The sequence below is a fragment of the Neorhizobium populisoli genome (assembly GCF_019430945.1).
In the GTDB taxonomy this organism is placed as follows: Bacteria; Pseudomonadota; Alphaproteobacteria; order Rhizobiales; family Rhizobiaceae; genus Neorhizobium; species Neorhizobium populisoli.
Window position 1 is genome coordinate 229,532 of the sequence record NZ_JAHYCB010000002.1, and the last position, 56,494, is coordinate 286,025.

The window sequence follows — 56,494 nt, forward strand, 5'->3', positions numbered from 1 at the left end:
AAAGCGTGGAAAGGTGGTTGATCCAGTCGCCCATCGTGGGCTCCCACTCGGCAATGACGCCCTTCAGCGCGCCATTCATGAACTGGCGGAAGGTGATGGTCGTACAGTCGCGGTACTTGCCGTCACGGACGATGAAATACATCGGCACGTCGAGCGCCCATTCCGCATAGTCCTTGAATCCGAAATCCGGCTTGAAGACAAAGGGCAGAACACCACCGCGCTGGTTGTCGGTATCGCGCCAGATATCGCCGCGCCAGGACAGAAGCCCGTTCGGCTTGCCTTCGGTGAAAGGCGAGGAAGCGAAGAGGGCGGTTGCGATATACTGCAGCTTCATCGAAACGCGCATCTTGCGCGCCATGTCCTCTTCCGAGGAGAAGTCCAGGTTCACCTGGATCGTGCAGGTGCGATACATCATGTCGAGGCCCTGGGAACCGACCTTCGGCATGTAATCGGTCATGATCGCATAGCGGGATTTCGGCATGCGCGGCGTTTCGGTGAACGACCATTTCGGGCTGCCACCGATGCCGAGGAAGCGAATGCCCATCGGCTCTGCGATCTCTCTCAGCACAGCCAGATGGCGGTTCGATTCCTTGCAGGTCTCGTGGATCGTTTCCAGCGGTGCGCCGGACAGCTCGAACTGGCCGCCGGGCTCGATCGATATCGCGCCCATGCCGTGCTGTTCGCCAAGTCCGATAATGTTTTCACCGTCCAGGATCGGCTCCCAGCCGAGCTTTTCCTGCATGCCCTTCAGGAGCGCGGAAATGCTGGCATCGCCGAAATACGGAACCGGGCTGTTATCTGCCCGGAAAAAGGCGAATTTCTCGTGCTCCGTGCCAATACGGAACTTTTCGGGTGGCCGCGGGCCTTGTTCCAGATAAGCTGTAAGCTCGGACACCGAGGAAATCGGTGTCTGGTCGGTGGTATCACGAGCCATAGAAATTACCCTGTTGGAATGCCGGATCTGGACGCCAATTCGTTAAGAATTGCCCGGCTGCTTGAACCGATTTCATGTGCGGTGCAAGTGAATTTCTTTCAACGCACGATCAGAAAATCGGAGCGGGTGTGGCCAAACTGGCACGGCGACTTCAGCGCCAATCCCCGATCGCCGCCTGGATCACCGCAAGAGCCGCGACAGCTGCCGTATCCGCCCTCAATATCCTCGGTCCCAAGGGGATCGCCGTAACGAAGGGCAGGGACCGCAACCTTTGCCGCTCCTCGTCGGAAAATCCGCCTTCCGGTCCGACCAGCAGCGCAAGCTTGGTCTCCTTGATACCGGCAAGGACCGGCAGCGGGTTCTGCCCCTCATCGCCTTCATCACAAAAGATGATCCGCCGATCGGCCGGCCAATGATCGAGCAGGTCGCCGAGCTTCTTCGGTTGAGAAACCTCCGGAACGGCAAGAATGCCGCATTGCTCGGCGGCTTCGATGACGTTCGCCTGCAGCCGGTCCATGCTGGTGATCTTGCCCTGCACATGCTGGGTCATCACCGGCTGCAGCAGGCCTGCCCCCATTTCGACGGCCTTCTGGACCAGATAATCCAGCCGGCCGACTTTCAATGGCGCGAAAAGGTAATGCAGATCGGAAGGCAGGGGCTGCGGTCGCGTTTGCTCCACGGCTTCAAGCACGATCTTCTTGCGGCTGGGAAAAACGACGCGCGTCTTCCATTCGCCATCGCGGCCGTTGAAGACCAGCACCTCGGCGCCATCCTCCAGCCGAAGCACGTTGGCGAGATAGTTGAACTGTTCCGATGAAACCTCGTGCCTTGCAGCGGCACCGAGCGACATCTCGACAAACAGTCTCTGCATCCGGAAATTGGCGCGCATTGTATCTCTGCCTTAAACGAACAGGGCGAACATAATCGTAGCGATCAACGCCGCAAGAGCCGCTGCCGCCGGAAGAGTGATCATCCACGCCGCAATGATGCTGAGGAAATGCGAGCGCCGCACGAGATATCGCCGTTTCAATTCGTCGTCGTTGCGCTCGAATAGCTCGGCCGTATCCGGTTCTTTGCCGGCCCGCACCCGCATATATTCGTAGCGGCGCTTGGAATGGCGGGTGTACCACTCGCGAAAAAAGCCGACGCCGAACACCGCGCCGACCGCGACATGCGTCGAGGAAACCGGCAGGCCGCCCCAGGAGGCGACGATGACGGTGAGCGCGGTCGACAGCGATACGCAATAGGCGCGCATCGGATTGAGCTTGGTGATTTCCGCGCCGACGAGCTTCACGAGCTTCGGCCCGTAAAGCAGCAGGCCGAGCGAAATGCCGAGGCCGCCGATGATCAGTTCCCAGAGCGGCACATGCACGCTGCCGGTCATGCCGCGTTGTGCGGCCGAAACGATCGCCGCGAGCGGGCCGATCGCGTTCGATACGTCGTTGGCACCGTGCGCGAAGGACATCAGCGCGGCGGAAAACACCAGCGGAATGCGGAAGAGCTTGCGGAGCGACTGGTTGCGATTTTCCAGGCCTTCGGCCTGTTTGGCAATGACGGGGATGAGCAGCCGCCATGCGACGAAGCCGGTGGCCAGAGTGATGAGCGTGGCGACCGGTGCCGAGATATCCACCAGTTGGCCCAGCCCGACCAGCGCCAGAAAACCGGCAAAAGCGCCCGTCATCAGGCCGATCAGCACCGGCACCCATTTCTTCGCGGAGGCGATCTTGTCCTCGCGATAGATGATGGTTTCCTTGATGACGAAAAGGAAAGCCGCGGCAATCACGGCGCCCAGAACAGGCGAGATCACCCAGCTGACCGTAATGCCGGCGATCGTCGTCCAGTTGACGGCCGAAAGCCCGGCCGCCGCGATGCCTGCCCCCATCACCCCGCCGACGATCGAATGGGTGGTGGAAATCGGCGCTCCGAGCCATGTCGCGACATTGATCAGCACGGCGGCAGCCAGCAGAGCTGCCATCATCGCCCAGATCACCATGTCCGGGCTGCTAATCACGCCATCCTGCATGATGCCGTTGGCGATCGTGTTTGCGACACCTCGTCCGGCAATCACCGCGCCGGCGATCTCGAACACCGCCGCAAGCCCGAGGCCGAAGGTCATCGTCATGGCACGCGCGCCAACGGCGGCCCCGATATTGTTGGTGACGTCATTGGCGCCGATGTTCATCGCCATGTAGGCAGCAAGGCCCGAAGCCGCGATGACCACGACAGCGCCCGGCCGTCCCGTCACATAGGACGCCGCGAAGATCGCCACGAGGATGATGAAAAGCAGGGCGGCGCCAGGCGCCGCAAGCCCGCGGGCTGCCTGCCGGCCAGCTTCCTCCACCGAGGAAAACTTCTCCAAATCCTTGTCGAGCGTCGGCTTCGCCAGGCGCGGCCGTCTCTGGCCCATATCTCCATCCCTTGAAGGAAAAAGCGACCGGCTATCAGGCCGTGATCACCAATGCGCAAAATCGCAGTCACCGCCTAATAGCAATGGACCACGAACGCAATATGACTGTTTTATGACAGTGTTAGCTGGCAGCCTTTATCAACTGCGGCGCCATCCGTGGGCGCATCTTTTCAGCGAACTGCAGGAAAAGGATCTTCAGCTCCGGCTCGTTGACGCGCAAGGCCGCTTCCTCGCAGGAAACCCATTCCAGCGTGCGCGAACCTTTTTCCGGAAAGCTCTTCAGGCACTCGTCCACTTCAAGCGCGTGAACCTGCACGATGACCGGGATCTTGAGGCCATTATCGAGCGTCTTGCGATAGTTGTAGAAACCGAGCGTTTCCTTTTCGACCTTGCCCTTGACGCCGACCTCTTCGAACGCTTCGCGTTCGGCGACCTGATGCGCCTTCTTGTCGGTCATAGGCCAGCCCTTGGGGATAACCCAGCGGCCGGTATCGCGGCTCGTCGCGACGAGCACTTCCAGCAGTCCCTGCTTCTTCTTGAGCCGGTAGCACAATGCGGCATACTGCTGTCGCGGCGGCCGCTGCAGCATCAACCGAAGATTGTTGGTAACCTTGCTCATGAAGCCCAATTTCTGCTGGTTCCTTCGTATGAGTGTTAATGTACTAATATAGTGCTTGCCCGGAGCTTAACGAGCCCACTGCAACCACTCATTGTCGTGAATCATGGTGAAGACAACGCTGATAATGTATCTATTTTGAAGCAGGCTTTTATAAGGTCAACTTGTTTTTTGCACAGCTGTTCAAAAATAGGCTGGTTGTTCTTTCTGCGACAGATTCAGGTCTCTTTGCCCAACTTCAATTGAGCGATCCTGTTCCATTCGCCGGCCCGTTCCGCTTCGTCGGTGACGCTGAAAATGAAGTCGATATGCGCCTCGGCCTGCTGCCTTGCCTTTGCCGCATCACCGGCCAGGATCGCATCGGCGATCGCCTCGTGTTGTTCCATCACCCGGTGATGCGCGCCGCCAACGGTGAAGATGAGGCGGCGATTATAGAAGATACCGTCGCTCAGCAGGCGATAGCAGGCCCGCAGCGTGTGCATCAGGATGATGTTGTGGGCGGCATCGCCAATAGCGTTGTGGAATTCCACATCGGTGGCAAGCTCCTCTTCGAAACGGCCTTCCTGATGGGCGTCGCGCATGCGGCCGATGATCCGCCGAATCATTTCCCGGTCGGTCTCGGTGGCGCGGCGGGCCGCCATCTCGGCTGTCATCCCCTCCAACTGGCGGCGATATTCCAGATAGTCCCGTACCGCCTGCCGGTGCCGACGGATGAGGTCGACGAGCGGCGCGGAAAAGATCTGGCCGACGACATCGGCCACAAAAGTGCCGCCGCCATGCTGGCTGACCAGCAGGCCGCGGGTTTCAAGCTCCTTCAGCGCCTCCCGCAGGATCGGCCTGGAAATGTCGAAGCGCTGCGCCAGTTCCCGTTCGCCCGGCAGGCGCTCGCCGTCGCGCAGCACGCCGGTCAGGATCAGCCGCTCGATCTGGTGTATGATCTCGTCCACAGTTCGGCCATGCGAGACGGGCAGGAAAAGTTCATGCGTCACGTATGCCTCCTGGCGGATCTGTCTGCCAACACCTTGATACCACATGCTTGTAGCACTGGTAAAAAAAGTATACCAGTGAGCCGGAACAGGGAGATGCATTTGACCGAGGCCATCCGCTTTCTGCCGCCGCGCGCCGCTGTCATGGCACGCCGCGAAACGATCATCGGCGATCTGGCCGATCTCCTGCCGCCCGATTGCCTGATCCACGAAGAGCGCGAGCTGGTTCCGTTCGAGACGGATGCCTTCATCTCGTATCGCCGCGTGCCGCTGGCCGTGGCGCTGCCCCGCACGACGGCGCAGGTTGCCGCCATTATGAAATACTGCAACCGCTACGGTATTCCGGTCGTGCCGCGGGGGGCAGGGACCTCGCTGTCCGGCGGCGCCATTCCGCAGGAGGATGCGCTTGTCCTCGGCCTGTCGCGCATGTCGAAAATCCTCGAAGTGGATTACGCCAACCGCACCGCCACCGTGCAGGCCGGCGTCACCAACCTGAACATCTCCGAAGCGGTCGGCATCGACGGCTTCTTTTATGCGCCCGACCCGAGTTCCCAGCTTGCCTGCACGATCGGTGGCAATATCGGCATGAATTCCGGTGGCGCGCACTGTCTGAAATACGGCGTGACGACCAACAATCTGCTCGGCGTCAAGATGGTGCTGGTCGATGGCACGGTGATCGAGCTCGGCGGCAAGCATCTCGATGCGGCGGGTTACGACCTGCTCGGCCTCGTCTGCGGTTCGGAAGGCCAGCTTGGCATCGTCACCGAAGCGACCGTCCGGCTGATCGCCAAGCCGGAAGGTGCGCGCCCCGTCCTGTTCGGTTTCGAGACGTCTGAGGAAGCCGGTTCCTGCGTCTCCGATATCATCGGTTCGGGCATCATCCCTGTCGCCATCGAATTCATGGACAAGCCAGCGATCGAGATCTGCGAGGCTTTCGCCGGTGCCGGTTATCCGCTGGATGTTGGTGCGCTGCTGATCGTGGAAGTGGAAGGTTCCGAAGCCGAAATGGACGCGATGCTGGCCGGCATCGTCGAGATCGCCCGCCTCCATCAGGTGAAGACGGTGCGCGAATGCCAGTCTGCGACGGAAGCCGCGCTGATCTGGAAAGGCCGTAAATCCGCTTTCGGCGCGACCGGCCGTATCGCCGATTATATCTGCATGGACGGCACGGTGCCGCTCGGCAAGCTTTCCTACGTGCTGCAGAAGACGTCGGAAATCACCGACAGTTTTGGCCTTCGGGTTGCTAACGTCTTCCATGCGGGTGACGGCAACATGCATCCGCTGATCCTGTTCAACGCCAACGATCCGGAAGACGCGGCCAAGGCGGAAGCGGCCGGCAACGAGATTTTGAAACTCTGCGTCGATGCGGGCGGCTGCCTGACCGGCGAACACGGCGTCGGTATCGAGAAACGCGACCTGATGCGGCATCAATTTTCGGAAGCGGACCTCACCCAGCAGATGGCGGTGCGGGCGGCGTTCGATGAGGGTTGGATCCTCAATCCCTCCAAGGTGTTTCCGTTGGAGGGGAGGCCGTGAGTTTGACGATGGTTGCCAGCGTTCCCCGGAACCACCCCCCTCTGTCCTGCCGGACATCTCCCCCTCAAGGGGGGAGATCGGATGTGGCGCGGTCTTCCGAATATCTTGCATCGAGCTTTGAGCTACTGGCCTCGTTGAAGAGGAACGAGTGGTCATGCGTCTTGCCAATCTCCCCTTTTGAGGGGGAGATGTCCGGCAGGACAGAGGGGGGTAAGCTCCGGATACTGAGGCCCACCGCATGCTGATCCCCAATTCCGAAGCCGACGCCGCCTATGTCATCCGCACCGCCGCGGCCGAGAACAAGACGCTGGCGCTCTGCGGCAACAACACCCGTTCCGGTTTCGGCAACGCGGTGGAAACCACCGATGTCGTCAGCTCCCGCGGCCTCACCGGCATCGTCGATTACGAGCCGGCCGAAATGGTGATGACGGTGAAAGCCGGCACTCCGGTCGCGGAAGTCGAGGCGGCACTTGCCGCCAACCGGCAGATGATGTCCTTCGAACCGATGGATCATCGCGGCATCATGGGGACCACGGGGGAGCCCACGATCGGCGGCGTTTTTGCCGCGAACGTTTCCGGCCCGCGCCGCTTCGTCTCCGGTGCTGCGCGCGACAGCCTGCTCGGCATCCGTTTTGTCAACGGCCGGGGCGAGGTCATCCGCGCCGGCGGCCGGGTGATGAAGAACGTCACCGGCCTCGATCTCGTCAAGCTTCTGGCCGGCTCGCAAGGCACGCTCGGCTTCCTGACCGAAGTAACATTCCGCGTCCTGCCGGTGCCGCCGGTGGTCGAGACGATCGTGATTTCCGGATTATGGGATGACGCCCTGGCTGCCAAGGCCATGGCCGCGGCAATGGCGATGCCCGTCGAAGTTTCCGGTGCCGCACATCTGCCGGCCAGCGTCATCGGCCGCTTCCTGCGCGGCAGCCTTCCCGATGGCGAAGCGACGGTCTTGCGCCTCGAAGGGCTTGCCGCATCCGTTTCCGTCCGGGCTGAAAAGCTCAAGGCTGTCATGGAAGCGTTCGGCCCTGTCTCTCGCCTTGGCATGGAAGACAGCCAGGCGCTCTGGCGCGAAATTCGTGACGTGCAACCCTATGCCGATGGGACAGAGCGCCCTCTCTGGTGCGTCTCCGTCGCCCCCTCTGCCGGCCATCAGATCGTCGCCGCCCTTCGTCTCGAAGCTGGCGTCGATGTCTTTTACGACTGGCAGGGCGGTCTGATCTGGATGCGCATGGAAGCCGATCCCGAAGCCGAATTGCTGCGCCGCTATATCCGGGCGTTGGGTGGTGGACATGCAACGCTCGTGCGCGCATCTGATACGGCCCGCGCCGGGACCGCGGCGTTTGAGCCCCTGCCGGACGCAGTTGCGGCGCTTTCGGCTCGCGTGAAGCAGAAACTCGATCCGGCGGGCATTTTCAGCCCCGGCAAGATGGCAGGAATCCTCTGATGCAAACCTCCTTCACCGCCGAGCAGCTCGCCGATCCGCATGTGGCGGAATCCGAAAAGATCCTGCGCCGCTGCGTGCATTGCGGTTTCTGCACCGCCACCTGTCCGACCTATCTGACGCTTGGTAACGAGCTCGATAGCCCGCGTGGGCGCATCTATCTCATCAAGGATATGCTGGAAAACGGCCGCCCGGCGGATGAGGAAGTGGTCACCCATATCGACCGCTGCCTCTCCTGCCTTTCCTGTGTCACGACCTGTCCGTCCGGCGTTGACTATATGCATCTGGTCGATCACGCCCGTATCCATATCGAAAACACCTACAGGCGGCCGCTGATGGATCGGTTGATCCGCGCCGTGCTTGCCGCGGTCCTGCCTTATCCAGCGCGTTTTCGAACGGCGCTGATGTTCGCCAAGCTCGGACGCCCCTTGGCGCCGATGATGAAGCGTGTTGCCGCCTTGAAGCCGCTCGGCGCCATGCTGGACCTTGCGCCGACCTCCATCGCCGGCGGTTCGGATGCGGCGACACCGGGTGTGCGCAAGGCCGAAACAGAAAAACGCGGACGGGTGGCGATCCTTTCCGGCTGCGCCCAGCCGGTTCTCGATCCTGGCATCAACGAAGCGACGCTCAGGCTTCTGTCCCGCATCGGCATCGAGGTGGTCGTGCCGCAGGGCGAGGGCTGCTGCGGCGCGCTGGTGCATCACATGGGCCGCGAGGAGCAGGCGCTCGATTTCGCCCGCCGCAATGTCGATGTCTGGATCCGGGAAATCGACCAAGGGGGAGCAGGTGGCGGGCTCGATGCGATCATCATCACCGCCTCCGGCTGCGGTACGACGATCAAGGACTACGGCCACATGCTGCGGCTCGATCCGGCCTATGCGGAAAAGGCAAAGAAGGTTTCAAGCCTCGCCAAGGACATTACCGAATATCTCTCGACGCTGGATCTGCCCCGGCAGGAGCCGAAGAGGCTGAATGTCGCCTATCACTCGGCTTGCTCGATGCAGCATGGCCAGAAGATCACGCTTGCACCGAAGAACCTTTTGAAGGCCGCAGGGTTCACCGTGCGCGATCCGGCCGAAGGCCATCTCTGCTGTGGCTCGGCCGGCACCTATAATATCCTGCAGCCAGAGATTTCGGCACAGCTCAAGGCCCGTAAGGTGAAAAACATCGAGGCGACCAAAGCAGATGTCATCGCCACCGGCAATATCGGCTGCATCACCCAGATCGCTTCCGGCACGGCGATCCCGATCCTGCATACCGTGGAATTGCTGGACTGGGCCTATGGCGGTCCGAAGCCGGCAAGGCTGGCGGAAAAGTAGGCGCCGGCAATCCGATGGGGTGCAATAAAAAAGCCGGCGAAATCGCCGGCTTTTTTATTTGATCGAGGCGTCAGCCTCAGAACTTGTAGTTGATACCGACATTGACCGCGTTGGTCAGGATGTTGGTTTTCAGCGAAGCGCCGCTATCGATGTCGACGTTGATCCAGGAATAGTTGCCCTTGTATTCGGCAAATGCAGACCAGTTTTCCGTGAATTCGTAGCGGATACCGGCCTGAGCCTGAATCGTTGCGCCACCGAGCTGGTAATCGAACGTGCGATTGGCACCGCGGGTGACTTCGACATGCGGAACGTTGATACCGACGCCGGCGCCGACATAAGGCTTCCACTTGCCTTCGAGCGGGAACTTGTAGAGCGCGTTCAGCGTCAGCAGGTTAAGGCCGTCGGTGAATTCGAAGACATCCCAGCCGGCCTTGGCCAGCGTCGAGTCGTTCGCATAGACCTTCGCATGGGTGTAGTCGAGCGAGACACCCCAGTTGGAGAGCGCGCCGCCCTCGAACCAGTAAGTGCCACGGATGCCGTAATAGGGCGGCGAGGCGAAGGACTTGCCTTCCCAGCCGGCCGTGAAGTCCGGGGCGTCGGAAACCTCGACCTTGCTGTGCGGAGCGGTCTGGTAACCGCCGTAAACGGAAAGTTCCCAGCCGCCGATGTTCGGCGCTGCTTCAGGAGCAGCAATCGGGGCGGAGGCCGGCGCCATGTCGGCCGCATAGGCAGCGCCGGAGGCGAGGGCGAGAGAAATCAGGGAAAGCGAAAGAAGTTTGCGCATGAATCAGCCTGCTTGAATATGATTGGCTTTTGATAGGCACTTTAGCGATGGATGCGCTGGCGGTCTGTGCTTTTTGTGCACCAGTCACCGACGAAGCTAGGCCCGTTATGGTTAACCAAATCTAAACGCAGCAAAAAGGCGGCTCGAAGCCGCCTTTCATAGTGTTGTCCGATCGTTTCAGCCGCCGAAAATGGTGCGGAAAATGTCGATGCCGCGATCTTCGTAATCCACCTTGCCCTGTTTGTTGCCGGGTCCGATGACGATGACCTTGGTGCCGATGTCGGCGCGCGAATAAAGATGTTCGACATCCTTGTTCATCATGCGGATACAGCCGGACGACATGTTGAGACCGATTGTCCAGGGCTGGTTGGTGCCGTGGATACGGAAGATCGTGTCGCGGTTGCCCTTGTAGAGATACATGGCGCGGGCACCGAGCGGGTTGTCGATGCCACCGGGCTGGACTTCCGGCAGGATGCGGCCGGCACGGCGCTCACGAACGCGCATTTCCGCTGGCGGGCGCCATTCCGGCCATTCCGCCTTGCGGCCGACATTCACCACGCCCGACCAGCCGAAACCTTCACGGCCGACGCCGATGCCGTAACGGGTCGCGCTGTTTTCGCCTTCGATATAGTAGAGAAATTTGTTGTTGGTATCGACGATAATCGTGCCCGGCCTTTCAGCGGTGGTGAACCGCACGGCCCGCCGCTTGAACTGTTCCGGCACTTCCCGCTGCATGGCGACCGGCGTCACGGCGCTTGCCGGGAGGTCCACATGCGGTGCGGCCGGGCCGATGGCGCTGGCGTTACCCGCGGTCAAAAGAAACGCGCCGGCCATGCCCATGGCGGCTGCGAAGATCCTGCTGCTCCTCATCCCCAAACTCCCTCTTCCATTTCAGGATGAGGGAGGCTAGCCGGTTCGCCCGGCAAAGCAACACGAAAGCCGGCCGAAAAGGACGGTGGCATGACAAAAAGGCGACGGGACTGTGGCCCCGCCGCCTCACTTTTCAGGCATATTCGACACCCTGTCACATCACGATGACGCGGGTGCCGATATTGACGCGTTCGTAAAGGTCGGTCACGTCCTCGTTGCGCATGCGGATACAGCCGGAGGAAACGGCGCTGCCGATCGTCCAGGGCGCGTTGGTGCCGTGAATGCGGTAAAGCGTCGAGCCGAGATACATGGCGCGGGCGCCGAGCGGATTTTCCGGGCCGCCATCCATGCGCGCCGGCAGGTAGTGACCCTTGACGGCTTCGCGCTGGATCATCTCCTGCGGCGGGATCCAGGTCGGCCATTCGGACTTGCGGGTGACCTTGTGTTCGCCGGCCCATTCGAAGCCGGGCTTGCCGACGCCGACGCCGTAACGGCGCGCCTGACCACCTTCGCCGACGAGGTAGAGGAAACGGTTATCGGTATCGATGACGATCGTGCCCGGCTTTTCCTTGGTGTCGTAGGCGACGGTCTGCGGCAGGAATTGCGGCTCGATCTGGCTCTTGGCCGGACGGTCCGGGCGGACGGCGACCTGCTGGACATCGCTATTGCCGAAAATGCCGGTGCGGCGCATCGCTTGCGGCTGGCGCTGCTGGTAGGCGGGCTGCTGCTGGTAACCCTGCTGCTGATAAAGCGCACGCGGCTGGGCCGCCTGGCGCGGATAAACGACCGGGCGCCCATTCGGGCCGGCAAGCTGCATGACCCACGGGGCGGCGAGATCCGAGCTGACGACAACCGGCGGACGCTCGCGATAACGGTCGTTGGCGGAGGCGGCGCTGGAAATGACGGTCGCGAGGCCAAGGGCCGCGAAAAATATCTTCTTCATGATCGGATCCACTCGTTACAAATCACCGATTGGGAACGTCCTGTCCGGGCGGCCCTGGTTGACGAACATGGTGAGCGCCAGGTGAAAGCGAATGGTAAACGGGTGGCCTGCTGGAGGCTTCGGCGATACCGCAAATGCCATAAACCTTTTGGCAGGGTTACTGCCCGGTTTTGAAACATGGTTGACCAGTGTTAAAGCAGGCTGAAAAGCCGTTAACGAACTGAATTCGAAGGGGCAAAGGGATGGAAAAGCCGGGAATCACCATCGGCGAGGATGGCATTGCGCGCTGCGCCTGGCATGGCGGCCTGGAGGATTACCGCCGTTACCATGACGAGGAATGGGGCCGGCCGGTGACGAGCGATGTCCGCCTGTTCGAAAAGATCTGCCTCGAAGGCTTTCAGTCCGGCCTGTCCTGGCTGACGATCCTGCGCAAGCGCGAGAATTTTCGCGCCGGCTTTGCGGGTTTCGATTTCGAGAAGGTGGCACAGTTCGGCGAAAACGACATCGCCCGGTTGCTGGCCGATACCGGCATCATCCGCCATCGCGGCAAGATCGTCTCGACGATCAACAACGCCGCCCGCGCCATCGAACTTCGCGACGAATTCGGCTCGCTTGCCAAATTCTTCTGGGGTTTCGAACCCGGTGCCCATGAGCGGCCTGCGGTGATGGACCTCGCGACCTTGCGCGCAAACCCGACGACCGACGTTTCGGTAAAGCTCTCGAAGAACCTCAAGAAGCGCGGCTGGACCTTTGTCGGTCCGACGACCGTCTATGCCTTCATGCAGGCCATGGGCATGGTCAACGACCATCTCGACGGCTGTTTCTGCCAGCCGCAGGTCGATGAAATGCGGCTGAAATTCAGGCGCCCGTAATGTCCGAAAGGATCTGATGCAGGCCGCCGAGGTTCTCGATCTGGCGAAAGCGCGGCGCATCGGTCGGCGCGTCGACATGTTCCAGCACCCAGGTCAAGGCATGCGGCACGAACACGCCCCAGCTGCCGGCGGCAATAGCCGGCACGATGTCGGATTTCAGCGAATTGCCGACCATCATCGCTCGCTCCGGCCCGTCTGCTACCTTGGAAAAGATACGGCGATAGGTGGTAGCGCTCTTGTCGCTGACGATCTCGACGGCATCGAAATAATCGCCGAGGCCGGATTGCGCTAGTTTCCGCTCCTGGTCGAACAGGTCGCCCTTGGTGATCAGCACCAGGAGATAATGGCCGTTCAAGGCTTCCAGCGTCTCTTCCACATGCGGCAGCGTCTCGACCGGATGACGCAGCAGGTCGCGGCCGATGCTCAGGATGCGCTCGATCGTTTCCGTCGGCACTTTGCCGTCGGTTATCTCGATTGCCGTTTCGATCATCGACAGGGTGAAGCCCTTGATGCCGAAACCGTAATAGGAAAGGTTGCGTTTTTCAGCCTCCAGCAGGCGCTCGGAAATATGCGCGCCCTCAGCGAAGTCGCCGAGAAGATGCTGGAAATGCTCTTCCGTCAGCCGGTAATATTGCTCGTTCTGCCAGAGCGTATCGTCGGCATCGAAGCCGATCGCGGTAATCGGGCGCATGGGTTCTGCCTCCACCGGAATGATATGGCGAAGAACGGTGCGCCGGGCAAGCGGTGAGGCCCGCCCGGCACGTTTCTTTCAAAAGTCGTTACTTCGGCTGTTCCTTGGCATGCGCCTTCAGCCAGGCCTGCATCTCGGCAATTTCGGCTTCCTGCGCCTTGATCACCGCCTCGGCGAGTTTACGGATTTCCGGGTCCTTGCCATATTGCAGCTCGACCTTGGCCATGTCGATCGCGCCCTGATGATGTGGGATCATGCCGCGCACGAAATCGACATCCGCATTGCCGGAATATCGCACCGCCATGTCCTTATGCATCTTGTCGTTGGCGGCCATGAATGCCTTGGTTGCCGGGCCTTCCGCCCCCGTTGCCGGCATCTGCATGGTGGAGTGGTCATGCCCCTTCATCTCCTGCGCGGCAGTAGTGCCGGCGATGACGAGCGAAAGGGCGGCGGTCATGAGTATAATTTTCGCAGACATGGTTTTCCTGTCCTATGCGATGGAAGTTTATGGGTTGATGAAATGAAGTTCCATCAGGCTCGGGGAGGGGGCGTCAGTGGCGCAGGTGCGGGATAAACGAGTACTAGCTCGATGCCGGGCGCGGGATAAGCATGCACGAACGGGCTTTTATCCCCAGCGTCGATCTCCGGTATAAGCGTCAGGCAGGCGGCGCAAAAGGGCGTGACGCAGGTCTTGCCGCCATGCGGACAGGGCTGTTGTGTGCTGCCATGAGAATGTTCGGCCTGCGTCGCTTCCGCCATCTTGCCATGGTCGTGCCCGCCGGAATGATCCTGAATCGCAGGAACTTGCTCCGCCGCCATATAGGGCATGCCGATGGCGGGCATGGCCCCGTAAAGGAGCCAGGCGACGAACATCAAAAGGGCGGCCAGACGCGACATGAGATTGAATCTACGATCGCCAACGCCGAAATCAACCCGCCCGGGTTCACAAGGCCGGTTTTACAGCGCGATGACCTCGTGAACCGCCTGGATGTCTCGCCCGAGTTCGCCATAGGGCGCCACCGGCCAGATCCAGCGCCGTTTTGCTTCCGGTGCCGGCACGCCGCAGAGAAGATCGGCCTCCTCCAGCACCTTGCCGCTACGATCGGTGACTTTGTAAGTGGTGTCCGTCAGCAGCGCCACCTTGCAGGGCAGGGAGGTAAGCCCATCGAGATGACTGCGCACCAGTGCGTCGAGAATTTCGGTCCGGCGCGGATTGTGCTCCTCGTCCAGCCGCCGTTTCGCGCCGACACCGATCTGCGACAGGATATTGGCCGAAACGACGAGATCGAGATACGGCACCTGCCGCAGGAAGGCGAGCGGCTCCGGCGGCTTGCCCTTCCTCGCATCCTCGAGCCCCGAAAGATCGCGCGAAATCAGCCGAACATTCCTGAACCGCTTCGCCTTCAACCGGATCCGAACCCCGGCAAGGTGCACCAGATCGACCAGCACGACCGTATCGAAATTTTCCGCCAGCGCCTCGATCGGCACATCTCGCAGCAGTCCCGAACCAAGCACCACTGCCGTCCGACGCTCTCTCATCCCGGCGATAGCCTCGCGAACGAAGGCCTTGCAGTTTTCCTCATGCGGCGCCCACGCCTTCCGGCATCGCCCGGCGCGCGACCAGAGGCCGACAGAGGAGCGGATATAGGGCTGAAATTCCCGGGGCGTGACCAATCGGGTCGCGCCATACTGAATGGCTTCGGCGAGCATGGGTTACCGATAGACCTCACGCCGGTGACCGATCTCGACGACGAGCACGACGAGACGCTGATCCTGTATGTCGCAGATGATGCGGTAGTCGCCGACCTTGTAGCGCCAAAGATGCTCGAAGCGGGAGCCTTGAAGAGCAGTGCCAAGCTGACGAGGGTTTTCAAGCAGCTTTACCCGCGAATGCAGGAAATCTCGAATGCGAGCCGACTCGTTATTGCCTATTTTCTTGAGTTGTTTGATTGCAGCGGCCTGAAACTCAATCTTCCAGGCCAAGTTCGCGCTCCATCTCATTCCAGGTATAGGTTCGCTCGCCATTGCGGATGCGCTCCATCGCCGCTTCCGCAAGCGCAATATCGTGAAGATCCTCGAGATGTTGCTCGAGAACCTCCATCATGTAAGCATCCGGCTCCGCGCCAGCCTGTGCCGCATACTCGGCGATCAGCTTGTGCATTTCGTCCGGCATTTCGATCGTGACGCGCTTGTTCATGGCAGGAGCCCTTTTTCTCGAAGACTATATAGCAGTTCGCCTCATTCTTCACCAGCCGCCGCCCTTGCCGCTTCGGCCGCTATCCTCTAAGAAACCGCTCACAAATCCGGCCTTTCCCGGGCCGTCGGCAATGGAATTTCGATCATGAACGACAAGAGCAAAAAGCCCCAGAAACTCAAGGCCCGCCTGCCGCGCGGCTTCGTCGATCGTTCCGCTGCCGATATCCATGCGACCAACGAGATGACTGCGAAGATCCGCGAAGTCTACGAGCGTTACGGTTTCGACCCGGTCGAAACGCCGCTGTTCGAATATACCGATGCGCTCGGAAAGTTCCTGCCCGACAGCGACCGCCCGAACGAAGGCGTGTTCTCGCTGCAGGACGACGACGAACAGTGGATGAGCCTGCGTTATGATCTGACGGCGCCGCTTGCCCGCCATGTCGCCGAAAACTTCAACGAGATCCAGCTGCCGTTCCGCACCTATCGCGCCGGTTACGTCTTCCGCAACGAGAAGCCGGGTCCGGGCCGTTTCCGCCAGTTCATGCAGTTCGACGCCGATACGGTTGGTGCACCGGGCGTCCAGGCGGATGCCGAAATGTGCATGATGATGGCCGATACGATGGAAGCGCTTGGCATCAAGCGCGGCGATTACGTGATCCGCGTCAACAACCGCAAGGTTTTGGACGGTGTCATGGAAGCGATCGGCCTCGGCGGCGACGACAAGGCCGGCCAGCGCCTGAACGTGCTGCGCGCCATCGACAAGCTGGACAAGTTCGGGCCTGAAGGCGTGAAGCTGTTGCTCGGCGCTGGCCGCAAGGATGAGTCCGGCGATTTCACCAAGGGTGCCGGCCTCGGCGAAGAGCAGATCGTCGCCTTATTTGCGATGTTCGATTTCAAGTTGGAAATTGAAGTCGATGTGAACGGGGCACAGGTTTCGCACCTTTCGGGTAGTTTCCCCAAAGGCTTTCCGAATGTCATAGACGTCAATGTTCTCTATGATGGTCTTCAAGAGCTGGCGACTATGAGGCGTCTGTTTGAGGGGAGTGGCTACGGCCCCGACCGCGTCAAGATCGACCCCTCCGTCGTCCGAGGCCTCGAATACTACACCGGCCCGGTCTTCGAAGCTGAACTCCTCTTCGACGTCACCAATGAAAAGGGCGAAAAGGTCGTCTTCGGCTCTGTCGGTGGCGGCGGACGTTACGATGGCCTCGTGTCGCGCTTCATGGGCCAGCCGGTTCCGGCGACCGGCTTCTCGATTGGTGTCTCACGCCTGATGACGGCGCTGAAGAACCTCGGCAAGCTTGGTCAGGATGACGTCATCGCTCCGGTTCTCGTCACCGTCATGGATGGCGATGTCGAGAGCATGGGCCGTTACCAGCGCTTCACCCAGGCGCTGCGGGCGGAGGGCATTCGCGCCGAGATGTATCAGGGCAACTGGAAGAAATTCGGCAACCAGCTGAAATACGCCGACCGCCGCGGCTGCCCGATCGCCATCATCCAGGGTGGTGATGAGCGCGCCCAGGGTGTGTTGCAGCTGAAGGACTTGATCGAGGGCAAGCGACTTTCGGGCGAGATCACCGATAACACCGAATGGCGCGAAGCCCGCGTGGCGCAGGAGACTGTGACCGAGGCTGAGCTTGTGGCCAAGGTGAAGGAAATCCTGGCGGCTCAGGCGGAAGATCGGCGGCGGGCGAAGGATGTCTGATCTTTCCCGTTTTGCCTTGCGGTACCCCCCTCTACCCTGCCGGGCATCTCCCCCTCAAGGGGGGAGATTGGCTGGGTGGGCGCTCACTGCTCTATATTCGGCCTTTGCTTTCTGCGCTGGGTTGTTGAAGGAGAAGGCCGTGCCTCGTGTGATCTCCCCCCTTGAGGGGGAGATGCCCGGCAGGGCAGAGGGGGGTATGGCAAACTCGACGGGGGCAATTCCATGCCCCTGATCGACATGCCCGAATTCTCCGCCGACCTCCTCGCCGAGTTTGCCGCCCGTCGTGCCGAACGGGTCAACACCCCCGTCATCCAGCCGGCCGAACCCTTTCTCGACATGGCCGGCGAAGACCTTCGCCGCCGTATCTTCTTGACGGAGAGCGAAACCGGCGCAAACCTGTGCCTGCGCCCGGAATTCACCATCCCCGTCTGCCTGCGCCATATCGAAACCGCCACCGGCACGCCGCGACGCTATTCCTATCTCGGCGAAGTCTTCCGTCAGCGCCGCGAAGGCGCGCATGAATTCTACCAGGCCGGTATCGAAGACCTTGGCGACAAGGACACCGCCAGCGCCGATGCCCGCGCCATCGGCGATGCGTTTGGTGTCCTCAAGACGGTTCTGCCCGGCCGCAAGCTAACTTTGACGCTCGGCGATCAGGCGGTGTTCGAGGCGGTGGTCAAGGCGCTCGGCCTGCCCTTCGGCTGGCAGCGCCGGCTGATCCACGCATTTGGCGATATGGCGCATCTGGAAGCGCTGCTGGACCGGCTCGCAAAGCCTCAAGCCGTCGCGGGTCTCGATCCGGAAATCGCCGCCCTGATCGCCTCCGGCAACGAGGCGGAGTTGGTTGCACGCATCGACGCGACCATGCAGGAAACCGGCTATTCCACCAATGCCAGCCGCTCCCCGACCGAGATTGCGCGGCGTCTGAAGGAAAAGCTGGAACTGGCCGAAACCCGGCTGGATGGCACGGCCCTTCTGCTGCTCAGGGAATTCCTGACGCTGCAATTGCCGCTCGCCGATGCACCGGCCGCATTGGCTGGTTTTGCCGATGCCGCCGACCTGAAACTCGGCCCGGCAATCGCGATGTTCGACGCGCGGCTCGCAGCGCTTGCCAATGCCGGCGCCGATTTGTCCGCCATGACCTATCGCGCCGCCTTCGGCCGTCCGCTGGATTATTATACCGGCCTCGTTTTCGAAGTGACCGAAGCCGGTTCGACCGCCGTTCTGGCCGGTGGCGGGCGTTTCGACCGGTTGATGACGCTGCTCGGCGCCAAGGAACTGATCCCGGCTGTCGGTTTCTCGTTGTGGCTCGACCGCCTGGAAGCTGCGAGGGCAAGACGATGAGCGTTATCACCATTGCCCTGCCGTCCAAGGGACGCATCAAGGAAGATACGGCCGTCATCTTCGAACGTGCCGGCCTTGCCATTTCCGCCGTCGGCAACGACCGGTCCTATCGCGGCCGTGTCGATGGCATCGAGGGTGTCGAGATCGCCTATCTCTCCGCCTCCGAAATCGCCCGCGAACTGGCGAGTGGTGCGGTGGATTTCGGCGTCACCGGCGAGGATCTGGTGCGCGAGGGCATGCCGGGCGTCGACCAGAAGGTGGAATTCTGTGCCCGCCTCGGCTTCGGCCATGCGGATGTCGTGGTCGCGGTGCCGGAAATCTGGCTCGACGTGGAGACCATGGCCGATCTCGGCGATGTGGCGGCGGATTTCCGCGCCCGTCATGGCCGCCGTCTGCAGATCGCCACGAAATACTGGCGGCTCACCCAGCAGTTTTTCTCCGGCAGCCACGGTATCCAGCTTTATCGCATCGTCGAGAGCCTCGGCGCCACGGAAGGTGCACCGGCAGCCGGCCAGGCGGATATCATCGTCGATATCACTTCGACCGGTTCGACGCTCAGAGCCAACCACCTGAAGGTCCTGTCGGACGGCGTCATGCTGAAATCTGAGGCCTGCCTCGTGCGCGCCCGCAAGCCGGGCCATGAGGAAGACCCGCGCATCCGGCAGATCGTCGAGGCTGTCCGCGCCGCGCTTTAGTCGCGGCGGCGGAATCGGCGTCGATTTTCGGACGGCGCGATGTGTAATTCAAAGAGTGGAGTACCGCGCGCCTTGAAGGGTGCGGCTTTCCAAGGTTTGTTCGAGGAGGAATGACCAATGCATATTACCGGCGGATGCCATTGCGGCCAGATCACCTATGAAGCCGAACTTGACCTGCAACGGGTCGCCATATGCCATTGCGTCGATTGCCAGAAACTGACCGGCTCGCCCTTCCGGGTCACGGCGGTCGTCTCTGAGGACGATCTCAAAGTGACCGGCGAGCCAAAAATGTACAAGCGCACTGCCGATAGCGGCCGGGTACGCCAGCAGCATTTTTGTGAGAACTGCGGGTCGCCGCTATTCGTCAACGGCGAGGGCGGCGAAGCGACGAAAATCTGGGGCATCCGTTGGGGCAGCATCGATCAGCGACTGGATATCAAGCCGTTGCGTCAGGTCTGGTGCCGTTCCTCGCCCGATTGGCTGAAGGATATCGGCGAACTGCCAGCCAAGGAAAAAGACTGAAGTTCCAATAAAAAAGCCCGCCGGATCAGCGTCCGGCGGGCAGTTTCTTGGGCAGGGAATTTTGAAAGCTTAGGCGGCGATTGCGATCGCACCGCGGCGGGCATCGACCGAGTAGGCGCCGGCGCCGACGGTGGCGAGCAGGATATAGGCGCCAGCCAGCGTGAAGTTCTTCATCAGCATGATGCCGTTCAGGGCATTGATCCAGCCGAGGGCGGCATCCGGCCAGCCCGGGACGGCAACGGTGCCGCTATGGAATATGACGCCGGTGAACACGCAGAACAGGGCAAGCGCCCAGCCGACGATGCGGGTCTGGAAGCCGACGAGAACGGCAAGGCCGGTGACCAGTTCGAACAGGCCGGCGAGATAGGCAAGCGCGGTTGCGGCAGGCATGCCGGCGCCGGAAATCATGCCGGCGGTACCGGCCGGGTCGGTCAGCTTGCCGAAGCCGGAATAGATGAACATGAAGGAAAGCAGGATACGGGCGATCAGCAGGATCGTGCTGTTGGCATTGGACATTGGAAATCTCCGTGGGGTTCGGTGCGGTGGCACGCGTTGAATTTCTGAATGCCTATTTGCCCCCTTTTGTCGCAGGTTGAAAGATGAACAATGGAAGACGGTTTGTTCAATTATGTTGAACAAACCAGCGTTCACGGCTCTTTACACCTGTGTCGGAATGCCCTGCGGATAACCTTTCGTTTACCTTTCTGAATGCAACCTTCAAGTGACGTTCATTGTTAATCCGTCACTATCCGATCGTTCTCAGAGAGAATTTTGCGTCGAAAGGAATATGCCATGAAGAAGATCATTATTAGCGCGCTCGCCCTCGTTATGGTTTCCGCCATCCCGAGCTTTGCCCAGACTTATCGCAGCGAGGCCCGGGAAAACCGCCAGGAACACCGCATCTATCGCGGTGCCGCGAAGGGCCAGTTGACGCCGCGCGAATTGAACAACATCGCCCGTCAGCAGCACCGGATCGACCGCGCCCAGTCGCGGGCCGCACGCGATGGCTATGTCAGCCACAGCGAGCGCAAGAATATCGAGCGCATGCAGAACCGCGCCTCGCGCAACATCTATCGCAAGACCCATAACGGCCGCGATCTCTATTGATCGTTCGGAAGCCGTTTCGAAATCCGCTCGGCGAACCGGGCGGATTTTTTGTTTTCAGCGGCCGAGCCTGATCGGAAAATACGCCCGCAGGACTGCGCTCCGCAGCCAGAGGCCGCCCCACATGAACAGGCCCAGATAGATGCCGAACAGCACATGGCTGAACAGCGGGTTGTCCACCCGGATCTGCGTCGCCATCGCGCCGCCCAGCAGGCCGGTAAACAGGACGGCGCCGAGAAGGCTGGTGCGCGGATAAAGGTAGAGCAGCAGGAATGCCAGTTCCATGATGCCGATCGTGAAAGCGTAACCCGGAGGCCAGCCGAGCGCCTGCATCGTTTCTTCCGCCACCGCCATGCCGAACAGTTTCGGAGTGACCGACGCGCCGAGCATGAAGATCGCGAAGATCGTCGTCAGCGTGTAGCCGGCCCATTTCATTTTGGTTTCCATGATACGTCCCTCTCGATTGGTCATCGTTGATCGCTGCGGCGGGGCAATCAATGACGCCCGCACCGTGTGATCCAAGGACGCTGTCGGGCAATGTCAGCCGACATCGGCAGGCAAATTTTCCCTAAGTCTGGAAACGACGTAGCGGGGTTAGATCTCTTCGATCCGCCGTGCATCTTCGGGCAGCACGGAAAGCTCGCGCCAGTCGATCTCTTCCAGCAGAAGATTGTATTCGTCGACATTGATATCGCTGGTGGAGCGCAGGTCTTCCAGCTTTTGTCTCTGTGCAACGATCGCTGCCAGCGCGAGGCGCCGATAGTTTTCGAGCGAGTTGGCGCTTTCGACGCGGGAAAGCGCCTCCTGCTCGAGGCGGAATTTCGAGCGCAGCACCTCGGCTTCCGCCTCCCGCTCGCCTTCCAGCCTGGCAAGGCCTGCGGCGGCAATCAGGCCGCGGGCGGCGGCAAGTTCGCGCGGGCCGTCGGCGCGGCGGTCGAGGCCGAGCCAGCGGATGACCGGGCCAAGCGTCAGCCCCTGCAGGACGAGGGTGGCGAGTACCACGGCAAACGCCGTCAGCACCACCACGTCGCGCTGTGGGAAATCGGCGGGAAGTGCAAAGGCGGTGGCGAGCGTCACCAGCCCGCGCATGCCGCACCAGCCGGAAAGCAGCCCCTGCGTCATGCTCGCGGGTTCGGGCCGGCCGTGGCTCACGGCATACCAGGCGTGGATCCGGTTATATCCGACACAGACGACGAAACGCATGACGATACAGGTGATCACAACGATCAGCGCGAAGATCGCTGCATCGCCCAGATTGTCCGAATTCATGTTGCCGACGATGTCGCGCGCCTGCATGCCCATCAGCAGAAAGGCCATGACGTTCAATACGAAGACGACGGCCGTCCAGACCGCATAGGATTGCACCCGCATGCGCGCCGAGGAGATCGCCTCGCTGGTTCTGGCAAGCGTCATGGCCAGTGCCACGATGGTCAGTACCGCAGAGAGACCGAGCCGCACTGCGAGGATCCAGAGCAGGAAGGTCTGCACGAACTGCAGCAGGTTGCCGCCCAGCGTGCCGCTGACAAAACCCGTCAGGCGCCGCACCAGAAGGGCAGCGCCGACGCCGAGCAGAATGCCGCCCGGCACGGCAAACCCGAGATGCAGGGCAACTTCCGTGTCCATATGCCCGGCCGACTGGATCGCCAGGGCAGCATCGAAGATCAGGAGTGCTGCTGCATCGTTGAACAGGCTTTCGCCGCGCAGCACCGTATCCGTGGTGCGGGGGATCGCCATGGAGGAAAGAACGGCGGTCGCCGCAGCCGCATCCGGCGGCGCGACGATCGCGCCCAGTACCAGCGCGGCGGCGATCGGCAGTCCGGCATAGGCCCAGCCGATCCAGGCGACGGCGGCGGCGGTGAAGACGACCCCGCCGATGGCAAAGACCAGCAAGGGCAGCCAGAAGCGCCTGGCGATCCCGACGGGAAAATCGAAGGCCGCATCGAGCAGGGCAGGGGCGATGAAGAGGGCAAGCGCGGTGCCCGGCTCCAGCGAGATGTAGGGCATGCCTGGCACCAGCGCGACCGCGGCGCCCGCCATGGCGAGCATGGAGGGATAGGGCACGCGAAGCCGACGGGAAATCTGCAGCAGCACCACCGCGACAAGAAGCAGGACAAGCAGGCTCTCGAAGAAACTCATGGCATGACCTGTCGTTGGCATCGGGCTAAGGCGCCGCTATCGATGTTTGTAGCGAAAGAATGCCGGTATAAAAAGCCGCCGCGTCAAGCCGGGAATCGCCGGACTATGGGCCGATCGGTGGCATGCCCGGCATTGTTCCAGAGGTTTACGTCTCGTTAACCACAGGCGCGTAGAAATTATCGGCGCGAAATGAACGACGCGGATAACCTTAGTGGGATCAACATGTACGTTGTATCGGTGCTGGATAACGGCGACCAGCGGACCTTCGTGTCCGAAAATCTGAAAATATTGGATCGAATTGTCTACGCAACTATTTGCGGCTCTTCGAAACAGTTCCTGCTGGCGGATATTCTCGATATCGTGCCGGTCGATGCCATGTCGACGAAAACTCCGTCGATGCGGAATATTACATCACAAGTTCAGTAAATATTATCGCTTACACGTCAGGGTTTCGTCAATCTTGCTTCGCAATGAAGCAGGGATCGTAGCCAATAGCCGTCGTTTGCCGGCTTACGCTATCGTCGATCATTCCTGAGCTTTGACCGCAACCGATCACAAGTTGGGGTGCGGCCAAAGAGAGCTCGCCGGCTGCCGTCGGCGAGCTTTTTGGCGTTCGCCGACGGGCACTCCAATCGACCAAGGCCCAAACAAAAAGGGCGGCCCGAAGACCGCCCTTTCCGTAACTGAACCGGATGGCTCAGATGTGAAGACCTGAAGGTCTTACATCATGTCCATGCCGCCCATTCCGCCCATGCCGCCCGGCATGCCGCCAGCAGCGCCGCCGTCCTTCTTGGGAGCTTCGGCAATCATGGCTTCGGTGGTGATCAGCAGCGAAGCAACCGAAGCTGCGTTCTGCAGAGCCGTACGAACAACCTTGACCGGGTCGACGATGCCCATGGCGATCATGTCGCCGTATTCAGACGTCTGGGCGTTGTAGCCGTAGTTGTCTTCGTTCTTTTCGAGGATCTTGCCGACGACGATGGAAGCTTCGTCACCTGCGTTGTCCGCGATCTGGCGAACCAGGGACTGGAGGGCGCGGCGGATGATAGCGATGCCGGCTTCCTGGTCCTGGTTTTCACCCTTTGCGGTGATCTTCGTGGAGGAGCGCAGCAGAGCGACGCCGCCGCCCGGTACGATACCTTCCTGAACAGCAGCGCGCGTCGCGTTGAGAGCGTCGTCGATGCGGTCCTTCTTTTCCTTGACTTCGATTTCCGTCGAACCGCCGACGCGGATCACGGCAACGCCGCCAGCGAGCTTGGCAAGACGTTCCTGCAGCTTTTCGCGGTCGTAATCCGAAGTGGTTTCTTCGATCTGCGCCTTGATCTGACCAACGCGGCCTTCGATGTCCGACTTCTGGCCGGCACCGTCGACGATCGTGGTGTTTTCCTTGGAGATCGAGACCTTCTTGGAACGGCCGAGCATGTCGAGCGTGACATTTTCGAGCTTGATGCCGAGGTCTTCGGAAATGACAGTGCCGCCCGTCAGGATGGCGATGTCTTCCAGCATGGCCTTGCGGCGATCGCCGAAGCCCGGAGCCTTGACGGCAGCGATCTTGAGGCCACCGCGCAGCTTGTTGACGACGAGCGTTGCAAGAGCTTCGCCTTCGACGTCTTCAGCGATGATCAGGAGCGGCTTGCCGGTCTGAACGACAGCTTCGAGAACCGGCAGCATAGCCTGGAGGTTCGAGAGCTTCTTTTCGTGAAGCAGGACGTAGACGTCGTCGAGATCGGCGATCATCTTTTCCGGGTTGGTCACGAAGTAGGGCGACAGGTAGCCGCGGTCGAACTGCATGCCTTCGACGACTTCGAGTTCGGTTTCGGCGGTCTTGGCTTCCTCAACCGTGATGACGCCTTCGTTGCCGACGCGCTGCATGGCTTCAGCAATATCGAGACCGATCTGCTTTTCGCCGTTTGCGGAGATCGTGCCGACCTGTGCGACTTCTTCCGACGTGTTGATCTTCTTGGCCTTGGCCTGGAGATCCTTGACGACGTCAGCAACGGCGAGATCGATGCCGCGCTTCAGGTCCATCGGGTTCATACCGGCTGCAACGGCCTTGCCGCCTTCGCGAACGATGGCCTGGGCAAGAACGGTAGCGGTCGTGGTGCCGTCGCCGGCGATGTCGTTGGTCTTCGAAGCAACTTCGCGGACCATCTGGGCGCCCATGTTTTCGAACTTGTCTTCAAGTTCGATTTCCTTGGCGACCGATACACCGTCCTTGGTGATGCGCGGAGCGCCGAAGGACTTGTCGATGATGACGTTACGACCCTTCGGGCCGAGCGTTACCTTCACTGCGTCAGCGAGAACGTCGACGCCGCGCAGCATCTTTTCGCGCGCGGTGCGGCCGAACTTGATTTCTTTAGCTGCCATTTTGAGAACTCCTGAAAAGGGGTGTCAGCAAATTACGAGAAAGGTGGAACCGGCAATCAGCCGATAACGCCCATGATGTCGGATTCCTTCATGATCAGAAGGTCTTCGCCGTTGAGCTTGATTTCCGTGCCGGACCACTTGCCGAACAGAACGCGGTCGCCGACCTTGACGTCGAGCGCGGTGACCGAGCCCTTGTCGTCGCGAGCGCCCGGGCCGACAGCGATGATTTCGCCTTCAGCCGGCTTTTCCTTGGCGGTGTCCGGAATGATGATGCCGCCCTTGGTCTTTTCTTCAGACTCGACGCGCTTTACGACAACGCGATCGTGCAGGGGGCGGAAAGATGTGCTTGCCATTGTCTTATCCCTCGATCAAATGACATTGACGGATCTAAGGACCCGCGATGGTGAGTTAGCACTCATCTCCCGAGAGTGCTAACGACAGCCGAGATAAGGGTGCCTACCGGCTGAGTCAAGAACGGTTGCAAAAATTCACAATCGCTCCAGCCCTTCAAGCAAAACAATATTAATGCGGGGCCGATCCTGGCCGACGCCTGCTCGGGCTGGCCGGCTTCTGCCACCGGACTTTGGTGGAAGCATGGCGGCGGCTTTGCGGGACGCCGATAAACAGCTGTATCGCGGAAAGTTCAAGTCATACAGATTTCATCTGTATTCTGTAAGCGGGGCGTCTTTGCCGGGGGAAAGGGTATCGATGGAAGCTGTCGTCGAAGCGGAAGGTGACGTGCAGGCACCGCCCACACTTGGCGAAATGACCGCCGTTTTTGCCCGCATCGGCTGTCTGAGCTTCGGCGGTCCCGCAGGCCAGATCGGCATGATGCATCGGGCGCTCGTCGAGGAAAAACGCTGGATCTCGGAAGAGCGCTTCCTGCATGCGCTGAACTACTGCATGCTCTTGCCCGGCCCCGAGGCGCAGCAGCTCGCCACCTATATCGGCTGGCTGATGTTCGGCACGCGCGGCGGGATCATTGCCGGATTGCTTTTCGTCTTGCCGGGACTTGCGGTGATGATTGCCCTGTCGGCGGCTTATGCACTCTATCAGGAGACAAGCTGGCTGACCGGCCTGTTCTTCGGCCTGAAAGCCGCCGTCCTGGCGATCGTGGTGGAGGCGGTGATCCGCCTCGGCCGCAAGACGCTGAAGAGCCGTTTCCTGATCGGCGTCGCAGCGCTCGCCTTCATCGCTCTGTTTTTCTTCGGCCTGCCATTTCCGCTCGTCGTGTTCCTGGCGGGTCTTGCGGGTTTCGTCGCGGCCCGTTCCAATCCGTCGCTTGCTGCCTCCGCCGAGCCGGCCGACCTGCCGAAACGTCCTCCGGTTTTGCAGGCCGTTTTAACGCTGGGCCTGTGGATCGTCATCTGGTTGGCGCCGCTCGCCATTCTCTGGGGAATTTCCGGCGCGGCGGCGCTCGCCGATCTCTTTGGCTTTTTTGCAAAGATGGCGATGGTCACTTTTGGCGGCGCCTATGCCGTGCTGGCCTATGTCGCACAGGTGGCGGTTCAGGATTATGGCTGGCTGAAGCCGGGCGAAATGCTCGATGGTCTGGCGCTTGCCGAAACCACGCCGGGACCGCTGGTGCTGGTGCTCTCCTTCGTGGGCTTCCTCGTCGGCTTCCGGGAGGCCGCGGGTCTCGGCGCGGTAACGGGCGGCATCATCGGCGCATTGCTGGTGGCCTGGGCGACCTTTGTGCCGAGCTTCATCTGGATCTTTGCCGGCGCGCCCTACATCGAGCGGCTGCGCGGCAATCCGGTCCTTTCTGCCGCATTGTCCGCCATCACCGCGGCGGTCGTCGGCGTCATACTGAACCTCGCCATCTGGTTCGGCCTGCATGTCCTGTTCCGTGAAGTGCGTCAGATCGATCTTGCTCCGGCTGTCGGCCTCAGGCTTTCGATCTCGACCCTTGCCAGTATCGATCTCGCCGCCCTCCTGCTTTTTGTGATCTCCGCCCTTCTTCTGTTCCGTTTCAAGGTCGGCATCGTGTCCGTTCTCGCTCTTTGCGGCATTGGCGGACTTGTCGTCAGAATGTCCGGCCTGATGTGACGGCGGAGTGAAATATCCCCGCTTTCCGGCAAATCTCCTTGCCATCGCGGCCGAGCTTTGCGACATCAGCGCCAATTCATACGAAATTCGGACAGGCAGACATGGCGAAGCGCATCCAGAACTTGAGCGAAGTAATCGGCGAATACGACGTTATCCTCTCCGATGTCTGGGGCGTCGTGCACAATGGCGTCGAAGCCTTCCCGCAGTCCTGTGCCGCACTTGGCGAGGCGAGCAAGGCCGGTGCCACGGTCGTGCTGATCACCAATTCCCCGCGCCCGGCACCCGGCGTCATCACCCAGATGAAGCAGCTCGGCGTGCCGGACGGCACCTATGACCGCATCGTCACTTCGGGCGACGTTACCCAACACCTGATCGTCGAAGGTCCGAAAAAGGTCTTCCTGATCGGTCCCGACCGCGACCTCAATCTGTTCGACGGTCTTGGTGTGGAAGTATCGTCCAGGGAAGACGCGGATTGCATCGTCTGCACCGGTTTCTTTGACGACGAGAAGGAAGTGCCGGAAGATTATACCGACATGTTGACGGCCTTCGTGAAGCGCGACGTGCCGCTGATCTGCGCCAATCCCGACCTCGTGGTCGAGCGCGGCCACAAGATCATCCCCTGCGCCGGCGCGGTCGCTGCCTATTACGAACAGCTTGGCGGCAAGATCCGTGTGGCCGGCAAGCCGCATCGCCCGATCTACGAGGCAGCATTGGATGCCGCCCGTGAAGCGCGCGGCGATTTTCCGATGAACCGGGTTCTGGCGATCGGCGACGGCATGCCGACGGATGTACGCGGCGCGCTCGCATATGGCCTCGACCTGCTCTATATCAGCGCTGGCATCCATGTGGCGGAATACACGATCAACGGCCAGACCGATGAGGCCATCCTGCACGCATGGCTGAAACAGGAAAACGCCACGCCGAAATACTGGATGCCGCGTCTTGCCTGACCTTTGGGCTTAAACCGGAACTGCCGCATGACCGTCTTCCACCGCAATGAAAAGAAGGAACCGCTGCCCGACGAACTGAAGGGCGGCGTGATTGCCATCGGCAATTTCGACGGCGTGCATCGCGGCCATCGCAGCGTTCTGGAACGCGCGCTGGACCTGGCGGAAAAGCGCGGCGTGCCAGCCCTGGTCCTGACTTTCGAGCCGCATCCCCGCACCGTCTTTCGCCCCGAGACCCCGGTTTTCCGCCTGACGCCTGCACCGCTCAAGGCGCGCCTTCTGGAAGCCATGGGTTTCCGTTCGGTCATCGAATATCCCTTCGACCGCGAATTTGCGACCCGCTCTGCGGAAGAGTTCATCCAGACGATCCTGGTCGATTGGCTGGGCGCCAGCGCCGTCGTCACCGGGTTTGATTTCCACTTCGGCAAGGGCAGAGAAGGCGGCCCGGCCTTCCTGATGGCGTCTGGTGCCAAGCACGGTTTCGAAGTCTCGCTGATGGACGCCTTTCGCGATGAAAACGCCGAAGTCATCTCGTCCAGCCGTATCCGGAGCATGGTGGCGGCAGGCGACGTGGTGGGCGCGGCCGGCCTGCTCGGTTATCGCTACACGGTCGAGGCTGAAGTGATCGGCGGCGAAAAGCTCGGCCGCCAGCTGGGCTTCCCGACCGCCAACATGCGGCTCGCGCCGGAAGCTGAATTGCAAGCCGGTATCTACGCTGTCCGCTTCCGCCGCCCCGACGGCACGGTGTATGATGGCGTTGCGAGCTACGGCCGCCGTCCGACCGTGACGGAAAACGGCGCGCCGCTGCTCGAAACCTACATTTTCGATTTCTCCGGCAGTCTTTATGGCGAAACCTGCTCGGTTTCCTTCTTCGGCCATCTGCGCGATGAATTGAAGTTCGACGGACTTGATGCTCTGGTGGCGCAGATCAGGCGGGACGAGGAAGAGGCGAGGGCGCTTCTATCGGGCGTCCGGCCGCTGAGCGAGCTGGATCAGAAGATCGCGTTCGCTTCAGGCACAAACAACGAAGGATGATGTGATGGCATCGACCCCACGCAGGCCAGTCAATGCAATGGATGCCGCCGAGGCCCTGTTCAAGCCGGCCAAGAAGGCGGCTGCACCCGCAGTCGAAAAACGCGCAATCCCCGAGACGAAGGAACTCGTCTCCCTGAAGCTCGACAGCGCGGTTATTCAGTATTTTCAGGATGACGGCCCGGGCTGGCAGGATCGCATCAACGATGCGCTGCGCGCCGCGATGCTGGCGAACCCGAAGGACTGAGCGGGGCCGGCCAATCGTTGCGCACCGGCTCGAAGTCTCTTCCTTTTCCCGCAAAAACCGCTTAAGAACCGCCACCATGAAAAAGTTCTGGCTGGCCCAGGTCATAACCAATGTGACCATTCGAATTATCGGCCCGGCCTTCCGCGCGCTGTAACAGCGGCCGGAGGGTCCGGGTTTTCGGCGCTTTCAAGCTAGCGCCTCCGCCACCGAATTTTCATCGATATGCGCCCATTCCCGCGGCGCCAGAGACGATTGATCCTCATGACCGACACAGCTGAAAAGCTCGACTATTCGAAGACCCTCTATCTGCCAGAAACCGATTTCCCGATGCGCGCCGGCCTGCCGCAGAAGGAGCCGGAACTGGTTAACCGCTGGCGGGAGATGGACCTCTACAAGCAGCTGCGTGCCTCCGCCGCCGGCCGCGAAAAGTTCGTCCTGCACGACGGCCCCCCCTATGCCAACGGCAACATCCATATCGGCCACGCGCTGAACAAAATCCTCAAGGACGTCATCACCCGCTCGTTCCAGATGCGCGGCTACGACTCGAATTACGTTCCGGGCTGGGACTGCCACGGCCTGCCGATCGAGTGGAAGATCGAGGAAGAGAACTACCGCTCCAAGGGCAAGGCCAAGCCTGACCTGAAGCAGCCTTCGGCGATGATCGAATTCCGCAAGGAATGCCGCGCCTATGCCGAAAAGTGGATCAAGATCCAGGCGGAAGAGTTCAAGCGCCTCGGCATCGTCGGGGATTTCGACAATCCGTATCTGACGATGAATTTTCACGCGGAAAGCCGCATCGCCGGCGAACTCCTGAAGATCGCCACGAGCGGCCAGCTTTATCGCGGCTCGAAGCCGATCATGTGGTCGGTCGTCGAGCGCACTGCGCTGGCGGAGGCCGAGGTCGAGTATCATGACTACGAGAGCGACACGATCTGGGTGAAGTTCCCGGTGGTGGACGTCAATGTCAGCAAGGAGAGCCTGACCTATCTCGTCGGAATGCAGCTTGGGGCTACGACCGAAGGGGTTTCGTTGGAAACCCCGGCGGCCAAAGCATTGTTTGACAAGTATCTGGCTGATGCGAAGGAATTAGTTGGCGCGCATGTCGTCATCTGGACAACGACGCCGTGGACGATCCCCGGCAACCGCGCCATCGCCTATTCGCCGCGAGTGGCTTACGGCCTCTATGAAGTGACTGAAGCCGTTAATGAATTCGGTCCAAAACCGGGTGAACGACTGATCTTTGCGGATGCGTTGGCCGAAGAATCGGCGGCAAAAGCGAAGCTCACCTTCAAGCGCCTTGGCGATGTGCCGGCTGCTCTCATGGCCGGCATCACCGCTACCCATCCGCTCAAGGACCTCGGCTACGACTTCCTCGTCCCGCTCCTCGCCGGCGACCACGTCACCGATGATGCCGGTACCGGTTTCGTCCACACCGCTCCCTCCCACGGCCGCGAAGACTTTGAGGCGTGGATGTCTAGCGTCAAGGAGCTCGAAGCTCGTGGCATCGACACCCGCATCCCGTTCCCGGTCGACGACAGCGGCACCTACACCGCCGACGCCCCCGGTTTCGAGGGCGCCCGCGTCATGGACGATAGCGGCAAAAAGGGCGATGCCAACGATCGTGTCATCAAGGCGCTGATCGAGCGCAACGCGCTGTTCGCCCGCGGCCGCCTGAAACATTCCTATCCGCATTCCTGGCGCTCCAAGAAGCCGATCATCTTCCGCAACACGCCGCAATGGTTCGTCTATATGGACAAGGACCTGAAAGACGGCACGACGCTGCGTTCGCGCGCCCTCAAGGCGATCGACGATACCCGTTTCGTGCCCGCCGCCGGCCAGAACCGCCTGCGTGCCATGATCGAACAGCGCCCGGACTGGGTTCTGTCCCGCCAGCGTGCCTGGGGCGTCCCGATCTGCGTCTTTGTCACCGAAGAAGGCGAAGTCCTGAAGGACGAAGCCGTCAACCAGCGCATCCTCGATGCCTTCGATGCTGAAGGTGCCGATGCGTGGTTCGCGGAAGGCGCCAAGGAGCGCTTCCTCGGCAACGAGCATGACGGATCCAAGTGGATGCAGGTCATGGACATCCTTGATGTCTGGTTCGACTCGGGTTCAACGCACACCTTCACGCTGGAAGACCGCCCGGACCTGAAATGGCCGGCCGACGTCTATCTGGAAGGCTCCGACCAGCATCGCGGCTGGTTCCATTCGTCGCTGCTCGAATCCGCGGCCACCCGCGGCCGCGCGCCATACGACACGGTCGTCACCCATGGTTTCACCATGGATGAAAAGGGCCAGAAGATGTCGAAGTCGCTCGGCAATGTCGTGGCGCCGCAGGACGTCATGAAGGATGCCGGCGCAGACATCCTGCGCCTCTGGGTCATGACCACCGACTATTGGGAGGATCAGCGCCTCGGCAAGACGATCATCCAGACCAATGTCGATGCCTATCGCAAGCTGCGCAACACGATCCGTTGGATGCTCGGCACGCTCGCCCATGACGATGGCGAAGAGATCGCTTACGCCGAGCTTCCCGAGCTCGAAAAGCTGGTGCTGCATCGCCTGGCCGAACTCGATAAGGTCGTGCGGGACGGTTATGATGCCTTCGAATTCAAGAAGATCGCCCGCGCGCTGATCGATTTCTCGAATATCGAACTGTCGGCCTTTTATTTCGATATCCGCAAGGATGCGCTCTATTGCGACGCCCCGTCGTCGCTGCGCCGCCGTGCGGCTCTCGCCGTCATCCGCAAGATCTTCGACTGCACGGTCACCTGGCTTGCGCCCATGCTGCCGTTCACCACGGAAGAAGCCTGGCTGTCCTTGAAGCCGGATGCGGTTTCGGTTCACCTCGAACAGTTCCCGTCGGTTCCCGCCGAATGGAAGAATGAGGCGCTCGCCGAAAAATGGGTCGCCATCCGCAAGGTGCGTTCGGTTGTGACAGGCGCTCTCGAGATCGAGCGCAAGGACAAGCGCATCGGCTCGTCGCTGGAGGCAGCCCCAGTGGTTTACGTCAGTGATGCCGAATTGTTGAAGGCGCTGGAAGGTCAGGATTTCGAGGAAACCTGCATCACCTCCGGCATCTCGGTCATTGCCGGCGAGGGTCCTGAAAGCGCCTTCCGTCTGGCCGAAGCACAGGGCGTCGCCGTCGATCCGAAGCTGGCGGAAGGCGTCAAATGTGCCCGTTCCTGGCGGGTAACAACCGATGTCGGTTCCGATCCGCAATATCCGGATGTTTCGGCCCGTGACGCAGTCGCTCTGCGGGAACTGGCTGCCCTCGGCCGGCTATAAGCCGCTCTCGCGGTCTATAAGTTGACTTTGGCGGCTTCTAAATTTGGGGAAATTTGCCGGATGATTGCGCTTCTGCTTATCATCCGGTAAATATGCCCGAAATTGGCCGGATTTTCCGGCCAATGGGTGCTGAGTTGAGTGGAGCGCCGGGACGGGCGCCGCTGGAAGGGTTTTGATGAAAGCGACATCTGCGTTTCGTGTCGGCATGGGCGTGACCGGCATCCTCGCCTCGGTTGTGACCCTTTCGGGCTGCATGGGCCCGACCTACGGCACCGATAAGCCGGCATTCGAACAGCTGACCGATGATATCGGTGCATCCGTTTCGATGGGCTTGGACAAGGACGAAGCCCGCAGCAATCTCAAATATCAGCCGCGTCCTTCGCTGGTCGTGGCGACCAAGCAGCAGGGCACGGCGCTGCCTGCGCCGCAGCAATCGGTGGCCAGCCGCGAGAACAACCCGAACTGGGTCGAATCGCCGGAAGAAACCCGCGCCCGCCTTCGCAAGGAAGCTGACCAGTACAAGAACGATCCGAGCTATCGCTCGCCGCTCCTGGCCGGCAACGGCAAGGCCGGTCAGATGACCGAAACCCAGAAATGGCAGGCTTTCCGGGATGCCAAGGCAAATGCCGAAAACGTCGATGTTTCCGGCGGCCGTCGCACGCTGACGGAACCGCCGAGCGAATTCCGTTCCGCGGACGCCAACAGCCTGACCGATCTCGGAGAGCCCGAAGAAAAGAAGGCAAAGCGTCGCAAGCAGGAAGCAGTCGATGCCCGCAGCGGCAAAAGCTGGTGGCAGTTGTTCTAAGCCGGTCGGTGCGGCTTAGGCTTCCCTTTTCGATCTGAAAAAGCTGGTAAGGATATCGGCAGCCTCGGTTTCGCCGATGCCGGAATAAACCTCCGGCACATGATGGCATGTTGGCTGGCTGAAAAAGCGAACCCCATTGTCCACGCCGCCGCCCTTCGGGTCTTCCGCACCATAATAGAGCCGGCGGATGCGGGCGAAGGATATCGCGGCCGCGCACATCGTGCAGGGTTCGAGCGTCACATAAAGGTCCGCTCCCGTCAGCCGCTCCTGGCCAAGCGTTGCAGCGGCGTTGCGGATCACGGCGATTTCGGCATGCGCGGTAATGTCGTTTTCGGCGCGGGTCCGGTTTCCGGAACGGGCGACGATACGGCCGTCCAGCACCAGAACGGCGCCGATCGGCACCTCTCCGCGGTCACTTGCAGCGCGCGCTTCGGCAAGTGCGACATCCATGAAACCGTCCGTATTAGGCATTTCAGCGATTTCCTCTTAACCCGGATCGCGCGAACTGGTAGGAAGCTTCCAACCGGATGCCCGATTTGCGGGCTCGCTCCATCGAAATCAACACGAACAAGCCAGTCAAAACGAACTAGAATCTCCGGATCGTTCCGTCAGACATGACGCTTCAGGCAAACTACAAATGAATTCAAAAGACAAGCCGAAGCGCGGCGAAGCCAAAACCTTCGTGCGCGAAACCAAGCCCCGCTCGGCAGACAGCAAGAAGCCGGCCGGCGGCGCCAAAGCCGGTTTTTCCGCCAAGGCCGGTCTCGGCCCGAAGAAGAGCGCTGCGGCCGACAAGCCGGCCCGCAAGCTGCCGCCCGCGCCTGCGACGATGGAAGCTGACGGCAAGCCGGAGCGCATTTCCAAGATTCTCGCCCGCGTCGGCGTCGCTTCCCGTCGCGATATCGAACGGATGATCCTCGAAGGCCGCGTCAGCCTCAACGGCAAGACGCTGGATACGCCAGTCGTCAACGTCACGCTCGCCGATACGATCGAAGTGGATGGCGCACCGATCCGCGGCATCGAGCGTACCCGCCTCTGGCTCTATCACAAGCCGGCCGGCCTGGTGACCACCAATTCCGATCCGGAAGGCCGCCCGACCGTATTCGACAACCTGCCGGAAGGTCTTCCGCGGGTTCTCTCGATCGGCCGCCTCGACATCAATACCGAAGGCCTGCTGCTGCTCACCAACGATGGCGGCCTGTCGCGCACGCTTGAACTGCCGACCACCGGCTGGCTGCGCCGTTACCGCGTCCGCGCTCATGGCGAGGTCGATCAGGAAGCGCTGGACAAACTGAAGGAAGGCATCGCCGTTGACGGCGTGCTGTACGGCGCGATCGACGCGACGCTGGACCGGTCCCAGGGACGCAACGTCTGGATCACCATGGGTCTGCGCGAAGGCAAGAACCGCGAAATCAAGAACGTGCTCGGCGCGCTTGGCCTCGAGGTCAACCGCCTGATCCGCATTTCCTACGGCCCGTTCCAGCTCGGCGACCTGCCGGAAGGCGAGGTGGTGGAAGTACGCGGCCGCATGCTGCGCGACCAGCTCGGCCCGCGCCTGATCGAAGAATCCAAGGCGAATTTCGACGCGCCGATCTACAATGAGCGCAGCAGCGAGGACGAAAAGCCGGCCCGCGCTGAACGCCCCGAAAGAGCGGAGCGTGCCGAAAGGCCGGAAAAGTCCGACTGGTCCGAACGGCCGCGTGCCGGCCGCGACGAGGATCGCCGCGAAAAGGCTCTTGGCCGTCTCGATACCAAGCCGGGCGACCGCAAGTTTGCCGACAAGCCGCGCGGCAAGCCCGGCGCCCGCACCGATCGCCGGGACGACCGCGATTTCGGCCGTGATGTCGGCGAAGACAAGGCCAAGAAGCGCCCGCCGATGGGCACCAGCCGCACCGCTAATGTCTGGATGGCGCCGGGCGCCCGCCCGACCGCGGACGGCAAGGAGAGAAAGTCCTCCGCCCGCGCCGAAGCCGAGCAGCTGTTCAAGAAGACACCTGAGAACGACCGCCGCATCGTGGTCAATCGCGCCGATGACGATAACGACTGGATCCGTGCCGAAGAACCTGCACGCGAGCAGCCCCGCGGCCGACGCGACGAAGAGGGCGGCGAGCGCCGTCGTTCCTTCGGCGACCGCCCGGACCGTGGCGAGCGCTCCTTTGGCGATCGTCCCCCCCGCGGGGACCGTAAGCCCCGGGAGGACGGCGACCGTCCCCGCGGCGAGCGCAGTTTCGACAAACCGCGTGGCGAACGCTCCTTCGGCGACAAGCCCCGGTTCGACCGCAAGCCGCGCGAAGATGGCGAACGCGGCGATCGTCCCGCACGTGCAAAATCCTTCTCCGGTGAAGGCCGCTCCGAGCGTCCGCGCGGCGAGCGCAGCTTTGGTGACCGTCCGCCCCGTGGAGACCGGCCAGCAGGCGACCGCCCATACGGCGACAGGCCACGCGGCGAGCGCTCCTTCGGCGACAAGCCTCGTGGCGACCGCAAGCCGCGCGAGGAAGGTGATCGTCCTGCACGGTCCTTCTCCGCTGGCGAAGGCCGTTCGGAACGTCCCCGCAGCGAGCGTCCTTTCTCCGACCGTCCGCCGCGTGGCGATCGGCCGGCAGGTGACCGCCCCTTCGGTGACAAGCCCAGAGGCGGAAAGCCGGGTGGCAAGCCCTTTGGCGGCAAACCCGGTGGCGCCAAGAGTGGCTTCGGCGGCAAGCCTTCCGGCGGTCGTGGAAAGCCTGGCGGTGGCAAGCCCGGTGGTGCCGGCCGTCCCGGTGGCCGTCCTGCCGGCGGCAAGCCGCGTACGCCCCGGGGTTGATGCGCCGTGCGGATCGTCGGTGGTGAATTCCGTGGCCGGAACCTGGCTGCGCCAAAATCGAACGACATCCGGCCGACATCCGACCGGACGCGCGAGAGCTTGTTCAACATTATCGGCCACGTCTATCCGGAAGCTCTGGATGGCGCGCGGGTGATGGACATCTTTGCAGGCACCGGTGCTGTCGGGCTCGAGGCCGTGTCGCGCGGCTGCAAGTCCGCTCTCTTCGTCGAAAACGGCGTCGAGGGCCGCGGCCTGCTCTGGGAAAATATCGACAGCCTCGGCCTGCATGGCCGGGCGCGTATCCTGCGTCGTGACGCAACCAGCCTCGGCCCGTCGAACAATATCGAGCCCTTCGATTTCCTCTTCGCCGATCCGCCCTATGGACAGGGTCTTGGTGAAAAGGCGATGCTTTCTGCCCATGCCGGCAAATGGTTGGCGCCCGGTGCCCTTGCCATTCTGGAAGAGCGTGCCGACATAAACCCCGTCGTCGATCCGGTGTTCAAGCTGCTTGAAAGCCGCACCTTCGGCGATACGCGCATGGATTTCTTCCGCTACCAGCCGACCTGAAGGACCGGATATGAACACGAGGCTTGCCTTTTCCGATCTGGAAACCGAAAGCACCGGAGGCGATCCGACCTTTGCGCTGGCACTCGGCGGCGGCGGCGCACGCGGCCTGTCCCATATCGCAATCGTCGAGGCTCTGGACGAACTCGGCATCAAGCCGGTGGCGATTTCCGGCTCGTCGATCGGCGCAATCGTCGGCACGGCCCGCGCCTGCGGCATGAGTGGCAATGAAATCCGCGAATATACGTTCGATACCGTCGGCAATCGCGGCAAGCTCCTGAACAAGCTCTGGAGCCTCGGCCCGGCTACCATGCGCGACAAGCTCGGCGGTTTCCGCTTCGGCCATTTCAACCTCGAACTCATTCTCGATGCGTTGCTGCCGCCGGATATTCCGGAAGATTTCGCCGAACTCGATATCCCGATGAAGATTTCGGTGACGGATTATTACGGCCAGACGGAAGTCGTCCTCGAGCAGGGCGAATTGCGAGCCGCAATCGCCGCATCGGCTGCCATTCCCGGCCTGTTCATGCCGGTGATGATCAACGACCGTATCATGATCGATGGCGGCGTCTGCAATCCGGTGCCCTACGAACAGCTGATGGACCTTGCCGACGTGGTAATCGGCGTCGATGTCGTCGGCGCGCCGGAGGGCGACGGCACCCATCCGCCGAGCCGGCTCGACAGCCTGTTCGGCGCCAGCCAGCTCACCATGCAGGCAAGCATCGCCCTGAAACTCAAGCTCAACCCGCCGCATATCTTCCTGCGCCCGTCGGTCAACCGCTTCCGGGTGCTGGATTTCTTCAAGGCCCGCGACATCCTCGACGAGGCCGAGCCGGTGAAGGACGAGCTGAAGCGCGCCATCGACGCGCTTCATGTGATGGCCCGCCGGGCCTGAGCCGTGGCGATCAGGCTGCTGCGCGCGAGTGTTCTGACTTGCCGGGCAGGGCTTCGCCGATCTTTCGAGCCGTTGCGAGCATGGCCTCCGGCCCGTCCGGCTGGTCCAGCAATAGTTCGGTCGTCCTGACCGGTGCGCCGCAATACCCGAAAATCCCGTGATCAATCTGCGTCCGCATGGCGCCAAAATAGCCGTGCCGCGCATAGGTTCTGAGATCCGCCCCGCCGATCGCGACGAGATGGATCGGCAGATGCTGCAGCTTCTTGACGACCTTGCCGCCTGCACGGTCGTCATAAGCCCAGCCATTGGTGAAAACTCGGTCGATCCAGCCCTTCATCAGCCCCGGCATCGACCACCAGTAAACGGGATAGACCAGCACCAGGGCATCGGCGCGATCGATCCTCGCCTGTTCGGCCCGTATATCGGACGCGAGTTCGGCATCGTGGCGAAAGGCGGCGAGGTCGCTTTCCGTAAACCGTGGATCGAAACCCTCTGCGGAGAGATCGGCGATCTCGAATGTATCTGCGCGGCCATCGCCGGTCATTCCGGCGCCAATCTGCTTGGCGGCGCTGTGGGTGAGCGAGTTCGGGTCGGGATGGGAAACGACGATCAGCGCATGCATCGGAGGGTTCCTTTGACAGTTGCGATTTGGGTGTGAAGCTTATATACTTTTAGTAAGTTACTTTTGGTATATAGCGATGTCAAGCAGCGAAATGAAAATAGACAATCCTGTCGGCACCCGCCGCCGGCTGACCCGGCAGGATCGGTTCCGTCAGCTTATGGATGTGGCTTGGTGTATCGTTAGGGACGAAGGGTCGGACGCATTGACGCTCGGCCGCCTTGCGGAAAAGGCCGGCGTCGCCAAACCAGTCGTCTACGATCATTTCTCGACGCGACCGGGTCTTCTCTCAGCGCTTTATCTCGAACACGATGCCCGCCAGACGGAAGCCATGGACGAGGCGATTGCGACAGCGGAGCATACGCTCGACAATGTCGCATCGATCATCGCCTCGACCTATGTCAATTGCGTCCTGGCGCAGGGCCGCGAGATACCCGGCGTCATAGCGGCACTGGCGGGCTCTCCCGAGCTGGAGAAGATGATGCGGGATGCTCAGGGAATGTTCATGGAAAAATGCCGCGGACTTCTCCTCCCACATGCCGGGCCGGCCGGGGTCAGACCGGCAGGCCTCTGGGCCATGGTCGGTGCGGCCGAGGCGCTTTCCAATGCCGCCGCAAAGGGTGACATTGGTGCGGACGAAGCAAAGGCCGAGCTTGTCGAAATGATCAAGGCCATGGCGCTCAGATAAAGCCTGCCTAACCGTTGGTGGCCGGCTCCACCTCCTGCGCTTCCATCGCCATGGCCCGTTTCGGCTTGATCAGCGGCTCCGGCCGGACCGGGCTGTTGAACAGTTTTTCGCGCCCGGCGCCGAGACCCTGAACAGCCTGGATCTGCAGCCGCTCCTCGTCACGCTGGCGGATGTCGTCGCCGATTTCTTCCGCTGCCGCCTCGCTCATTCCGAGCGCTTCGAGCGTCCGGCGGCCGAACAGCAAGCCGGATTCCAGCGTCTCTCGCAGCTCGTATTCGACATTGCGGTCACGCAGCGACAGCGAATGGATGCGGTCGTAGGAGCGCACGAACAGCCGGACATCGGGAAATTCCGAGCGGATCAGATCGACGATATGGTCGGTGGTTTCCTTCTTCTGGGTGGCGACGACGACGATCTTGGCGCGCTCGATACCCGATGAGGTCAACACGTCGCGGCGGGTGCCGTCACCGAAATAGATGCGGAAACCGAAATTCGCCGCCTGCCGGATGCGGTCGGCGGAATCGTCGATGACGGTCACCTCGCGGCCGCCGGCCAGCAGGATCTGCGCGGCGATCTGGCCGAAACGCGAAAAGCCGATCATCAGCACGTCTGCACCGGCGCCGGCAAAATCCTCTTCCAGCTCTTCTCGCGTTTCCTTTTGCAGCAGGCGTTTGGCCAGCGCGGCCCCGAAAGGTGTCAGCGCCATCGACAGAGTTACTGCTGCGATCAGCAGCGAAGCGGTAGCGGAGGAAAAAAGCCCCGCCGCGGTCGCGGTGGTAAACAGCACGAAGCCGAATTCGCCGCCCTGCGGCAATAGGAAGGCGATCCGCACGGCATCGTTATGGGTCGAGCCCCAGGCTCGCGAAAGGGCGTAGACCACGAGTGCCTTCACCGCCATGAACACCGGCACGGCCGGCAGGATGAAGAACAGGTTGTCGAGAATGACATGGATTTCCAGCGACAGGCCGACCGCCATGAAGAACAGCGCCAGCAGCAGGCCGCGGAAAGGTTCGATATCCGCTTCCAGCTCATGGCGATAGGAGGATTCCGCCAGCATCACGCCGGAGAGGAAAGCCCCCATCGCCATCGAAAGCCCGACCGCCTGCATGGCTGCGGCCGATCCGAGCACGACGAGCAGGGCCGCTGCGATCATCACCTCGCGGGCGCCGGTGCGAGCGATGATCTGAAACATCGGCGTCAGCAGATATTTGCCGGCGATCACCATGGCGCCCACAGCGCCGACGGCGATGGCGAAATCGCGAAGCGGGCTGGCGGCCGTTTCCTCCGTGCCGGGCGCCAGGATGGTGATCAGCGCCAGAAGCGGAACGATGGCGAGATCCTGGAACAGCAGCACGGAAAATGCCCGCTGCCCGTGTCGGCTGTTCATCTCGCCATCGTCATTGAGGATCTGCAAGGCGAACGCCGTCGAGGACAGCGCCAGACCGAAGCCGATGATCAGGCTGCCGCGCCAGTCGGCAAGCTCGGCGAAAAAGGCGAGAGCCGTCAGCGAAAGACCTGTGACCACGACCTGTGCCGGCCCGAGCCCGAATACGTCGCCACGCATCTGCCAGAGGCGCGAAGGCTTCAACTCCAGCCCGATGATGAAAAGCAGGAAGACGACGCCGAATTCCGCGAAATGCAGCACTTCCTCGGTCTCAATGATCTGCTGCATGATCGGGCCGATGACCACGCCGGCCGCCAGATAACCGAGAACCGTGCCGAGCCCGAGCTTGCGGAACACGGGTGCAGCCACCACGGCGCCGGCGAGCAGCAGCAGCATTTGCGAAAAGAGCGAACCCGGAGCGGTCATGCTTGTACTTTCAAAAATGGAATTAGGCCGGTTCTCTCAAGAATCGGAGACGCGCCCTTGATGCTTATGACAGTGCACAATAAATGGGACGGGAATGAAAGGCTTGCAATCATGACATCCGAAATCGATTCCGCCTCCCTGCTTTCCCGTGCCAGCGAATTGATCGATCTAGCCAAGGCCGCAGGTGCGGACCAGGCGGATGCGGTTGTGGTGCGTTCCCGCTCCCGTTCCGTCAGCGTCCGCCTCGGCAAGGTCGAGGGCACTGAGGCGTCCGAAAGCGACGACTTCTCGCTACGCGTCTTCGTCGGCAGGCAGGTGGCCAGCGTTTCCGCCAATCCGGGCTTCGACATGAAGACGCTTGCCGAGCGTGCTGTCGCCATGGCCAAGGTTTCGCCGGAAGATCCGTTCGCCTGCCTCGCCGACGAGAAGGATTTGGCAAAGTCCTATCCCGATCTGCAGCTCTACGACCCGACCGAAATGCCGACCGACGCCATGCGCGAGGCGGCACTTGAGATGGAACAGGCGGCGCTTGATGTGAAGGGCGTTTCCAACTCTTCCGGCGCCGGCGCCTCCGCTGGCATGGGCGGCCTCGTTCTCGTCACCTCGCACGGTTTTTCCGGCAGCTATATGGCCAGCCGTTTCGGCCGTTCCGTCAGCGTCATCGCTGGCGAAGGCACCAAGATGGAGCGCGACTACGATTTCGACAGTCGCCTTTACGCGGCCGAACTCGATGATCCGAAACTGATCGGCCTCCGCGCCGGTGAGCGCACCGTCAAGCGCGTCAACCCGCGCCAGGTCGATACCGGCTCCAACATCACCGTTGTCTTCGATCCACGCATCGCCCGCGGTTTCGTCGGCACGATTGCCGGTGCGATCAACGGCGCCTCCGTTGCCCGCAAGACCAGCTTCCTGCGCGACAAGATGGGCCAGCAGGTGCTGAAGGCCGGATTGAACATCACCGACGACCCGGTCGTCGTGCGCGGCTCCTCCTCGCGTCCGTTCGATGGCGAAGGCGTGATCGGCGAGCGCATGGTGATGATCGAGGACGGCGTGCTGAAACACTGGTTCCTCTCCACCTCGACCGCCCGCGAACTCGGCCTTCAAACCAACGGCCGCGGCGTTCGTGGCGGCACGTCAGTGTCTCCGGCTTCCACCAATCTGGCGCTGGAGCCGGGGGATATTTCTCCGGAAGACCTGATCAAGTCGATCGGTAACGGCTTCTATATCACCGAGCTGATCGGTCAGGGCGTCAACATGCTGACCGGCGAATACAGCCGCGGCGCTACCGGCTTCTGGATCGAGAACGGCGAGATCGCCTTCCCAGTCTCGGAGGTGACGATCGCGTCGAACCTCAAGGACATGTTCATGCGGGTCACGCCGGCAAACGATATCGACCGCAAATACGGTGTCGCTTCCCCGACCTTGGCCATCGAGGGCATGACGCTGGCGGGGCGGTGATCCCGATGACAGCCGACTGGAAGGACGATCTCGAACTCATCCGCGACGCCGCGCGTCAGGCGGCAGAAATCGCATATGACTTTTTCGGCCGCTCGCCGGAAGTCTGGTGGAAGAACGAGGGCCGTTCACCCGTCAGCGCCGCTGATTTCGCTGCCAATGACCGGCTGCAGAGCGTGCTTCTGAAAGCCCGGCCGAACTATGGCTGGCTGTCGGAGGAGACCGATGACGACGCGGCCCGGCTTTCGGTCGAAACGTTGTTCGTCGTCGATCCGATCGACGGCACGCGCGCTTTCATCAATGGCGAAAAGACCTGGTGCGTTTCTGTCGCCGTGGTGCATCGCGGCTCGCCGGTCGCGGGCGTGCTGGCGGCCCCGGCGCTGGAGGAGGAGTTCACCGCCTATGCTGGCGGGCCGGCGTTGAAGAACGGGGCGCCGATTGAGGTCACGTCCGGCCGGTCCGGTAGCCAGCTCACGGTCGCGGTCGATGAAACGCTGCTGAAGAAGTTCGATCCGGCCCTGCAGCAGGACATCCAACGAGCGCGTTACATTCCTTCGCTTGCCTATCGGCTGGCCATGGTCGCGGACGGGCGGATCGATGGCACGATCGTGCGGCGCAATTCGCATGACTGGGATCTCGCTGCCGCCGATCTGATCCTGGAGCGGGCAGGCGGACGGCTTACCGGCCTCGACGGTAATCGGCTGACCTATAACCGGCCCGGCGTCAGCCATGAAATGCTCGTCGCCGGTGCCGGCCATGCGCTCGACAGTCTTTTGCCCCAGCTTCTCCACCCATCATCGGGTTGACCTTTTTTGGAGAATGCAGCACAGGAGGGGCGGGGGAGATTGAACGGACGGATTGATAAAATGACTGACACGGGCGAAAAGAAACAACTCCTGCATCTGGTCTTCGGCGGCGAACTCAAGAGCCTCAAGGGCGTCGAGTTCAAGGACCTTTCCAAACTGGATATCGTCGGCATCTATCCCGACTACGCCAGCGCTCTGATTGCCTGGCGCGGCAAGGCGCAGCAGACGGTCGACAACGCCGAGATGCGCTATTTCATCGTCCATATGCACCGCCTGCTGGACCCGGAAACCGCATCCGCCTGAGAGCGGATCGAGGGTCGGCCCCGGGGCGACGACAGGGTCGGTTTGAGGCAAGCCTTGGCTCGTAAAATGTGATCGTGAATGCCCGGTCCCGTGCGTTGGCTTGAGCCCCAGGGACCCTTTTTTGACGCATTTGTAAAACACAAAAAACTCGGCTACGGATACTCAATAGGAGAGGCTATCACATTGACGGCAGCCATGATGGATCGAGGACATCGGCGATGAGCAGCGGTTTGGCGCGCATGGCCTTGCTCGGCTACCGCATGGCGGGTGTGATGCTTTATCCGCTCGTCGGTCCCTATCTCAGCTATCGTGCGATGAAGGGCAAGGAAGACCGCTCGCGCCGTCTGGAACGCCTCGGTTATGCAAGTCTTGCCCGTCCGCGCGGGCCGCTTGTCTGGGTGCATGCGGCAAGCGTCGGTGAGACGATCGCCATTCTTCCGATGATCCGCGAGCTTCTCCGCCGCGAAATCCATATTCTCCTGACGACCGGTACGGTCACGTCGGCCGGTCTCGTTCAGTCGCGGCTGGCGGATGAGGTCATCCATCAATACGTGCCGCTCGACCTGAAGTTTCCGATCAAGCGTTTCCTGTCCTACTGGAAGCCGGATGCCTGCATCACCGCGGAATCGGAAATCTGGCCGACCACCGTGGCCGAGCTTGCCCGCCGCCACATTCCGCAGATCCGCGTCAACGCCCGCATTTCCGACCGCTCTTTCGAGCGCTGGCACAATTACAGCTCGGTCGCCGAAACGCTGTTCGAAAAGATGTCGCTGGTCGTCGCACAGTCGGACATGGATGCCGAGCGTTTCCGCGATCTCGGCGCCTGGCCGGTCATCGTATCGGGCAATCTGAAGAGCGATACCGATCCGCCGCCCTGCGACGAAACAGTGCTCGGCGTCTATCGCAAGCAGATCGGCAACCGCCCCACCTGGGCGGCGATCTCCACCTTCGAGGGTGAGGAAAAGCTGGCGGCCACCGTGCATCGCACGTTGAAGCCGAAGAATAGCCAGTTGACGATCCTCGTGCCGCGCCACCCGGACCGCGCCGATGCGATCGAGGAAATGCTGAAGGGCGAAGGGCTGAAAGTCGCACGCCGGTCCCGCAATGATGTGATCTCCGCCGAGACGGATGTTTTCCTCGGCGATTCCATCGGCGAGATGGGCCTTTACCTGCGATTGACCGAAGTCGCCTTTGTCGGCAAGTCGCTGGCGAACGAAGGCGGCCAGAACCCGCTGGAACCGGCCATGCTCGGCTGCGCGGTTCTCTCTGGCCCGCATGTGCAGAATTTCCGCGACGCCTACCAGCATCTCGTCCGCAAGGGCGGCGCCCGCATCGTCAAGGATGTGGAAATGCTCGCCAAGGCGGTGCATTACCTGCTGATCAACGATCTCGCCCGGATCAAGATGGTCGATTCCGGCCATGACGCAATGGAAGAGATGCGTGGCGCTCTGGCGAAAACCGTCAAGGCGTTGGAACCCTATATCAATCCGCTGACGGTCAGTGCCCGGCTTCAGCCGAAGGCCACAGCAGCGGCGAGCCGATGAATTCCGAGATACTCGAAAAGATTGCCGGCATCCTGTTCGACAAGGACGGGACGCTTTTGCGTTATGACGAAAGCTGGGGGCCGGTAAACCGCGAGGCAGCCCGCATCGCCGCCGCCGGCAATGCCGAGCTTGAACCGCAGCTTCTGTTTTCCGGCGGCATGGACCCGGTTTCTGGTCATACTCGAGCGGACAGCCTGCTTGCCGCGGGCAATGCGGCGGAAATCGCGGCCGGTTTCGTGTCGGCTGGCTCTCCGCTGGATGTCGCCGACCTCACCCGGCTGCTCGACGAACTCTTCATCCGCTCGGCCGACTATTCCGTGCCGGTGACCGATCTTGCGGTCTTTTTTTCCCGGCTGAAGGCGCGCGGCCTGAAACTCGGCGTCGCTTCCAGCGACAACGAAGCCGCGATCCGCCAGACCGCGATCCGCTTCGGTTTCCTCGAACATCTCGATTTCATCGCCGGTTACGACAGCGGCCACGGCGTCAAGCCGACCGCCGGCATGGTACTCGGCTTCTGCCGCGCCACCGGGCTGGAACCGACACAGGTGGCGATGGTCGGTGACAACAATCACGACATGCATATGGGCGCCAATGCCGGCGTCGGCCTCAAGGTGGCGGTCCTGACCGGCACCGGTTCGCCGGAAACGCTGTCGGCCGCCTCCGATATCTGCATCGACGATATCACCGGGCTCGAAACCCTCCTGCCGCAAGCCACCGTCGGGGCCTAAGTCCCTTCCGGACTTGTCTTTTCGGAAAAATTCCCATCTTCTTCGCGGACTCTTTGGGGACGGATCGGACATGGTATCGGAAGCACCGCCATTCTGGTGGACGAAAGCGGGCTGGCAGGCCTGGGGGCTCTGGCCGTTCTCCTTCCTCTATGGCCGGATCGCCGGGCGCCGCATGGCGCGTACCAGGCGTGCCAGCGTGCCGGTTCCGGTGATCTGCGTCGGCAACTTCACCGTCGGCGGCGCCGGCAAGACCCCGACGGCGATCGCGATAGCCCGCGCCGCAAAGGAGAAGGGTTTGAAACCCGGCTTCCTGACCCGCGGCTACGGCGGCACGATCGACGTTACGACGATCGTCGATCCGGAACACCATCGCGCCGAAGCCGTCGGTGATGAGGCGCTGCTGCTCTGCCGCGAAACCCTGACGGTGATCTCGCGCACGCGGGTGGACGGGGCGCTGAAGCTGGTCGAGGAAGGCGTCGACCTGATCATCATGGATGACGGTTTCCAGAGCGCCCGGCTGACGCTCGATTTCGCGCTGGTCGTTATCGACACCTTCCGCGGCATCGGCAACGGACATCTCGTGCCCAGCGGCCCGGTGCGCGCGCCGATCTCCGAGCAGATGCACCAGCTTTCTGCCATTCTCAAGGTCGGCAACGGCTCTGCCGCCGACCAGCTTGTCCGCCAAGCGGCCCGCGCCGGCAAGCAGATCCATGTTGCCTCTCTGAAGCCCCGCGAAAACCGCGCCATCGCCGGCAAACAGGTCCTCGCCTTCGCCGGCATCGCTGATCCAAATAAGTTCTACCGCACGGTCAAGGAGGTCGGCGGCCTCGTGACCGAAACCCGCGATTTTCCCGACCACCATTATTTCACCGAGGACGAAATCGCCGACCTGTTGGACGATGCGGAAAAGAAGGGTCTGGTCCTCGTTACGACAGCCAAGGACGCAGTCCGTCTCGCCGGCCATCATGGGAGGATGGAAGAGCTCGCCAAGAAAACGAGTGTGGTGGACGTTGATATGACTTTCGACGACCCCCACGGGCCGGTGAATATCATCGATACGGCAATCGCTAATTTCCGCGAACGGCGGATACGCGAGGCGAATGCGAAGAAGGTCTAGCCGCGCTCCTGTCATTCCTCCAGTTCGAGGTAAGTCCCGCCATATATTCAGGGTTGCATTCGAAGTCCTCTTCGAGAGGCGGATAATGCACCATGGAGGCGGAAATGACGGATATGAAAATCGGCAGCGAGCAGCTGAGCAGGGAATATGCGCTCAGGATCCTGACGACCAAGCCGGATGAGGTGGGTCATCAGAAGCCCTCGTCGCTCAGCGGATTGATCGGCCTCTCCAGCGACCCGGTTCTGGAGGCTGCAAATGCGCAAGTCATCAGGATACTGATCGACGCCCTCGGCGATGCCGATGTTTCCGTCTCCGCAGGTGAGGCACAGGCCGGTGCGACAACCGGCGCCGGCAATGACACTATTTCAGTGACGGCAGGTAGCGTTGATCTGGTGTCTTCGAGCGAAGGAAATGACTCGATCGCCATAAAAACGTCAGGGCGGTATGACCTCTCGGGTGAGTGGCTGCTCAGCTCCGTCGACCGGGTCGAAGCAGGGGCGGGAGACGACGTGATTTCCATATCGAGCCACGGCAGCGTTACCCGGATTGACGGTGATGCCGGAAACGATGACATCAAGATCTCCAGTACCGTCACGTCCAAGATCGGCGCCGGCTTGCATGGGATCGACAATGTAGACGGTGGCGACGGAGACGACACGGTTACGCTGACGAGCTCTAGCAATGTCGGGAGAGTGTTCGGAGGCGGAGGCGAGGATTCCATTGTCATCGACGCCGGTGAGTCCGTGTCCGGCATCTACGGTGATGAAGGGAGCGATGCCATCACGGTGGATGCACAGAATGCTTCAGGTCTTAATGGCGGTAGTGGCAACGACACCATTACTGTAAGGGCTCAAAGTGCATATGGCCTCTATGGAGGCGAGGGCGACGACACGATCGTCGTGGATACCGAACGAAGCGTATCAGGCATCTATGGCGGCGAAGGCAATGATATTATTCGTATTAACACCACGGCTCTGGGTCATGTCGAGGGTGGGGCGGGCGATGACCACCTAATCCTCGAAAGCACCTGGTCTGACAGGAACTCGGTCTATTTCAGCGAGGGTGACGGACATGACATTGTCGAGACGAACAAGCCGCTGGAAATCCGGCGCTTCAATTCCGACGGTACCGGTGTTGCGGAAACCGACGCGACCTTCCGCCGGAACGAAGATGGGACCGTGACAATCGAATTCCCGGGGGGACAGGATTCCATCACGGTTAAATTCACGGTTGGTTCACCCAACGGCGATGTCGTGGTCGATCAGTTCAAGGGCAGCCTGATCGTTCGACAACTTTAGCCAATAACGTGGCGATCCTGTATCGCCATGATCAGAATGGCATAAGGTGAAAAGCAACCGGAAACTCACCCACGCTCCTGGTTCGGCAGCATACCCGCCCGCTTCTCCGCCTCCAGCGAAGCCGCACAATCCACATAAGGTTCCTGCCGCGCGACGCTCCAGTAGCGCAACTCGTCGATCGGGATTTGCGCGCCGCTGAGCGCGCAGAGAACGTAGGAGCCCGCGCTGAGGATCTGATAGTCGCCGTCGAGGTAGCGGATCTTCGCCTCGCGGAAGCCGCTGCCTTCGAACCGGTTCATCTGTCGTCTCCTGCGGAAAAACATGATTTTGCTCTACACCGCGTGGCCCTGAAATACCAGAGTTTTCAGCTTCGCCCGAACAACCGCTCGATGTCTGAAAGCTTGAGTTCGATATAGGTCGGGCGGCCGTGATTGCAGGTTCCGGAGCCGGGCGTCGCTTCCATTTCGCGCAAGAGCGCGTTCATTTCCTCGGGCTTCAGCCGCCGGCCGGAGCGCACCGAGCCGTGGCAGGCCATGGTGGCGGCGACATATTCCAGCTTGCTGCGCAACCCGCCGGCCGTGTTCCATTCGGCGATTTCGTCGGCGAGGTCGCGGACGAGAGAGGTGGCATCCACTTCGCCCAGCATAGCGGGTGTCTCGCGCACCGCGACCGCGCCGGGGCCGAAACGTTCGACGACAAGCCCGAGCCGGTCGAGTTCGGACGCATGCGCCACCAGCCGGTCGCAATCCTCTTCCGGCAGGTCGATGATCTCGGGAATCAGCAGCACCTGGCTCGTCAGCCGCTTGTCGTCGAGCGCCTTGCGCATCGCCTCGAACACCAGCCTTTCATGGGCGGCATGCTGGTCGACGATGACGAGGCCGTTTTCCGTCTGCGCGACGATATAATTCTCATGCACCTGGGCGCGGGCAGCGCCCAAGCGGTAGCGCGACGGTTCGTCCGCCGCAGCGACGGATGACCGGAACGGTTCCGAGATTGTGGCATCGGCCCGCGCCGTGGGCATGGTCAACGCATCGAAGCCAGTCTGCAGCTGCTCGGCAAAATCGTGGGCTGGCTGCGGATAAAGCGGGCGAGATGGCGAAGTCGTGGCGGCCCAGGAAGTGCGTGGCGCGGATGGCATGGGAGCGCCGCCCGCAAAGCCACCTGCGAAACCGGGACGAAAGGCGCGCATCATGCCGGATGCGCCGGTGGTCGCCGCCCGGTCGCCTTCGCGATGCAGCGCCTCGCGGATCGCACCGACGATCAGCCCGCGCACGAGGCCCGGATCGCGGAAGCGCACGTCCGATTTGGCCGGATGCACGTTGACGTCGACCAGTGCCGGATCGAGCGTGATGGAAAGCACTGCCACCGGATAACGCCCGGCCGGCATCTGCTCGGCATAGGCGCCGCGGATGGCCGAGAGGATCAGCTTGTCCTGCACCGGGCGGCCGTTGACGAAGGCATATTGATGCGCCGAGTTGCCGCGATGGAAACTCGGCACGCCGACAAAGCCCTTCAGCTCCACGTCTTCGCGGGCCGCATCGATCTCGATCGCATTGTCGCGGAAATCGTCGCCGAGAACCTGCGCCATGCGGGCCAGATGGTCTTCTCCGGTCGCCGGGAATTCCAGCGTCGAGCGGTCGGTGCCGGACAGTACGAAACGGATATTCGGGAAGGCGATCGCCATACGCTTGACGACTTCGGTGATGGCGCCGGCTTCCGCCCTCTCCGTCTTGAGGAATTTGAGGCGGGCAGGGGTGGCGAAGAAGATATCGCGCACTTCGACCACCGTGCCCGTGTTGGCTGGTGCCGGCTTGACGCCCGCCGTCTTCCCGCCCATGACCGCCACCTGCGAGCCGCCGGCATCGCCGTTGCGGCGGCTGGTAATGGTGAGCTTGGCGACCGAGCCGATCGAAGGCAGCGCCTCGCCGCGGAAGCCGAGGGTGCGGATATCGTCGAGCGTCTCCGAAATCTTCGAGGTGCAATGCCGGCGAACGGCAAGATCGAGGTCGTTGGCATCCATGCCGGCGCCGTTATCGGTAATGCGGATCAGGCTCTTGCCGCCGCCGGCCGTGGCGATTTCGATGCGCGTTGCGCCGGCATCGATCGCGTTTTCGATCAATTCCTTGGCCGCACTCGCGGGCCGCTCGATCACCTCGCCGGCAGCGATCTGGTTGATGAGCGTCTCTGGCAATTGTTTGACTGGCATGCCGCCATTTTCGCGGATTCGGCCGCACTTGGAAAGGCGTTTGCGGGCGCCTGTGGAAAGGTCGTTGGAAAAATGAACCGGAATACAGACGCGGAGCCTGAAAATCTTTTGCAGGCGCGTCTGGAGAGTCCCGATTCAAACGATTTGAGGGGCTTATTCCGCGCCTGCACGGCTGTTCATTAAGAGGCTCTTAAGACAAACGTTCTAGTTTAAACCAATTGATTGTGGATGAACCCGGGAAAGCGCCAGCTTTCCGCGAGTGATCAGGATGGCGGCCAGCTGGGCACCGCCGTGACGAGACCTGACACCCGTTGAAGGACTTGCAGCCAGCATGTTTCCAAGCCGAGACGACCGAAACTAGAAGGATTTGCGCCGCGAGGCGACCAATCGGCATTGCGGACCGGAGAAACATCCGGGACCGGAAAAGCATACGGGGAGTTTCATCCTATGAATGATTTGGCGTCGGCGGACCCGAACATTCAGACAGCCATGCTCGAAGTCATTTCCGATGGTGTTTCGGGTGGCTTGCTTGTCTATGACAAGAATGATCTGATCGTTTTCGCGAGCCAGCAGCTGGTCACTCTTCTGCCGGTTCCCAAGAATTTTCTGGCGCCCGGCACGCGGCTGAGGGATTTCCTCGGCGCGGTTTACGATAGCGGCGGCCGATTTGCAGCGGACGTGTCCGGTCCGAGGCGCATACTGGGCCGCGAGGACTGGATCGCCGACCGTATCGCCACCCTCTGGAAGGAGCGTGCCGACACGATCGAAAAGCGCGGCACCGACCGCTGGCTCAATTTCACCAAACGTCGTCTCTCGTCCGGTTACGGCGTCTGCGTCATCAAGGACGTTTCCGACCACAAGAAGCGCGAGGAACAGTGGCGCGCCGACATGGAACGCGTCCAGATCACCGAGGAAGTGCTCGATAATCTTCCCTATGCCATCACGGTCAGGGACAGCCGGATGGTTTTCGTCGCGGCCAACAAGCTTGCCGCCAATTTCCTCGACCTGCCGACCGAGGCGATCCTCGGGCGCAAGGGGTCCGACGTCTATCCGCCGGAAGTCGACGAGCGTCTGGACCGGATCAACCGGCAGATCCTGGAGCTGGGCGAACCCGCGCAACTGCGGGAGCTGATCACCCGTCCGGACGGCTCGCAGGTCGTCAGCCTCGCCCATAAATTCCGCATCGGCAAACCCGGCCGCTATTACATCGTCAGCGCCATGGTGGACATCACCAATCTCGTCGAGATCGACGAAGACGGCAGCGAAGTCACGCCGCGCATCAGTGCTGGCAGCCTGAACCGGTCGAAACTCACTCATCGGGAACGTCCGGTGCCTGTCGCGCCGCAATCCGATGTTTCGGGTCGCAAGGTGTTGCTGGTTTCCGCCGACCAGCAGATCCAGTCGGATGCGTCACGGGTCTTCCGGGGCCTGCAGGTGGATTCATCCACCGTGTCGAGCCTCGAGGAAATGACCCTCTTCGTGCAGCTCGCGGGTGAGGCGGGAATATCGATCGATCTCGTCGTCGTCGATGCCGCGCTCGACGATCGTTATGTCGAACTTGCCCGCCGCAATCACATCCGCACCTGCACGCTCGATTGCCGAAGCGCCAAGAAAGACCTTGCGGCACTCGTTTCGAAAAGCCTGACGGAGACGGTCGACATTCCGGTCGCGGAGGCCGGTGCCGATGACGATTGGCAGATCACCTCCGGAGCAGAGACGGATGCCAATGCGATCGATATCCTCGTGGCGGAAGACAACGAGGTCAACCAGATCGTCTTTTCGCAGATCCTCGAAGGGTTCGGTTACCGTTACGCGATCGCCACCGATGGCGAGCAGGCGGTGAAGTTATGGCAGGAACGTTCGCCGAAGCTGATCCTGATGGACGTCACGCTGCCGAAGCTCACCGGCTTCGAAGCGAGCGCCCGTATTCGCGCCATGGAAACGGTCGACAACACCATCCCGATCATCGGTGTCCTCGCCCAGGCTTTCGATCGTGACCGTGACGATTGTTTCGCATCGGGCATGAACGACGTCATCCTGAAGCCGATCAGCCCCGAGGCTCTTGAAGCCGTATTCAATACCTATATCGGCAAGCTGCCGAGACAGGCGTATGCTTAAGCGATTAATCAATCTGTTCATCTAAGTTAAGCTCGGGCCATGATTTTTTAATCTTTTTGCCCCATCGTTGCGCCAGTTCGAGAGTGCAACGGGATTACTCATGAAGTCGGCGGGAAACCTATTGCCGCAGGTCAGCCAGAATGAGCTGCAGGCAATGGCTTATAGCGATCCCCTGACCGGGCTCGGAAACCGTTACCGCATGCGCGACAAAGTGCGCCTGCTGGCGGCGGAGCGCGCCCAGGACCCGGCTCCCTTCACCATCTGCATTGCCAATCTTGACGGTTTCAAGCCGATCAACGATCTGTTCGGTTCGGTTGCCGGCGACGAAATCCTCTGCCAGGTCGCCCATCGTCTGAAAGCCTGCATTCCGGACGGCGCGACCGTCACCCGTCATGACGGCGACGAATTCGCCTTCATCCTGCCGCTGATCTTCGAGCGCACAGGCGCCGAGCGGATCGGCCAGATGATCAAGGACGTTCTGTCGGCCCCTTACGATCTCGGCGACCGCAACGTGCGTCTGTCCGCCTCGTTCGGTTTTGCCATCTATCCGTTCGCCGGTGAAGATTTCGAGGAACTGCTGAAGAGCGCGGAAACCGCGCTCTACCGTTCCAAGCGCCGCGGGCGCGGGCAGATCACCGTTTATTCCCGTGAGATCGCTCAGGAGATGAAGCGCGCAACGCAGCTCGAACAGGCACTGCGCAATGCGATCATTGCCGATGCGGTGGATGTGCATTTCCAGCCGATCGTGCGCATCAGCGACGGCAGTGTCGTCGGTTTCGAAGCGCTGGCCCGCTGGATCGATGCCGATCTCGGCTTCGTTTCACCCGCCGTTTTCGTGCCTCTTGCGGAAGAGCGCGGTTTTATTGACGCGCTTTCTGAAACGTTACTGCGAAAGGCGGCGGAGGCTGCGCTCTCCTGGCCGCGCGATCTTTTTCTGTCATTTAACCTGTCTTCCGCGCAGCTGATGGACCCCGGCACGACCGAAACAATTCTTGCAACGCTCGGCCGCGTCGGGCTCGATCCCTACCGGCTTGAGCTGGAAATCACCGAAACGGCGGTGATGACGTCCGCCGACACAGCCCAGCGCATCATCACCGATCTGCGCCAGGCTGGCGTGCGGATTTCACTCGACGACTTCGGCACCGGCCAGTCGAGCCTTGGCCGTCTTCGCGACTTCACCTTCGACAAGGTCAAGATCGACCGCGCCTTTGTGTCCCGCATCACCACCGACCGGGCTTCGGAACATATCGTCAAAGCGATCATCGCCATGTGCCAGGGCCTCGACCTCGAAGTCGTCGCCGAAGGCATCGAGACGCCCGAGGATGCCGAAAAGCTCAACGGACTCGGCTGCGGCATGGGGCAGGGCTATTATTACGGCAGGCCCGCCGACGGTAACGTCACACTCCGTTACCTGCATGATCACTATCGCGACTTCGTGACGATCGACCGTCCCTGATAGCATTCCCAAAAACGACGCCCGCACGCCGTTCGACGCCGCTGATGGTGCTCGCAACGTCTGCCCGGCTGCGCGATGATGACGTCTTGCCGCACGCCAACAGACCGGGACGCCGATGCCGCTTACCAACGATCCCCTCCTGCAGCCGTTTCAACTCAAGCACCTGACGCTGCGAAACCGGTTGATGTCGACCGCCCACGAGCCGGCCTATTCCGAAGACGGCATGCCGAAGGATCGTTATCGCCTCTACCACTTGGAAAAGGCCAAGGGCGGCATCGCACTGACCATGACGGCAGGCTCTGCCATCGTCTCCATGGACAGCCCGCCCGCCTTCGGCAACCTGTCGGCCTATAAGGACGAGATCGTGCCCTGGCTGAAACGGCTGGCCGACGACTGTCATGAGCATGGCGCGGCGGTGATGATCCAGCTCACCCATCTCGGGCGCAGGACTTCCGGTTGGAGCAGGGGCCACTGGCTGCCGGTCTTGGCGCCATCTCCGGTTCGCGAACAGGCCCATCGCGCCTTTCCGAAAGAAGCGGAAGACTGGGACATCGAGCGCATCGTCGGCGACTATGCCGCGGCCGCCCAGCGCATGCAGGCTGCCGGCTTGGACGGGATCGAGTTCGAGGCCTACGGGCATTTCATGGATCAGTTCTGGTCGCCGGCCACCAACCGCCGCGAGGACGAATTCGGCGGATCGCTGGAAAACCGCATGCGGTTTTCCAGTCTGGTGATCGATGCAGTGCGCAAAGCTGTCGGCCCAGACTTCATCGTCGGCATCCGCATGGCGGCGGACGAGGATTGGGAAAAGGGGCTTTCTCGCGAAGAGGGCGTCGAGATCGCCCGCCGTCTGACCGGTTCCGGCAATATCGACTTTCTCAACATCATCCGCGGCCATATCGATAGCGACGCCGCACTGACCGGCGTCATCCCGATCCAGGGCATGCGCTCTGCTCCGCATCTGGATTTCGCTGGCGAAGTGCGCGAAGCGACGAAGTTTCCGGTCTTCCACGCCGCCCGGATCGCCGACGTGGCAACCGCGCGGCACGCGATCGCTGCCGGCCGGCTGGATATGGTCGGCATGACGCGGGCGCATATTGCCGACCCGCATATCGGCCGCAAGATTCTGGCCGGCGAAGAACATCGCATCCGCCCCTGCGTCGGCGCTACCTATTGCCTCGACCGCATCTATGAAGGCGGGGAGGCGCTCTGTATTCACAATGCGGCGACCGGCCGCGAGGGGGAAATGCCGCACGACATCGTCAAGGCGGATACGTCTCGAACGGCCGTTGTCGTCGGCGCCGGTCCTGCCGGGCTTGAAGCGGCACGTGTGCTTGCCGAGCGCGGCCACCGGGTGACGGTGCTTGAGGCGATGGGAGAGGCGGGCGGGCAGATCAACCTTCTCGTCCGCAATCCGCGCCGCAAGGAGATGATCGGCATTGTCGACTGGCGGCTTGCCGAACTGGAGCGTCTCGGTGTCGAGATCCGCTACGATACCTATGCCGATGTGGCGGACGTCACGGTTCTCGATCCCGATCTTGTGGTGATCGCAACCGGCGGCGTGGCGCAGTTTCCGGAGATCGAAAGCGGCGCCGAGTTGCTGACATCGAGCTGGGACATTCTGGCCGGTGCCGTGCGTCCCGCAGGCCCTGTGCTTCTCTTCGACGACAATGGTGGCCATGCCGGGATGAGCACGGCCGAGCTGATCGCCAATGGCGGAACAGAGCTGGAGGTCGTTTCTCCGGAACGCTTCTTCGCCCCGGAAATGGGCGGCATGAACCATGTGCCCTATGCGAAAACCTTTGCGGAAAAGAACGTGAAGGTCACCATCAACACGCGGCTCAAATCGGTGCGCCGGGATGGCAACGGTCTCGTGGCCGTGCTCGGTTCGGACTATTCGGAGAGTGCCAGCCAAGAGCGCCGGGTCGCACAGGTCGTGGTGGAACATGGCACCATCGCCAATGCCGATCTCTATGTGGAACTGAAACCCCTGTCGCGAAACCTCGGCGCGGTGGATTACAACGCCTTGATCAACCGAAAGCCGCCCTTACCGGAGACGCAGCCGGATGCGAAATTCGATCTGATCCGCATCGGCGACGCGGTCGCCGGCCGCAATGTGCACGCGGCCATCTATGATGCGCTGCGTTATTGTTCGCTTCTGTAGCGAGCACAAACAAAAAGAGCGGCACGCGCGGTGCCGCTCTTTCTTGAGGTGACGGCGTGTCACCCGTTCCAGGCCGTTCAGGCCCGA

54 protein-coding genes (1 of these 54 only partly in view) are annotated in these 56,494 nt (G+C 61.5%); 30 read left to right on the top strand and 24 right to left on the bottom strand.

The genetic code is table 11. The annotated features are described in order from the left end of the window. The 5 genes from KX729_RS05305 to KX729_RS05325 all read right to left on the bottom strand — a co-directional run. Window positions 1–934, bottom strand: the 5' portion of a protein-coding gene (locus tag KX729_RS05305; RefSeq protein WP_219741398.1) for a glutamate--cysteine ligase. 440 nt of this gene lie to the left of the window's left edge; only the first 934 of its 1,374 coding nucleotides appear in the window; its start codon is at window positions 932–934; its stop codon lies beyond the left edge, outside the window. A gap of 151 nt (window positions 935–1,085) precedes the next feature. Next, window positions 1,086–1,823: a 16S rRNA (uracil(1498)-N(3))-methyltransferase gene (locus tag KX729_RS05310; protein ID WP_219741399.1), complete on the bottom strand. Its 738-nt coding sequence runs from the start codon at window positions 1,821–1,823 to the stop codon at window positions 1,086–1,088. A gap of 12 nt (window positions 1,824–1,835) precedes the next feature. Continuing rightward, complete coding sequence (locus KX729_RS05315) at window positions 1,836–3,341, bottom strand: inorganic phosphate transporter (protein WP_219741400.1); 1,506 nt, start codon at window positions 3,339–3,341, stop codon at window positions 1,836–1,838. Window positions 3,342–3,462: 121 nt separating this feature from the next. Then, the gene (locus KX729_RS05320) at window positions 3,463–3,960 is read right to left on the bottom strand and encodes an NUDIX hydrolase (protein ID WP_376775922.1); all 498 of its coding nucleotides are present in this window, start codon (window positions 3,958–3,960) and stop codon (window positions 3,463–3,465) included. Window positions 3,961–4,175: 215 nt separating this feature from the next. Next, window positions 4,176–4,946 (bottom strand): FadR/GntR family transcriptional regulator, encoded by a 771-nt coding sequence (locus KX729_RS05325; protein ID WP_312990549.1) that lies wholly within the window; start codon window positions 4,944–4,946, stop codon window positions 4,176–4,178. Between the two features lie 99 nt (window positions 4,947–5,045). Between KX729_RS05325 and KX729_RS05330 the strand changes: the two genes are divergently transcribed. The 3 genes from KX729_RS05330 (at window position 5,046) to glcF (ending at window position 9,239) form a co-directional block, all read left to right on the top strand. After that, on the top strand, window positions 5,046–6,479 hold the full coding sequence (locus KX729_RS05330; protein WP_219741403.1) for an FAD-linked oxidase C-terminal domain-containing protein: 1,434 nt from the start codon (window positions 5,046–5,048) through the stop codon (window positions 6,477–6,479). A 238-nt stretch (window positions 6,480–6,717) separates the two neighbouring features. After that, entirely contained in the window at window positions 6,718–7,923 is a 1,206-nt protein-coding gene (locus tag KX729_RS05335) for an FAD-binding protein (protein ID WP_219741404.1), read from the top strand. Further along, entirely contained in the window at window positions 7,923–9,239 is a 1,317-nt protein-coding gene (gene glcF / locus KX729_RS05340) for a glycolate oxidase subunit GlcF (RefSeq protein ID WP_219741405.1), read from the top strand. The genes KX729_RS05335 and glcF overlap by 1 nt, the downstream gene beginning before the upstream one ends. A gap of 76 nt (window positions 9,240–9,315) precedes the next feature. Here the strand turns inward: glcF and KX729_RS05345 are convergent, their stop codons facing one another. From KX729_RS05345 to KX729_RS05355, 3 genes are all read right to left on the bottom strand, one after another. Beyond that, window positions 9,316–9,996: an outer membrane protein gene (locus tag KX729_RS05345; protein WP_312990565.1), complete on the bottom strand. Its 681-nt coding sequence runs from the start codon at window positions 9,994–9,996 to the stop codon at window positions 9,316–9,318. A gap of 204 nt (window positions 9,997–10,200) precedes the next feature. Beyond that, complete coding sequence (locus KX729_RS05350) at window positions 10,201–10,893, bottom strand: L,D-transpeptidase (RefSeq protein ID WP_219741407.1); 693 nt, start codon at window positions 10,891–10,893, stop codon at window positions 10,201–10,203. 154 nt (window positions 10,894–11,047) lie between these two features. After that, window positions 11,048–11,836 (bottom strand): L,D-transpeptidase, encoded by a 789-nt coding sequence (locus KX729_RS05355; protein WP_219741408.1) that lies wholly within the window; start codon window positions 11,834–11,836, stop codon window positions 11,048–11,050. A 242-nt stretch (window positions 11,837–12,078) separates the two neighbouring features. On the opposite strand from KX729_RS05355, the gene KX729_RS05360 reads away from it, so the two are divergent. Continuing rightward, a complete protein-coding gene (locus tag KX729_RS05360; RefSeq protein ID WP_219741409.1) occupies window positions 12,079–12,708 on the top strand; it encodes a DNA-3-methyladenine glycosylase I in 630 nt (209 codons plus the stop codon). Here KX729_RS05360 and KX729_RS05365 read toward each other — a convergent pair. From KX729_RS05365 to relB, 6 genes are all read right to left on the bottom strand, one after another. Beyond that, window positions 12,695–13,399 carry an HAD family hydrolase gene (locus tag KX729_RS05365; RefSeq protein ID WP_219741410.1) on the bottom strand — a complete coding sequence of 235 codons (705 nt, stop codon included), beginning with the start codon at window positions 13,397–13,399 and terminating at the stop codon, window positions 12,695–12,697. The genes KX729_RS05360 and KX729_RS05365 overlap by 14 nt on opposite strands. 88 nt (window positions 13,400–13,487) lie before the next feature. Beyond that, window positions 13,488–13,877 carry a CopM family metallochaperone gene (copM, locus tag KX729_RS05370; protein WP_219741411.1) on the bottom strand — a complete coding sequence of 130 codons (390 nt, stop codon included), beginning with the start codon at window positions 13,875–13,877 and terminating at the stop codon, window positions 13,488–13,490. Window positions 13,878–13,930: 53 nt separating this feature from the next. Next, entirely contained in the window at window positions 13,931–14,296 is a 366-nt protein-coding gene (locus KX729_RS05375; protein ID WP_219741412.1) for a hypothetical protein, read from the bottom strand. Between the two features lie 60 nt (window positions 14,297–14,356). After that, a complete protein-coding gene (locus KX729_RS05380; RefSeq protein WP_219741413.1) occupies window positions 14,357–15,109 on the bottom strand; it encodes a hypothetical protein in 753 nt (250 codons plus the stop codon). A gap of 3 nt (window positions 15,110–15,112) precedes the next feature. Next, window positions 15,113–15,382 carry a type II toxin-antitoxin system RelE family toxin gene (locus KX729_RS05385; RefSeq protein WP_219741414.1) on the bottom strand — a complete coding sequence of 90 codons (270 nt, stop codon included), beginning with the start codon at window positions 15,380–15,382 and terminating at the stop codon, window positions 15,113–15,115. Continuing rightward, window positions 15,366–15,596 carry a type II toxin-antitoxin system RelB family antitoxin gene (gene relB / locus KX729_RS05390; RefSeq protein ID WP_219741415.1) on the bottom strand — a complete coding sequence of 77 codons (231 nt, stop codon included), beginning with the start codon at window positions 15,594–15,596 and terminating at the stop codon, window positions 15,366–15,368. The genes KX729_RS05385 and relB overlap by 17 nt, the downstream gene beginning before the upstream one ends. Before the next feature lie 144 nt (window positions 15,597–15,740). Between relB and hisS the strand changes: the two genes are divergently transcribed. The 4 genes from hisS to KX729_RS05410 all read left to right on the top strand — a co-directional run bounded on the left by hisS (window position 15,741) and on the right by KX729_RS05410 (window position 19,861). Next, complete coding sequence (gene hisS, locus KX729_RS05395; protein WP_219741416.1) at window positions 15,741–17,300, top strand: histidine--tRNA ligase; 1,560 nt, start codon at window positions 15,741–15,743, stop codon at window positions 17,298–17,300. 222 nt (window positions 17,301–17,522) lie between these two features. Then, a complete protein-coding gene (locus tag KX729_RS05400) occupies window positions 17,523–18,644 on the top strand; it encodes an ATP phosphoribosyltransferase regulatory subunit (RefSeq protein WP_219741417.1) in 1,122 nt (373 codons plus the stop codon). Further along, window positions 18,641–19,339: an ATP phosphoribosyltransferase gene (hisG, locus tag KX729_RS05405; protein ID WP_219741418.1), complete on the top strand. Its 699-nt coding sequence runs from the start codon at window positions 18,641–18,643 to the stop codon at window positions 19,337–19,339. The genes KX729_RS05400 and hisG overlap by 4 nt, the downstream gene beginning before the upstream one ends. Before the next feature lie 117 nt (window positions 19,340–19,456). Then, window positions 19,457–19,861, top strand: coding sequence for a GFA family protein (locus KX729_RS05410; RefSeq protein WP_219741419.1), 405 nt, complete (start codon window positions 19,457–19,459; stop codon window positions 19,859–19,861). A 69-nt stretch (window positions 19,862–19,930) separates the two neighbouring features. Here the strand turns inward: KX729_RS05410 and KX729_RS05415 are convergent, their stop codons facing one another. Next, a complete protein-coding gene (locus KX729_RS05415) occupies window positions 19,931–20,377 on the bottom strand; it encodes a DoxX family protein (protein ID WP_219741420.1) in 447 nt (148 codons plus the stop codon). Between the two features lie 276 nt (window positions 20,378–20,653). On the opposite strand from KX729_RS05415, the gene KX729_RS05420 reads away from it, so the two are divergent. Further along, the gene (locus KX729_RS05420) at window positions 20,654–20,968 is read left to right on the top strand and encodes a hypothetical protein (protein ID WP_219741421.1); all 315 of its coding nucleotides are present in this window, start codon (window positions 20,654–20,656) and stop codon (window positions 20,966–20,968) included. Window positions 20,969–21,022: 54 nt separating this feature from the next. On the opposite strand, the gene KX729_RS05425 is transcribed toward KX729_RS05420, so the two are convergent. Both KX729_RS05425 and KX729_RS05430 read right to left on the bottom strand, forming a co-directional pair. Beyond that, window positions 21,023–21,412 carry a DoxX family protein gene (locus tag KX729_RS05425; RefSeq protein ID WP_219741422.1) on the bottom strand — a complete coding sequence of 130 codons (390 nt, stop codon included), beginning with the start codon at window positions 21,410–21,412 and terminating at the stop codon, window positions 21,023–21,025. Between the two features lie 147 nt (window positions 21,413–21,559). Next, window positions 21,560–23,101 (bottom strand): cation:proton antiporter, encoded by a 1,542-nt coding sequence (locus KX729_RS05430; protein ID WP_219741423.1) that lies wholly within the window; start codon window positions 23,099–23,101, stop codon window positions 21,560–21,562. A gap of 189 nt (window positions 23,102–23,290) precedes the next feature. On the opposite strand from KX729_RS05430, the gene KX729_RS05435 reads away from it, so the two are divergent. After that, window positions 23,291–23,527, top strand: coding sequence for a hypothetical protein (locus tag KX729_RS05435; RefSeq protein ID WP_219741424.1), 237 nt, complete (start codon window positions 23,291–23,293; stop codon window positions 23,525–23,527). Between the two features lie 294 nt (window positions 23,528–23,821). On the opposite strand, the gene groL is transcribed toward KX729_RS05435, so the two are convergent. Further along, window positions 23,822–25,468: a chaperonin GroEL gene (gene groL / locus KX729_RS05440; protein WP_219741425.1), complete on the bottom strand. Its 1,647-nt coding sequence runs from the start codon at window positions 25,466–25,468 to the stop codon at window positions 23,822–23,824. Between the two features lie 56 nt (window positions 25,469–25,524). Then, window positions 25,525–25,821: a co-chaperone GroES gene (groES, locus tag KX729_RS05445; protein ID WP_219741426.1), complete on the bottom strand. Its 297-nt coding sequence runs from the start codon at window positions 25,819–25,821 to the stop codon at window positions 25,525–25,527. A gap of 355 nt (window positions 25,822–26,176) precedes the next feature. On the opposite strand from groES, the gene chrA reads away from it, so the two are divergent. The 6 genes from chrA to KX729_RS05475 all read left to right on the top strand — a co-directional run bounded on the left by chrA (window position 26,177) and on the right by KX729_RS05475 (window position 33,833). Further along, complete coding sequence (chrA, locus tag KX729_RS05450) at window positions 26,177–27,517, top strand: chromate efflux transporter (RefSeq protein WP_219741427.1); 1,341 nt, start codon at window positions 26,177–26,179, stop codon at window positions 27,515–27,517. Between the two features lie 101 nt (window positions 27,518–27,618). Further along, the gene (locus KX729_RS05455; RefSeq protein WP_219741428.1) at window positions 27,619–28,467 is read left to right on the top strand and encodes a TIGR01459 family HAD-type hydrolase; all 849 of its coding nucleotides are present in this window, start codon (window positions 27,619–27,621) and stop codon (window positions 28,465–28,467) included. Window positions 28,468–28,494: 27 nt separating this feature from the next. Further along, entirely contained in the window at window positions 28,495–29,499 is a 1,005-nt protein-coding gene (locus KX729_RS05460; RefSeq protein WP_219741429.1) for a bifunctional riboflavin kinase/FAD synthetase, read from the top strand. A 4-nt stretch (window positions 29,500–29,503) separates the two neighbouring features. Beyond that, the gene (locus tag KX729_RS05465; RefSeq protein ID WP_219741430.1) at window positions 29,504–29,743 is read left to right on the top strand and encodes a BrnA antitoxin family protein; all 240 of its coding nucleotides are present in this window, start codon (window positions 29,504–29,506) and stop codon (window positions 29,741–29,743) included. A 261-nt stretch (window positions 29,744–30,004) separates the two neighbouring features. After that, window positions 30,005–33,028 (top strand): isoleucine--tRNA ligase, encoded by a 3,024-nt coding sequence (gene ileS / locus KX729_RS05470; protein WP_219741431.1) that lies wholly within the window; start codon window positions 30,005–30,007, stop codon window positions 33,026–33,028. A gap of 175 nt (window positions 33,029–33,203) precedes the next feature. Next, the gene (locus tag KX729_RS05475) at window positions 33,204–33,833 is read left to right on the top strand and encodes a hypothetical protein (RefSeq protein WP_219741432.1); all 630 of its coding nucleotides are present in this window, start codon (window positions 33,204–33,206) and stop codon (window positions 33,831–33,833) included. Window positions 33,834–33,848: 15 nt separating this feature from the next. Here KX729_RS05475 and KX729_RS05480 read toward each other — a convergent pair whose 3' ends face one another. After that, window positions 33,849–34,304: a nucleoside deaminase gene (locus KX729_RS05480; RefSeq protein WP_219741433.1), complete on the bottom strand. Its 456-nt coding sequence runs from the start codon at window positions 34,302–34,304 to the stop codon at window positions 33,849–33,851. A 166-nt stretch (window positions 34,305–34,470) separates the two neighbouring features. Between KX729_RS05480 and KX729_RS05485 the strand changes: the two genes are divergently transcribed. The 3 genes from KX729_RS05485 to KX729_RS05495 are packed head-to-tail and all read left to right on the top strand — an operon-like array spanning window position 34,471 to window position 38,095. Beyond that, entirely contained in the window at window positions 34,471–36,636 is a 2,166-nt protein-coding gene (locus KX729_RS05485; RefSeq protein WP_219741434.1) for a pseudouridine synthase, read from the top strand. 6 nt (window positions 36,637–36,642) lie between these two features. After that, window positions 36,643–37,203, top strand: a complete 561-nt coding sequence (gene rsmD, locus KX729_RS05490; RefSeq protein WP_219741435.1) for a 16S rRNA (guanine(966)-N(2))-methyltransferase RsmD — start codon at window positions 36,643–36,645, stop codon at window positions 37,201–37,203. A 10-nt stretch (window positions 37,204–37,213) separates the two neighbouring features. Continuing rightward, on the top strand, window positions 37,214–38,095 hold the full coding sequence (locus KX729_RS05495; RefSeq protein WP_219741436.1) for a patatin-like phospholipase family protein: 882 nt from the start codon (window positions 37,214–37,216) through the stop codon (window positions 38,093–38,095). A gap of 10 nt (window positions 38,096–38,105) precedes the next feature. Here KX729_RS05495 and KX729_RS05500 read toward each other — a convergent pair whose 3' ends face one another. After that, on the bottom strand, window positions 38,106–38,717 hold the full coding sequence (locus KX729_RS05500) for an NAD(P)H-dependent oxidoreductase (RefSeq protein ID WP_219741437.1): 612 nt from the start codon (window positions 38,715–38,717) through the stop codon (window positions 38,106–38,108). 76 nt (window positions 38,718–38,793) lie between these two features. On the opposite strand from KX729_RS05500, the gene KX729_RS05505 reads away from it, so the two are divergent. Beyond that, entirely contained in the window at window positions 38,794–39,402 is a 609-nt protein-coding gene (locus KX729_RS05505; RefSeq protein WP_219741438.1) for a TetR/AcrR family transcriptional regulator, read from the top strand. Between the two features lie 7 nt (window positions 39,403–39,409). Here the strand turns inward: KX729_RS05505 and KX729_RS05510 are convergent, their stop codons facing one another. After that, window positions 39,410–41,212, bottom strand: a complete 1,803-nt coding sequence (locus KX729_RS05510) for a monovalent cation:proton antiporter-2 (CPA2) family protein (protein WP_219741439.1) — start codon at window positions 41,210–41,212, stop codon at window positions 39,410–39,412. Between the two features lie 111 nt (window positions 41,213–41,323). Here KX729_RS05510 and KX729_RS05515 point away from each other — a divergent pair, with 111 nt between their 5' ends. From KX729_RS05515 to KX729_RS05545, 7 genes are all read left to right on the top strand, one after another. Further along, the gene (locus tag KX729_RS05515; protein ID WP_219741440.1) at window positions 41,324–42,670 is read left to right on the top strand and encodes a TldD/PmbA family protein; all 1,347 of its coding nucleotides are present in this window, start codon (window positions 41,324–41,326) and stop codon (window positions 42,668–42,670) included. Window positions 42,671–42,675: 5 nt separating this feature from the next. Continuing rightward, window positions 42,676–43,473 carry a 3'(2'),5'-bisphosphate nucleotidase CysQ gene (locus KX729_RS05520; RefSeq protein WP_219741441.1) on the top strand — a complete coding sequence of 266 codons (798 nt, stop codon included), beginning with the start codon at window positions 42,676–42,678 and terminating at the stop codon, window positions 43,471–43,473. Window positions 43,474–43,533: 60 nt separating this feature from the next. Beyond that, window positions 43,534–43,776, top strand: a complete 243-nt coding sequence (locus tag KX729_RS05525; RefSeq protein WP_219741442.1) for a DUF4170 domain-containing protein — start codon at window positions 43,534–43,536, stop codon at window positions 43,774–43,776. A gap of 218 nt (window positions 43,777–43,994) precedes the next feature. After that, complete coding sequence (waaA, locus tag KX729_RS05530) at window positions 43,995–45,320, top strand: lipid IV(A) 3-deoxy-D-manno-octulosonic acid transferase (protein WP_219741443.1); 1,326 nt, start codon at window positions 43,995–43,997, stop codon at window positions 45,318–45,320. Next, the gene (locus KX729_RS05535; RefSeq protein WP_219741444.1) at window positions 45,317–46,048 is read left to right on the top strand and encodes an HAD family hydrolase; all 732 of its coding nucleotides are present in this window, start codon (window positions 45,317–45,319) and stop codon (window positions 46,046–46,048) included. Before waaA ends, KX729_RS05535 begins: the two co-directional genes overlap by 4 nt. A 70-nt stretch (window positions 46,049–46,118) precedes the next feature. Beyond that, window positions 46,119–47,165 (top strand): tetraacyldisaccharide 4'-kinase, encoded by a 1,047-nt coding sequence (gene lpxK / locus KX729_RS05540; protein WP_219741445.1) that lies wholly within the window; start codon window positions 46,119–46,121, stop codon window positions 47,163–47,165. A gap of 104 nt (window positions 47,166–47,269) precedes the next feature. Continuing rightward, the gene (locus tag KX729_RS05545) at window positions 47,270–48,463 is read left to right on the top strand and encodes a hypothetical protein (protein ID WP_219741446.1); all 1,194 of its coding nucleotides are present in this window, start codon (window positions 47,270–47,272) and stop codon (window positions 48,461–48,463) included. 65 nt (window positions 48,464–48,528) lie between these two features. On the opposite strand, the gene KX729_RS05550 is transcribed toward KX729_RS05545, so the two are convergent. Further along, window positions 48,529–48,762: a DUF2093 domain-containing protein gene (locus KX729_RS05550; protein ID WP_219741447.1), complete on the bottom strand. Its 234-nt coding sequence runs from the start codon at window positions 48,760–48,762 to the stop codon at window positions 48,529–48,531. Window positions 48,763–48,827: 65 nt separating this feature from the next. Further along, window positions 48,828–50,669 (bottom strand): DNA mismatch repair endonuclease MutL, encoded by a 1,842-nt coding sequence (gene mutL, locus KX729_RS05555; protein ID WP_219741448.1) that lies wholly within the window; start codon window positions 50,667–50,669, stop codon window positions 48,828–48,830. 447 nt (window positions 50,670–51,116) lie between these two features. On the opposite strand from mutL, the gene KX729_RS05560 reads away from it, so the two are divergent. The 3 genes from KX729_RS05560 to KX729_RS05570 all read left to right on the top strand — a co-directional run bounded on the left by KX729_RS05560 (window position 51,117) and on the right by KX729_RS05570 (window position 56,407). Next, a complete protein-coding gene (locus tag KX729_RS05560) occupies window positions 51,117–52,787 on the top strand; it encodes a response regulator (protein WP_219741449.1) in 1,671 nt (556 codons plus the stop codon). 100 nt (window positions 52,788–52,887) lie between these two features. Continuing rightward, entirely contained in the window at window positions 52,888–54,243 is a 1,356-nt protein-coding gene (locus tag KX729_RS05565; protein ID WP_219741450.1) for a putative bifunctional diguanylate cyclase/phosphodiesterase, read from the top strand. Between the two features lie 115 nt (window positions 54,244–54,358). After that, window positions 54,359–56,407, top strand: coding sequence for an NADH:flavin oxidoreductase (locus KX729_RS05570; protein ID WP_219741451.1), 2,049 nt, complete (start codon window positions 54,359–54,361; stop codon window positions 56,405–56,407). Window positions 56,408–56,494 lie beyond the last annotated feature (87 nt).

Excerpts from the sequence above, each read along its gene's own strand:
- KX729_RS05355 (WP_219741408.1), bottom strand. The coding sequence starts at position 11,836 with ATGAAGAAGATATTTTTCGCGGCCCTTGGCCTCGCGACCGTCATTTCC.
- KX729_RS05415 (WP_219741420.1), bottom strand. The coding sequence starts at position 20,377 with ATGTCCAATGCCAACAGCACGATCCTGCTGATCGCCCGTATCCTGCTT.
- chrA (WP_219741427.1), top strand. The coding sequence starts at position 26,177 with ATGGAAGCTGTCGTCGAAGCGGAAGGTGACGTGCAGGCACCGCCCACA.
- KX729_RS05535 (WP_219741444.1), top strand. The coding sequence starts at position 45,317 with ATGAATTCCGAGATACTCGAAAAGATTGCCGGCATCCTGTTCGACAAG.
- KX729_RS05400 (WP_219741417.1), top strand. The coding sequence starts at position 17,523 with ATGCCCCTGATCGACATGCCCGAATTCTCCGCCGACCTCCTCGCCGAG.
- KX729_RS05510 (WP_219741439.1), bottom strand. The coding sequence starts at position 41,212 with ATGACCGCTCCGGGTTCGCTCTTTTCGCAAATGCTGCTGCTGCTCGCC.
- groL (WP_219741425.1), bottom strand. The coding sequence starts at position 25,468 with ATGGCAGCTAAAGAAATCAAGTTCGGCCGCACCGCGCGCGAAAAGATG.
- KX729_RS05315 (WP_219741400.1), bottom strand. The coding sequence starts at position 3,341 with ATGGGCCAGAGACGGCCGCGCCTGGCGAAGCCGACGCTCGACAAGGAT.
- KX729_RS05485 (WP_219741434.1), top strand. The coding sequence starts at position 34,471 with ATGAATTCAAAAGACAAGCCGAAGCGCGGCGAAGCCAAAACCTTCGTG.
- KX729_RS05375 (WP_219741412.1), bottom strand. The coding sequence starts at position 14,296 with ATGTCGCGTCTGGCCGCCCTTTTGATGTTCGTCGCCTGGCTCCTTTAC.
- KX729_RS05515 (WP_219741440.1), top strand. The coding sequence starts at position 41,324 with ATGACATCCGAAATCGATTCCGCCTCCCTGCTTTCCCGTGCCAGCGAA.
- KX729_RS05520 (WP_219741441.1), top strand. The coding sequence starts at position 42,676 with ATGACAGCCGACTGGAAGGACGATCTCGAACTCATCCGCGACGCCGCG.
- ileS (WP_219741431.1), top strand. The coding sequence starts at position 30,005 with ATGACCGACACAGCTGAAAAGCTCGACTATTCGAAGACCCTCTATCTG.
- lpxK (WP_219741445.1), top strand. The coding sequence starts at position 46,119 with ATGGTATCGGAAGCACCGCCATTCTGGTGGACGAAAGCGGGCTGGCAG.
- KX729_RS05570 (WP_219741451.1), top strand. The coding sequence starts at position 54,359 with ATGCCGCTTACCAACGATCCCCTCCTGCAGCCGTTTCAACTCAAGCAC.
- KX729_RS05425 (WP_219741422.1), bottom strand. The coding sequence starts at position 21,412 with ATGGAAACCAAAATGAAATGGGCCGGCTACACGCTGACGACGATCTTC.
- KX729_RS05310 (WP_219741399.1), bottom strand. The coding sequence starts at position 1,823 with ATGCGCGCCAATTTCCGGATGCAGAGACTGTTTGTCGAGATGTCGCTC.
- KX729_RS05420 (WP_219741421.1), top strand. The coding sequence starts at position 20,654 with ATGAAGAAGATCATTATTAGCGCGCTCGCCCTCGTTATGGTTTCCGCC.
- KX729_RS05335 (WP_219741404.1), top strand. The coding sequence starts at position 6,718 with ATGCTGATCCCCAATTCCGAAGCCGACGCCGCCTATGTCATCCGCACC.
- KX729_RS05475 (WP_219741432.1), top strand. The coding sequence starts at position 33,204 with ATGAAAGCGACATCTGCGTTTCGTGTCGGCATGGGCGTGACCGGCATC.
- KX729_RS05320 (WP_376775922.1), bottom strand. The coding sequence starts at position 3,960 with ATGAGCAAGGTTACCAACAATCTTCGGTTGATGCTGCAGCGGCCGCCG.
- KX729_RS05480 (WP_219741433.1), bottom strand. The coding sequence starts at position 34,304 with ATGCCTAATACGGACGGTTTCATGGATGTCGCACTTGCCGAAGCGCGC.
- mutL (WP_219741448.1), bottom strand. The coding sequence starts at position 50,669 with ATGCCAGTCAAACAATTGCCAGAGACGCTCATCAACCAGATCGCTGCC.
- KX729_RS05560 (WP_219741449.1), top strand. The coding sequence starts at position 51,117 with ATGAATGATTTGGCGTCGGCGGACCCGAACATTCAGACAGCCATGCTC.
- hisS (WP_219741416.1), top strand. The coding sequence starts at position 15,741 with ATGAACGACAAGAGCAAAAAGCCCCAGAAACTCAAGGCCCGCCTGCCG.
- KX729_RS05550 (WP_219741447.1), bottom strand. The coding sequence starts at position 48,762 with ATGAACCGGTTCGAAGGCAGCGGCTTCCGCGAGGCGAAGATCCGCTAC.
- KX729_RS05505 (WP_219741438.1), top strand. The coding sequence starts at position 38,794 with ATGTCAAGCAGCGAAATGAAAATAGACAATCCTGTCGGCACCCGCCGC.
- hisG (WP_219741418.1), top strand. The coding sequence starts at position 18,641 with ATGAGCGTTATCACCATTGCCCTGCCGTCCAAGGGACGCATCAAGGAA.
- KX729_RS05465 (WP_219741430.1), top strand. The coding sequence starts at position 29,504 with ATGGCATCGACCCCACGCAGGCCAGTCAATGCAATGGATGCCGCCGAG.
- waaA (WP_219741443.1), top strand. The coding sequence starts at position 43,995 with ATGAGCAGCGGTTTGGCGCGCATGGCCTTGCTCGGCTACCGCATGGCG.
- KX729_RS05380 (WP_219741413.1), bottom strand. The coding sequence starts at position 15,109 with ATGCTCGCCGAAGCCATTCAGTATGGCGCGACCCGATTGGTCACGCCC.
- KX729_RS05410 (WP_219741419.1), top strand. The coding sequence starts at position 19,457 with ATGCATATTACCGGCGGATGCCATTGCGGCCAGATCACCTATGAAGCC.
- relB (WP_219741415.1), bottom strand. The coding sequence starts at position 15,596 with ATGAACAAGCGCGTCACGATCGAAATGCCGGACGAAATGCACAAGCTG.
- glcF (WP_219741405.1), top strand. The coding sequence starts at position 7,923 with ATGCAAACCTCCTTCACCGCCGAGCAGCTCGCCGATCCGCATGTGGCG.
- KX729_RS05460 (WP_219741429.1), top strand. The coding sequence starts at position 28,495 with ATGACCGTCTTCCACCGCAATGAAAAGAAGGAACCGCTGCCCGACGAA.
- KX729_RS05455 (WP_219741428.1), top strand. The coding sequence starts at position 27,619 with ATGGCGAAGCGCATCCAGAACTTGAGCGAAGTAATCGGCGAATACGAC.
- KX729_RS05365 (WP_219741410.1), bottom strand. The coding sequence starts at position 13,399 with ATGCGCCCGATTACCGCGATCGGCTTCGATGCCGACGATACGCTCTGG.
- KX729_RS05430 (WP_219741423.1), bottom strand. The coding sequence starts at position 23,101 with ATGAGTTTCTTCGAGAGCCTGCTTGTCCTGCTTCTTGTCGCGGTGGTG.
- groES (WP_219741426.1), bottom strand. The coding sequence starts at position 25,821 with ATGGCAAGCACATCTTTCCGCCCCCTGCACGATCGCGTTGTCGTAAAG.
- KX729_RS05495 (WP_219741436.1), top strand. The coding sequence starts at position 37,214 with ATGAACACGAGGCTTGCCTTTTCCGATCTGGAAACCGAAAGCACCGGA.
- KX729_RS05360 (WP_219741409.1), top strand. The coding sequence starts at position 12,079 with ATGGAAAAGCCGGGAATCACCATCGGCGAGGATGGCATTGCGCGCTGC.
- KX729_RS05525 (WP_219741442.1), top strand. The coding sequence starts at position 43,534 with ATGACTGACACGGGCGAAAAGAAACAACTCCTGCATCTGGTCTTCGGC.
- KX729_RS05500 (WP_219741437.1), bottom strand. The coding sequence starts at position 38,717 with ATGCATGCGCTGATCGTCGTTTCCCATCCCGACCCGAACTCGCTCACC.
- KX729_RS05545 (WP_219741446.1), top strand. The coding sequence starts at position 47,270 with ATGACGGATATGAAAATCGGCAGCGAGCAGCTGAGCAGGGAATATGCG.
- copM (WP_219741411.1), bottom strand. The coding sequence starts at position 13,877 with ATGTCTGCGAAAATTATACTCATGACCGCCGCCCTTTCGCTCGTCATC.
- KX729_RS05350 (WP_219741407.1), bottom strand. The coding sequence starts at position 10,893 with ATGAGGAGCAGCAGGATCTTCGCAGCCGCCATGGGCATGGCCGGCGCG.
- KX729_RS05565 (WP_219741450.1), top strand. The coding sequence starts at position 52,888 with ATGAAGTCGGCGGGAAACCTATTGCCGCAGGTCAGCCAGAATGAGCTG.
- KX729_RS05435 (WP_219741424.1), top strand. The coding sequence starts at position 23,291 with ATGAACGACGCGGATAACCTTAGTGGGATCAACATGTACGTTGTATCG.